The organism is Lentzea sp. NPDC060358, assembly GCF_042725365.1.
Classification (GTDB): Bacteria; Actinomycetota; Actinomycetes; order Mycobacteriales; family Pseudonocardiaceae; genus Lentzea.
This window is the reverse complement of the sequence record NZ_JBHXCW010000011.1, coordinates 1-57,671: the sequence shown is the minus strand read 5'-3', so window position 1 is coordinate 57,671 and position 57,671 is coordinate 1. Positions and strand designations below refer to the sequence as shown.

The window sequence follows — 57,671 nt, the reverse complement described above, 5'->3', positions numbered from 1 at the left end:
AGTCGCCGAGCGTGAACGGGCCGGTGCCGACCGGGTTCCGGTTCACCTCGGTGGCGGGGGAGGAGTAGTTCTTCCAGATGTGCTCGGGCATCATCCACAGCTGGCCGAGCACCTGCGGTCCGTCCATGAAGGACGGTTCGGGGAACTTCACGACCACGTGGGTGTCGTCGACGGCGGTGGCCGTGCCCTTGAAGCCGGTCTTGTTCATGGCCGGGGTCTTCGCGACCATGCCGAGAGTGAAGACGACATCCTCCGCGGTGAACTTCTCCCCGTCGGACCAGGTGACGTCGTCGCGCAGGCTGACGGACAGCTCGGTGCCGCCGGAGTTCCACTCGAACGTCTTGCCGAGCAGCGGTTTCGGCGGCTGGTCGGTCGCGATGTTGTAGAAGAACAGCGGTTCGTGGATCGTGCCCGGGCCCTCGATCTGGGTCGGGGCGTAGGGGTTGAAGTTGAGCTGGAAGTCGCCGGCCTGGCCGGTGTAGACGACGAGCGTGTCGTCGGCCCGGCCGCCGCCCGCCGCGGCACAGCCCGCCGCGACGACCACCGTCAGACCCAGTGCGCAGAGCCGCTTCAGCAGGAACATCGTCGATCCTCCCCGTGGCTGGGTTGCTGCGGCCGAGATTCTTCAGTTGTCAAACAAAGAAAGTCAACGCTTCGAAATGCTTTACTTGACACCGGGTTGTCGATGAACAAATTTCGTCGTTCGACGACAGGGCAAGGGGAAACGGCGTGAGCGGACCGGTGCGGGCGACCCGCGCGAGCACCAGGGCGGCCGTGCTGGACCTGGTCCGCGCGGCGGGCACGATCAGCCGGGTCGGCCTGGTCAACGCGAGCGGGCTGACCGGCGGGACGATCTCCACGGTCGTGCGCGGCCTGATCGACGAGGGCCTGGTCGCCGAGACCGGGCACGCCGAGTCGACCGGCGGCAAGCGCCGGGTCATGTTGCAGCTCAACCACTTCGCCCGGTACGCGATCGGCGTGCACCTCGACGACGCGCGGATCACCTACGTGCTCACGAACCTGGGCGGCGCGGTCGTCGCCCGCATCTCCCGCGCCGGCGCCGCACGCGAGGAACCCGCGGCCGTCGTCGCGAGGATGGCCCGCGAGGTGGACGCGTTGATCGACAGCGCCGGTGTCGAACGCGGTCGAATCCTCGGCCTGGGACTGGTGTCCGCGCGCCCGGCGCGGTTCGGCCCGGAGCTCGAACGAGCCACGGGACTGCCGGTCGTGCTCGACAACGACGCCACGGCGGCGGCCATCGGCGAGCACTGGTCCGGCGGCGTCGGGGTGACGGCGACGTTCGCAGCCCTCTACATGGGGTCGGAGATCGGCGCCGGGGTGCTGCTCGGCGGCACGACGCACCGCGGCCCGAGCGGTCACGCCGGCGCGATCGGCCACGCCTGCCTCGACGTCGACGGCCCGCCGTGCCCGTGCGGAGGGCGCGGGTGCCTGGAGGTGCTGGCCGGTCCCGCCGCCGTGGTCGCGGCGGCGCGGCGGGACAGGGCGCTGTCCCGCGCGGCGGGCCTGACCGGCGCCCGGACCCGCCCCCGTGCCCCGGTCGCCGCCGACTTCGCGGCGATCAGCAGGGCCGCCCGCCAGGGCGACGCGCGGGCGCTGGCCCTGCTGGAGCGGTCGGCGCGGTACGTCGCGGCCGCCGCCAGGACGCTCGCGAACGCGCTGGACCTGGAGGCGCTGGTGCTCACCGGTCCGAGCTTCGCGATCGCGGGCTCGGTCTACCTCCCGGTGCTGCGGGAGGAGCTCGACCGCGCGTTCGCCGCGCACCCGGTCGCGGTGCGGCTGTCACCGTCGGCCGCGTCGGCGGCCGCGATCGGCGCCGCGGCGATCGTGCTGCAGTCGGAGCTCGTGCCGCGGCACCAGGGGGTGCGGCTGCCGGACGACCTGGCGGCCGACGAACCGCCGGTGTTCCAGCCCGCTTAGGGACAGACGTTCATCGTGCTGTTGTTGTTCAGCACGATGTTGCGGAACGTCGTGTTGGTGCCGCACGGGCTTTCGCGCACCGACGAGTTCGTCACCGTCAGGTTCTGCACGGTGATGTCGCTGTTGTTCGGGAACTCCGTGTGCGCGGCCAGGCGGATCTCGCCGCCGCCGGACACGGTGCCGCTCTGCGCCGCGAGCACGAAGTTGTGGCAGTTCTCGACCAGCACGGCGTTGTTGCCGGTGCTCGCGAGGTCGAGCCGGTCGATCGTCAGGCCGCCGCTCTCCGACACGCAGAACACGCCGCGGCCGCCGCCACGGGCCTTCACCGTGCCGACGCGGATGTTGGTGGCGTAGCTGCTGCCGATGCGGCCGTTGCGGTTGGCCGTGCGGAAGGCGGCGTACCCGGTGCCGGAGCCCGCGTTCTCGGCGTCCACGGTGCCGACGGTCGCGTTGATCGTCTCGTTGAGCAGCAGGCCGGACTCCCCGACGTTGCGTGCCGTCACCGTGCCGACGCTCAGGCCGTCCACGCCGTAGGTCTCCACCGCGTGGCTGCTCGCGCCGGACACGTGCACGGTGTCGATCCTGATGTTGCAGCTGCGGACGCTCGTGTCGCCGCGGTTGTCGATGCGCACGCCGAGACCCGCGGACAGGCGCATGTCGATCTGGCCCAGCACGACGTTGTCCACGTTGCGCAGGAAGATCCCGTAGAGCGGGCGGCCGGTGACCGACAGGTGCCCGACCTCCACGTCACGGGTGCCGCGGGAGTAGATCGGGGCCTGGCCGCCGGAACCGGAGCCGGTCACGTCGATCGTGCCGCAGACGTCGATCCCGGTGTGGCTGGGCAACGAGATCCGGGAGCCGGCGCTCACGGAACCGTTGCCGCGCACCAGGACCCACTGCTTGGACGTGCGGCCGGAGGTCAGGCTCGCGATCGCCGCCTGGACCGCCGCGCGCATGTCGGTTCCGGTGTGGACGGTCCGGCTGGCGTTGCGGGCGGTCCACGTGCTGCCGCTGAGCACGGCGTCGGCGCTGTAGGAGCGGTCGCCGCACGCCATGGTCCGGGGGCCCGCGCCGGCCGCCGCCGGACACCAGTGCGAGCAGGAGCGCGCTCGCCCACCACTTGTTTCGGGACAGGGCAAAACTCCCTCGGTTCGGGGGAATGCAGGGTTGCCTCACGCGCCGGGCACGTTGGCTTCGAACCGGGAGTTCGACGACGCGGTGATCGAATCGGTCGAAGCGCGATTTCCCTTTCGCTGCCCGCCGAAATGGTGCCCGCGAAGATGAGGGCTCCGTCTCAACTGGTGGGTGCTGGAGTAGTGTGGAACGTTATCGACAACGATTGACACGAACCGGACGCACACGGGAGCCTCTGGGCCTCCGCCAGACAACCGAAACTCCGGGACGAGGACCTCTGCGACGATCCGGCGGACCGCCGCAGCACCCGCGCAGCCGGGACCAGCCGTGGGCAGGCGGCACCGGTCCCGGCTGCGCACCCCAGAACGTGCCCGGGACACGCGTGGGAGCTCCCCTTGGCACAGTTCGCGAACCCGATCCTGACCGGCTCGCACCCCGACCCCTCGGTGTGCAGGGCCGGTGACGACTACTACCTGGTCACCTCGACGTTCGAGTACTTCCCCGGACTGCCGGTCTACCACAGCCGCGATCTGGTGCACTGGCGGCAGACCGGCCACGTGCTGGACCGCCCCTCGCAGCTGCCCTTGCAGGGCGTGCAGGCCTCCGGCGGGCTCTACGCGCCGACGATCCGCCACCACGACGGCGTGTTCTACGTGGTGTGCACGCTCGTCCACGGCACGCGCGAGTCCGGCAACTTCGTCGTGACGGCCACCGATCCGGCCGGTGACTGGTCGGAGCCGCAGTGGCTGCCCGAGGCGGCGGGATTCGACCCGTCGCTGTTCTTCGACGACGACGGCCGCGCGTGGTGGACGGCGACCCGCGAGATCGAGAACGGCCGCAACGAGATCTACCTGCGCGAGTTCGACCCCGCGAAGCTGGAGCTGGTCGGGGAGGAGCACGTCGTGCTCACCGGCATCGTGCGCGGCTCGGTCTGGCTCGAAGCACCCCACCTGTTCAAGGTGGATGGTCGCTACGCGATGGTGTGCGCGGAGGGCGGCACGGACTTCGAGCACTCCGTCGTCGTGGCGTTCTCCGACGACATCACCGGCCCGTACGTCCCCTCCAAGATCAACCCCGTGCTGTCCCACCGCCACCTCGGCCGGTCTTTCCCGATCGCCGCCGTGGGACACGCGGACCTGGTGCAGACCCAGCACGGCCAGTGGTACGCCGTCCTGCTCGCCGTCCGCCCGTACGGCGGCTACTACTACAACCTCGGCCGCGAGACGTTCCTCGTGCCGGTCGAGTGGGAGGCCGGCGGACCGGTGTTCAGCCCCGGCACCGGCCGGGTCGAGGAGTCCTACCCCGTCCCGGACCTGCCCGCGCACCCGTGGCCCGAGGCTCCCGAGCCGTTCTCGTCGGCCGAGCTCGGCGGGGAGTGGATGTTCCTGCGGACGCCGGAGGAGCCGTTCTGGTCGCTGACCGACCGCCCCGGTCACCTGCGGCTGAAGGTGCGGCCCGAGACGATCGCGGAGCGGGTCAACCCCAGCATCGTGCTGCGCCGGCAGCAGCACCAGGACTTCCACGTGTCGTGCGCGCTCGAGTTCCGCCCCGGTGGGCCGGGCGAGGCCGCCGGGCTCGTGCTGCTGCAGAACGACGAACACCACGTCCGGCTGCTGCTCGGCGCCGGGGGAGAGGTCACCCTGGTGCTGCGCGCGGGCGGGCGCGACGAGCTGCTCGGCCGGACCGAGACCGGTGACGGCGTGGTGCGGCTCGCGTTCGAGGCGCGGGGGCAGAGTCATCAGGCGTTCGTCGCGAAGGGGTCCGCGGTCTGGCAGCCGCTGGGCGAGCCGTTCGACGGGCGGGTGCTCAGCACGCCGGTCGCGGGCGGGTTCACCGGCGTCCACATCGGACTCTACGCGACCGGGTCCGGCGCCTCCGGCGAGTCGTGGGCCGATTTCTCCGGGTTCGGCTACCGGCCGCTGGACTGAATCGTTCCGTCCTGCTTCACCCGCGCGGGAGGAGATCGTCCACACCGGACCGTAGTCGAAACGTTACCCGGCTGTTCGACGATGCGCGTTCGACGCCGTTCGACGGGCGTGCTTGACGCTGCGCGAAGCACCGTTGCAGACTCCGGAAAGCGTTTTCCAGCCGACGGGGTCAGGAGTTCATGAGCGCTCTCGACGAACTGCGTCAGCTGCGCCGCGGCGGCGTGCAGGTGCGCAAGCGCGACAACAGGGCCGCGTTCTGGTTCCTCGCCCCCTGGTTCGCCGGGCTGGTCTTCATCACGATCGGCCCGGTGCTCGCGTCGTTCGGGCTGGGCTTCACCAAGTACAACCTCATCCAGCCGCCGAAGTTCATCGGGCTCGACAACTTCGCGCGCATCCTGAGCGACGAGCGGCTGCACAACGCCCTCGGCGTCACCTTCACCTACGTCCTCGTCTCGGTGCCGCTGCAGCTGGCGTGCGCGCTGGGCGTCGCGCTGCTGCTCGACAAGGGGCTGCGGGGGCTCGCGTTCTACCGCTCGGCCTTCTACCTGCCGTCGCTGCTCGGGTCGAGCGTGGCGATCGCGGTGCTGTGGACCCAGGTCTTCGGCACCGACGGGCTGGTGAACCGGGTGCTGGGGCTCTTCGGGGTCGAGGGCAGGGGCTGGATCTCCGACCCCGGCACCGCCCTGTCGACGCTGATCGTGCTGAACGTGTGGACGTTCGGCTCGCCGATGATCATCTTCCTGGCCGGGCTGCGGCAGATCCCGGCGGTCTACTACGAGGCCGCCGCGATCGACGGGGCGAGCTGGTGGTCGCGCTTCCGGCGGATCACGCTGCCGCTGCTGTCGCCGATCCTGTTCTTCAACCTGGTGCTGCAGATCATCCACGCGTTCCAGTCGTTCACCCAGGCGTTCGTCGTCTCCGGCGGCACGGGCGGGCCGTCGGACTCGACGATGTTCTACACGCTCTACCTGTACCAGCAGGGCTTCAGCCGCTTCGACATGGGCTACGCGTCGGCGCTGGCGTGGTTCCTGCTCCTGATCATCGCGGCGTTCACCGCGATCAACTTCTGGGCGGCGAAGTACTGGGTGTTCTATGACGACTGAACTGCGCCGCCGGCTCCTGGTGCCCGCGAAGCACCTCGGCCTGGTGCTCATCGGGTTCGTGATGCTGTACCCGGTGCTGTGGATGGTCGTGAGCTCGCTGCGGCCGGGCGACGAGATCTTCCGCAGCCCCGGCCTGATCCCCGACTCGTTCCGGACGGAGAACTACACCGAGGGCTGGAACGCGCTCACGCCGTCGTTCGGGACGTACCTGCTCAACTCGGCGATCCTCGTGCTGGGCTGCATCGTCGGCAACCTGGTGTCGTGCTCGATGGCCGCCTACGCGTTCGCCCGGCTGCAGTTCACCGGCAAGCGCTGGTGGTTCGGGATCATGCTCGGCACGATCATGCTGCCGATCCACGTGATCATCGTGCCGCAGTACGTGCTGTTCTCGAACATCGGCTGGGTCAACACGTTCCTGCCGCTGATCGTGCCGAAGGTCCTCGCCACCGACGCGTTCTTCGTCTTCCTCATGGTCCAGTTCATCCGCGGCCTGCCGCGCGAGCTCGACGAGGCGGCGCGCATCGACGGCTGCGGCCACCCGCGCATCTTCCTGCGGATCGTCCTGCCGCTGATGACGCCGGCGCTCGCCACCACGACCATCTTCACGTTCATCTGGACCTGGAACGACTTCTTCGGTCAGCTGATCTACCTGACGGACCCGGACATGTACACGGTGCCCGTCGCCCTGCGCTCCTTCGTCGACTCGACGGTGGCCACGTCGTGGGGCTCGCAGTTCGCGATGAGCGTCGTGTCGCTCGTCCCGATCTTCCTCGCGTTCCTCGTCGGTCAGCGGTACCTCGTCAAGGGGATCGCCACGACCGGGGGCAAGTAGCCGAAAGGGAAGCTCATGCTCAGAGGTGTTCGCCGCGGTACCGCGTGGGCGGTCCTGCTGTCGCTGTCCGCGTCCCTGCTCGCCGCCTGCGGGTCGTCCTCCGACGCGGGCGGGGACCTGACGACGGAGAAGGTGACGCTGCGGTTCACGTGGTGGGGCGCGGACGACCGCCACAAGCGGACCCAGAAGGTCATCGACCTGTTCCAGCAGAAGCACCCGAACATCACCATCAAGGGCGAGTTCAAGGAGTGGAACGGCTACTGGGACAGCCTCGCCACCACGATGGCGGCCAACGACGCGCCGGACATCATGCAGATGGACGAGCTCTACATCGCCTCCTACGCCGAACGCGGCGCGCTGCTCGACCTCAACGAGGCCAAGAAGCACCTCGACACCACGAACTTCGACGACAAGGCGCTCGCCACCGGCACGATCGGCGACAAGCGGTACGGGCTGCCGGTCGGCCTGGGCATGTACTCGATCATGGTCAACCTCGACCTGCTGGCGAAGTACAACATTCCCGTGCCCGACGACACGAAGTGGTCGTGGGACGACCTGAAGACCATCGCCGACCAGGTGTCGAAGGCCGGTGGCGGGCAGGTGTTCGGCATGCAGTCGCCGGGCATCAACGATGCGGCGGGCCTGAGCATCCGCGCCCGGCAGCAGGGCAAGGCGATGTTCGACGCCGACGCCAAGGTCGTGCTTCCGCAGGAGATCGCCCGCGACTACTGGCAGTACATCCTCGACCTGTCGAAGTCCGGCGCCTCGATGTCGCCGTCCGCGACGATCGAGAAGGCCTCCGCGGGACTCAACCAGTCGGCCACGGCGACGAACACGGCGGCGTTCGGCCTGTGGTGGAACACCCAGCTCACCGCCCTGACCGCGGCCAGCGGCGCGAAGCTCAAGCTGCTGCGGATGCCGGGTGAGACGCAGGGCAAGGCGCCCGGCGCCTACTACAAGCCGTCGATGTTCTGGTCGGTGTCCGCGCGGTCGAAGTACCCGGCCGAGGCCACGGCGTTCGTGAGCTTCCTCGCCAACGACGAGGAGGCGGCGAAGATCCTGCTGACCGAACGCGGCGTGCCCGCCAACCAGAAGATCCGCGAGGCCATCGCCGGGCAGCTCAAGGAGACCGACAAGGCCGCCAAGGAGTACCTCGACACCGTGCCGGTCAGCGACCCGCCGCGGATCACGCCGAACGGAGCCAGCACGCTCGACACGATCCTCAAGCGGCACACCGAGGACGTGCTGTTCGGCCGGACCACACCGGACCAGGCCGCCGCGTCGTTCATCGAGGAAGTCCAGTCCGAAGTGGATGCGGCGAAGTGAGGCGGGCCGCCATCGCCGGCACCGGTGCGATCGCCGCCGCCCACGCGGAGGCGCTGCGGGCGGCGGGGGAGCGGATCGAGCTCGTCGCCGTGGCGGACGTGGACGCCGGCCGGGCCGCCGCGTTCGCCGCGGAGCAGGGCGTGCCGCGGACCTACCCCGGCCTGTCCGAGATGCTGGCGGCGGAGTCGCTCGACGTGGTGCACGTGTGCACCCCACCGCGCCATCACGTGCCGCTGGCGCTGGAGTGCCTGGCCGCCGATGTGCACGTGCTGGTGGAGAAGCCGCCGGCCTTGTCGCTGGGCGAGGTCGACGTGCTGATCGCGGCCGAACGCGCGTCCTCGGCGTCGGTCGCGACGGTGTTCCAGCACCGGTTCGGCCCGGCGGCGGTGCGGTTGCGGCGGCTGGTCGCGGAGGGCGTGCTCGGCCGGTCGTTCGTGGCGAAGTGCGACACGCTCTGGTACCGCGGCGACGCCTACTTCGAGGTGCCGTGGCGCGGCACGTGGCAGAGCGAGGGCGGCGGCCCGACGATGGGCCACGGCATCCACCAGTTCGACCTGCTGCTCTCGGTGCTGGGGCCGTGGCGGGAGATCCGGGCGCTCGCGGCCAGGCAGGCGCGCGACGTGCAGACCGAGGACGTCTCGATGGCGCTGGTGACCTTCGCCGGCGGCACGGTCGCGTCGGTGGTGAACTCCCTGCTCTCGCCGCGCGAGACCTCGGAGCTGAGGTTCGACTTCGAACGCGCCACGGTCGAGGTCGAGCACCTCTACGGCTACACCGACGCGCACTGGGTGGTGACGCCCGCGCCCGGTCAGGACGACGTGGCCGCGCGGTGGCGGCAGGAGCAGCCGTCCGGGGTCGTCAGCGGCCACCGCTGCCAGGTGGCGGCCTTCCTCGACGCCCTCGACAGCGGCGAGAAGCCCCCGGTGACCCTCGAGGACACCCGCACGACCATGGAGTTCATCGCGGCGCTCTACGCCTCCGCGTTCACCGGTGCCGTGGTCGAGGCGGGGGAGATCGGCCCGGACAGCCCGTTCTACGCGTCGATGGAAGGGATTGGTGCCCCGTGGGCGAACGCCCGGTGATCTCGCGCCAGGACGACTCGGTGCTCGCCGTGTCGGTGGGCGACGTCGAGATCTTCGAGTACGTGCACCGGCCGTCGACACCGGCGTTCGAGGGGCCCAAGCCGTACCTGCACCCCGTGCGGACGCTCGCGGGCGACGTGGTGACGGCGTTCCGGCCGCACGACCACCGGTGGCACAAGGGCCTGCAGATGACCGCGACCGACGTGTCGGGCGAGAACTTCTGGGGCGGCGTCACCTACGTCCGCGACCAGGGCTACGTGGTGCTGCCCAACGTCGGCAGCATGCGGCACGACTCGTTCGGCGTCGTTCCCGGCGGCTTCACCGAGCAGCTGTCCTGGTTCACCGAGGCGGGCGAGAACTGGGTGCGGGAGGCGCGGTCGTTCGTCGTGCGGGACGTCTTCGAGGACTCGTGGACGCTGGAGTTCTCCACGTCCCTGACGAACGTGCGCCCCACGCCGCTGGAGCTCGGGAGTCCCACCACCAACGGCCGTGAGCTCGCCGGCTACACCGGGTTCTTCTGGCGCGGGCCGCGGTCGTTCACCGGCGGCGAGGTGATCGCGGCCGACGGGGGCGGTGGCGAGGACATGATGGGCAAGACCGGGCCGTGGCTCGCGTTCGTCGGCCACCACGACGAGGTGGACCGCTCGTCCACGGTGCTGTTCCTGGACCACCCGTCGAACGGGACCACGCACTGGTTCGTGCGCAGCGGCCCGTTCGCGGCGGTCAACCCGTCGTTCGCGTTCCACGAGACCGTCCCGCTGGCGCCGGGGGCCGCGCTGACCCTGCGGTACCGGGTGGTCGTCGGCTGCGGGGCCTGGGACCGCGACCGCCTGGAGTCCTATGTGGAGGCGAACCCGTGGTGACGCCGTTTCCCGGCGGGATCGGCATCTCCGGGCTGCGGGTGTACGACTGGCCGACGGTCGACGGGCTGTGCGGGGGCTCGCCGCACGTGCACCTCGTCTGCTCGGAGTGCTACTACGTGGTCGGCGGCACCGGCAGCGTGCAGACGCTGACGTCCGGCGGGTTCGCCACCACGCCGCTGCGCGAGGGGTCGGTCGTGTGGTTCACGCCCGGCACGATCCACCGGCTGGTGAACGACGGCGACCTGCGCATCCTCGTGGTGATGCAGAACAGCGGCCTGCCGGAGGCGGGGGACGCGGTGTTCACGTTCCCGGCCGACGTGCTGGCTTCTCCCGAACGGTACGAGCAGGCCGCCGCGGGCGGGGACGAGGAGGCCGTCCGGCGCCGGCGCGACCTCGCCCTGACCGGGTTCCTGGAACTGCGGCGCAACGGCGCGGTGCAGGAGTTCTACGCCGCCGCGGCGGCGCTGAAGCAGCGGCTGCTGGACGGCTGGGAGGAGCGCTGGCGGACCGGCGCCCTGGCGGCGGCGGAGCTGACCGGCGAGCACCTCGACCGGTTGCGCTCGGGCGACCTCGGGCACCTGGCCGACGCGGGCGTGCACGTGCTCGACGCCGGTGGGCCGCACCGCTTCGGCATGTGCGGCCGGCTGGACACCCACGACCCCGGCGACGGGAAGCCGGTGCACTGACGCGGATCCTGCCGGCCGGCGTCCTCCCGGTGCTCGCGCGGGCCGAGCACTCCGGTGGCGTCGCCGGGGCGCTGTCGGTGCAGTACCAGGAGGTGTCGAGCGGGACGGCGCCCTCGCCGATCAGGGTGGCGGACTTCCGGCTCGGCCGAGCCGCCTCACGCCGTGGACTCCCGCACCACCAACCGGCACGGCTGCCGCAGCACCCCCGACGACGGCGCCCCGCCCAGTGCCGAGAACAGGTGCGCCACCGCCGTGGTCCCGAGCTGCTGGAGGTTGAGGTCCACCGTGGTGAGCGGCGGGGAGCAGTCGGCGGCGAAGATCTCCCAGTTGTCGTGGCCCACGATCGCGACGTCGTCCGGGACGCGCCGGCCCAGCGCGGTCAGCGCCTGCACCACGCCGCTCGCGATCTGGTCGTTGCCGCAGAAGACGGCGTCGGTCTCCGGGGCGGTGGCGATCAGCAGGCGGGCGGCGTGGCGGCCCCAGCGCTGCGACCACTCGCCGTGCAGCACCTCGCCCGCCAGCCGCAGGTCGTGCTCGGCGAGGACGGTGTGCACGGCGGCGGCGCGGTCGCGGGCCGCCCGGTAGGACTGCGGGCCGGTGATGTGGGCGATGTGCCGGCGCCGCAACGCGATCAGGTGTTCCACGGCCAGGCGGGCGCCGCCCTCGTCGTCGCAGACGATGCTCAGGTCGGCGGGGCTGGTGGAGCGGCAGTGGACGTAGACCGCCGGGACCGGCAGGTCGGCGGTCAGCGAGGCCCGCACGTCGTTGCTGTCGCCGACCACGATGAAGCCGTCGACCTGGCGGGCCAGCAGGGTGCGGACGTGGTGGTTGCGGCGGATGGCGTCGCCGCGGGTGTCGCACAGCAGGACCGACATCTCCTGGTCCGACAGGGCGCTCTCGGCGCCCAGCAGGATCGGCATGGCGAACCGGCCGTCCAGCTCGTCGGTCAGCAGGCCGATCGCGCGCGTGCGTCCCGCGACCAGGCCCTGGGCGAGCACGTTCGGCTGGAACGACAGCTCGGCCGCGGCTCTGAGCACGCGGGCGCGGGTCGCCGACGCCACCTCACCCCGGTCGTTGACCGCCTTGGACGCGGTGGCGATGGAGACGCCCGCCAGCCGGGCCACGTCCCCGAGCGTCACCGCTTCTGACCGTCGCCTGCCCATCGAAATCCTTTCGAACGACATTCGACTGCGTATTCGACAACTTCTCCGGCAAATGGCGCACTGTCGAAATCGTTTTCGGTCTCCAGGGTGCGTTGTGCGGCGATTTTGCGCAACACCCGGACGCGGCACGGACGGGCCCGCCGTCGTCCGGCGAGCCCGCGGATCCGGCGCCCTACCGGCGGGAAGCCGTGCTGCCCCGGTCGGTGAGCTGCGGGGCGAGCAGCCGGACCTCGTGCGCCCGCTCGCCCGCGAGCCCGCGCACCAGGGTCTGCACCGCGATCGCGCCGACCTCCTCGGCGGGGATGGAGATCGACGTGAGCGGCACCGGCTGGGCGGCCGCCACGGCGTCGGGGCACAGCGCGATCACCGAGACGTCCTCGGGCACCCGGCGGCCGCGGCGGCGCAGCTCCAGCACCACGTCGCCGAGCACCGCCTCGTTGTGCACGACGAGCCCCGTGACGGCCCGGTCCGGCCGCAGCAGGTCGTAGAGGCACTCGCTGAGGGCGGGGTAGGACGGCGCGCACGGGTGCACGTGCGTCGTCACGCCGCGGTCGCGCGCCGACTCCGTGAACCCGGCCAGGAACCGCGTCGCATAACCGGTTCCGCGCTCGTAGACGGCGGGCGGTGAGCCGATCAGGCCGATCGACCGGTGCCCCAGGCCGGCGAGGTGCGCCACCATCCGCGCGCCGCTCGCGGTGAAGTCGAGGTCGACGCAGTCGAGCCCGTCCGCCCGCGTGGGCACGCCGATCAGCACGACCGGCACCTCGAGCTCGCGCAGCGCGGGAACGCGGGGGTCGTGCGCCTCGACGTCCATCACCAGGACCGCGTCGGCACGGGACGAGGCGATCACCCGGTGCACCTCGTCGGCGCCGGACTCCTTGGTGAGCAACAGGACGTCGTAGTCGTGCGCGCGGGCCGTCGTGACGATCGACGACACGAACTGCATGATCACCGGCAGGTTGAGGTCCGTCCTCAGTGGAACGACGAGCGCCAGCACGTGGGTGCGGCTGCTCGCGAGCGCCCGCGCTCCGGCGTGGGGGTGGAACCCGAGTTCCCGGATGCTGCGGCGGACGCGGTGCGACGTGGCGCGCGAGATCGGTCTCTTGCCGCTCAGGACGTACGAGACCGTGCTCACGGACACGCCCGCGTGCTTGGCGACGTCCTTGATGGTGATCAACCGGCCTCCCCGCCCGAGTCGTGACAACAACCTTAGCGAGTGAATTCTCCGACCGTCGATTCGCGTCGAAAAAATTGATGGCGCTTTGTTCGACTTGTTCGACGCTAATGTTCCGCGGCAGTGAAACGTTTCAATTCTGCGGTTCTCCCGGAGCGAGGAAGGGCAAGTCCCATGAAACGGATCGAGCGAGCGCTGACGGCGGCGGTGGCCGTGGCGCTGGCGTTCTCGCTGAGCCCACCGGCCGCGTCGGCGGCGGCCTGGTCGTCCTCGGACCGGTGGGGCACCTGGAACAACGGCGGCTACACCGTCCGCAACAACGTCTGGGGCGACGGCCACGGCGCCCAGACGATCTCGGCCGACGCCTACCACCGCTGGAACGTCTGGGCCGGCCACCCGGACACCGGTGGCGTGAAGTCGTACCCGCACGTCGCGAAGGCGGTGAACAAACGGCTCAGCGCGATCGGCTCGCTGACGAGCAGCTACAACGTCAGCGTGCCCGGTTCGGGCGCCTACGCGACGGCTTATGACATCTGGGCAGACAACAACGCGTTCGAGGTCATGTTGTGGATGACCAAAACCGGTCCCGTCGGGCCGTTGGGGACGTTCCAGGTGAGGGCGTCCGTGGGCGGTCACACGTGGGACGTGTACCGCGGTTCCAACGGCCACAACGCGGTGTTCTCGTTCGTGCGGTCCTCCAACGCGAGTTCCGGCACCGTCGACGTGAAGGCGGTCCTGACCTGGATCCGCACCCGCGGCTGGTGGGGCGACGTGACGCTCGGCGAGGTCCAGTTCGGCTACGAGATCACGTCGTCGAGCGGCGGCAAGACCTTCACCACCAACGGCTACTCGGTCTCGGGAGGGTGACATGAGGCGACTTCCGGTGCTGCTGCTCGCGGTGGCGCTGACCGCGGCGGGCGCACCCGCACCCGCGTTCGCACAGGCCGGCGCGGACCGCGGGCTGGTGAGCATCCGCTCCGTGCGCGGCGACGGCAACTTCGTGTCCTGGCGGCTGCTCTCGTCCGACCCGGCGGCGCAGGGGTTCGACGTGTACCGCGACGGCGTGCGGGTGAACAAGGCTCCCGTGACGACGGCGACGAGCTACCTCGACGCGGGCGCCTCGACGACCGCGTCGTACTCCGTGCGTCCGGCCGGGGGTGTGTCGGCGGCGGCCACACCCGAGGTCGGCACGCTCGCGACGAGCAGGGACGTCCCGATCCAGATCCCGGCGTCCGGGTACGTCGCCAACGACACCTCGATCGGCGACCTGGACGGCGACGGCGAGCAGGAGCTCGTGCTCAAGTGGGACCCGGAGAACGCCAAGGACAACTCGCAGGCGGGCGTCACGGGCAACGTCTACCTCGACGCGTACAAGCTCAACGGCACCCGGTTGTGGCGCATCGACCTCGGCCGCAACATCCGCGCCGGTGCGCACTACACGCAGTTCCAGGTGTTCGACTACGACGGGGACGGCCGGGCGGAGGTCGCCGTGAAGACGGCGGACGGGACGCGGTCGGGCACGGGCCAGGTGATCGGCAACGCCTCCGCCGACTACCGCAACGGCGACGGGTACGTGCTGTCCGGGCCGGAGTTCCTGACGGTGTTCCGCGGCACCGACGGCGCGGTGCTCGACACGGAGAACTACCTGCCACCGCGCGGAACCGTGTCGTCGTGGGGCGACAGCTACGGCAACCGGGTCGACCGGTTCCTGGCCGGCACCGCCTACCTCGACGGCGCACGGCCCAGCATCGTGATGGCGCGCGGCTACTACACCCGCAGCGTCGTCGTGGCGTGGGACTTCCGCAACGGCCAGCTCACGCAGCGCTGGACGTTCGACTCGGCGACGCAGTCGAACCGCTCCGCCTGGGAGGGCAAGGGCAACCACCAGCTGTCCGTCGCCGACGTGGACGCCGACGGCCGTGACGAGATCATCTACGGCTCGATGGCGATCGACGACAACGGCCGCGGCCTGTGGCAGAACGGCACCCGCCACGGCGACGCGCTGCACGTGGGCGACTTCATCCCGTCCCGGCCCGGTCTCGAGGTGTTCAAGCCGTCCGAGTCGGGCACCGACCCGGCGCACTGGATGGGCGACGCGCGCACCGGTCAGATCATCTGGAGCGCGCCGGCGTGCGGCTGCGACAACGGCCGCGCCGTCGCCGCCGACATCTGGGCGGGCAACGCGGGCGCCGAGGCGTGGTCGAACTCGGTCGGCGGGCTGCGCAGCGCCACCACGGGCGCCCAGGTCGCCGCGCGCAAGCCGGGGTCGGCGAACTTCGTGATCTGGTGGGACGGCGACGCCCAGCGTGAGCTGCTGAACGGCACCACCATCGACAAGTACGGCCCCGACGCCGACACGCGCCTGCTCACCGGCTCCGGCGTGGCGTCGAACAACGGCACCAAGTCGACACCGGCGCTGTCCGCGGACATCTTCGGCGACTGGCGCGAGGAGGTCGTCTGGCGCACGTCCGACAACCGGGCGCTGCGGATCTACTCGACGACCGAGACGACGACCATCCGGCGGGTGTCGTTGCTGGAGGACCGGCAGTACCGGCTGGCGGTGGCCTGGCAGAACACCGCGTACAACCAGCCGCCGCACGCGAGCTTCGCCTCGCCGCAGTGAGCAGGGGGCGGGCGCGTCGCGAGGTGCGCCCGCCCCCGCTCGGCGTGGGCGAACGGTGCCGGGCGGGTCCGCCGAACCGTTGGCGCGGCGTGCCGGCCGGGTCGCGGCCGGTGCGCGGACGGCGATGCCCGGCCGGTGGGAGGTGGGGCGGTCGCGTCGTGCGACGTGGCCGCCCCACCTCCGCTCACAGGTGCACGCGCAGGTGCCGCAGCTGCGTCTCCAGGTGGCTGGTCGGCGTGGTGTGCTTGCCGAACGGCGACACCGTGATCTGCTTGGGCGCGCTGACCTCGTGGTACGCCGCGTACACGGTGGACGGTGGGCACGTCTCGTCCATCAGCCCCACGCTGAACAACGTCGGCGCGGTGATCCGCCGCGCCAGCAGCGCGCAGTCGACGTACTGCAGCGTCGCCAGCACGACCGGCACCAGCGAGTCGTGCTGCGCCAGGAAGTCGCTGATCTCCGTGTACGGCGGCACGGCGCCGATGCGGATCGCGCGCCACAGGTCGCAGAGGAACGGCACGTCCGAGTGGCACACCTTCACGTGGTCGGGACGCAGCGCCGCGGCGGCGAGGGCGAGCGCGCCGCCCTGGCTGCCCCCGGTCACGGCGATGCGGGCGGGGTCGGCGCCCGGCAGCTCGGCCACGACCTCGACCGCGCGGGCGGCGTCGAGGAACAGGCGGGTGTAGTAGTAGTCGTCGCGGTGGGAGATGCCCTTCGTCATCACGCCGGGGTGCTCGGGCCCGGTGCCCGCGCCCGCGTCGCCCGTGGCGCCGATCGACCAGCGGCCGCCCTGGCCCCGGCTGTCCATCACGAAGTTCGCGAAGCCCAGGCTCGGCAGCAGCGTGTGCTGGGCGGGCACGCCGCGCCCGCCGCCGTAGCCGATGTAGGTGACGACCACCGGCAGCGGCTCGTCACCGGGCGGGCGGAGGTACCAGCCGCGGACGCGGTGGCCGTGCGCGCCGGAAAACTCCACGTCGTAGACCTGCAGCGGTTCGTACAGGGTGGGCTCGTGCGGGGTGAGCGCGACCGGGGTCGCCGCGGCCGAGGCCGCCGCGAGCTGGCCCGCCCACCACTCGTCGAGGTCCGGCGGCTCCGGCGTGGTCACGCGGTGCAGGACCAGGTCTTCTTCCGGCATGTCGACTGCGGGCACGAGTCTCCTCCCAAGCTGGTCAGGCGAACGTACCCGTCAGCGGCGGGGGAGGGGAACGCGCGAGAAGTCGGTGTCGGACGCGAGGTGGAAGCCCGGGTGGGACGGCTGGTTGTACGCGGTCTGCTGGCGCGCGACCTCGACGCGGTACTGGCGGTCGGCCATCAGCGTGCAGATCTTGTGGTTCGTCGGCTCGGTGCTGAGGTGGAAGCGCAACGCCGTGCTGTCCTGCGTGCGCACCACCAGCTCCTCGCGCCAGTCGCCGAAGACGTCGGCCACGAGCGACGGGGTTCCCTTGGTGCCGTTGTTGGTCCGCGTGCCGGTCGCCGTCAGCAGCGTGCCGCGCCGCCAGTCGTCGATCGTCGGCGTCACGTCCTGGGCGCCGTTCACGATCTGCGTGGTCAGGTCGCCCGCCCACCGGATGCTCATGTTGGTCCCGGGGGACCGGGTGTCGAGCCGCCGCCCGTCCGCGCTCCACAGGCCGCCGGAGTCCGACCCGCCCGGCATGGACGACCACGTCTCGAGGCCGCGCACATCCGGGCGGACGTCGCCGACCATGCCGCGGCCGGTGTCCGTGCCGGAGTAGGCGCCGTAGATCGTCGCGCCGGTGGCGGCATCGCGCAGCGCGTAGCCGTAAGGCGCGCTGCGGGCACCCTCGTGGACCATGAAGATCTCGAGGCCGGGGCGGTCCGGGTCGATGTCGGTGACGTGCAGGGCATCACCGTGACCGACCCGGACCGCGGCGCCGGGCTCCGCGCTGCCCGGTGGCAGGACGCCGGTCGAGCTGTAGAGCAGCGCGCCGTCGTCGTCGAGGGTCGCGCCGCCGTACACGATCTCCTGCCGGCCGTCGTGGTCGACGTCGGCGACGCTCAGGGAGTGCGCACCTTGCGTGGTGAGCCCGGCGTGACCCGGGTTCGTGCCGTCCCGGCCGTGCGGGCTGTCGCGGAACGGGTTGGTCATCGGCACCCAGCCGCTGTCGGCGAGCCAGCGCTTCGTGAGCCGCCTGCCGTCCCAGTCGTAGGCGGCGACGGCCGAGCGGGTGTAGTAGCCGCGGGCGAAGACCGCGGACGGCCGGACGCCGTCCAGGTACGCGACACCGGACAGGAACCGGTCCACCCGGTTGCCCGGCTCGATGCGGGACATCGCGTAGTCGCCCCACATCAGCCCGTCGTCGTGGCGGCCCGGCTCGTAGCGGACGGTCTGCAGCTCCCGGCCCGTGGCGCCGTCGAACACCGTCAGGTACTCGGGGCCGTCGACGACGAACCCGGCGAACGCGCGCAACCTGTTGCCGGCGCTGCGGCTCGGCGCGTAGACGTCGAGGAAGTGGTCGGCCAGCGCGGTGGCGTCCTGGCCGGACAACGGGTAGGCGTACCGCGGCTCGATCCCGAACGCCTGCTCCAGCGTCGCGGGCCAGTGCCCCGCCACCACCTCGGGGTGCGCGTGCCAGCCGCGGAACACCTCGACCAGGTGCGCGCGGTAGCCGTCGGGGGAGAGGCGGTGGTCGTCGGTGTGCGCGTAGCCCGCCCGCACGTCCTCGCGCGGCATCGTGACGTACCGGCCGCGGCCGTCCCGGGTGCCCGGCGCGGTCTTCGTCATCAGCTCCGCGCGGCCGTCGCCGTCGAAGTCGTGGACCAGGAACTGGGTGTAGTGCGCGCCCGCCCTGATGTTGACGCCGAGCGAGATCCGGTGCAGGAACGTGCCGTCGAACCGGTAGGTGTCGAGGAAGACCGGGCCGGTGTAGCCGGACTGCGAGACGTCCTTGGAGTTGCTGGGATCCCACTTCACGACGTACTCGAACTGCCCGTCGCCGTCCACGTCGCCGACGCTGACGTCGTTGGCGGAGTAGGAGTAGGCCTCCCCGGCGGGCGTCACGCCGTCCGCCGGCTTGCGCAGCGGCAGGTCGTGGAACGACGAGTCCCACGCCGCCACCGGCCTGCTGCGGCCCAGCACCAGCCCCCGCACGACCGGGGCGACCTGGTACCGCGCGCCCGCGACCGGTGCCGGATCGGCCCAGGTCGTGCTGTCGCGAACGGTCGCGACGCGCTTTCCGTTGCGGTACACCGCGAAGTCCGGTCCGGCCTGGCCCGTCGCGGTGACGCCGGTGGCCTCGTGGCCGAGCAGCCGCCAGCTCAGGTGCACGCCGCCGGCCGCGGTGACCGCCACGAGCCCGCGGTCGAGGCGTTCGCCCGGCCTGCCGTGCGCGGACGCGGGTGGCGCTCCGGCGGCCAGCGCCAGGACCACCAGCGTGAGCACAGCGCCTCGTCGCAGATCCACGGCGGCTACGATGACCCTTCGCACCGCTCGGCGCAAGAGCCAGATGCGTTGTGCGGTAACGAGGTAAGCGCTTTCCGCAGCGAAGCGTCGAATCGGCGGGCCGTTCGACAGAAAGTCCGTCGAACACGTCGAAACGCCGTTCGCACGCCTTGACGGCCCGTCGCGGACCGTGCCACGTTCGGGAGGTCCGGTCGAAGCGATTCGACTGCGTCTCGACGACGGGAAGGGCGTGCCTCCAGCATGGAAGAACCGCCTTTCCGCGACCGCGACCTACCACCGGCGCAGCGCGTGGCGGACCTGCTCGCGAGGCTCACCACCGCCGAGAAGATCGGCTTGCTGCACCAGTGGCAGCCGCCGGTGCCCCGGCTCGGCATTGCGGCCTTCCGCACCGGCACCGAGGCGCTGCACGGTGTCGCGTGGCTGGGGCGCGCGACGGTGTTCCCGCAGGCCATCGGCCTCGCGAGCACGTGGAACCCGGAGCTCGTGCGGGCGGTCGGCGACGCGACGGGCACCGAGGTGCGCGGCCTGCACCACAAGGACCCGGTGGCGCACGGCCTCAACGTCTGGGCGCCGGTGGTGAACCCGCTGCGCGACCCGCGCTGGGGCCGCAACGAGGAGGGCTACTCCGAGGACCCGCTGCTCACGTCGGTGATGGGCACCGCGTACGCGCGCGGCCTGCGCGGCGACCACCCGGTGTACCTCAAGACCGCGCCGACGCTGAAGCACTTCCTGGGCTACAACAACGAGACCGACAGGTGCACCACGTCGTCGTCGCTGCGGGCCCGCGTGCTGCACGAGTACGAGCTGCCGTGCTTCCGCGGGCCGGTCGAGGCGGGTGCCGCAGTGGCGGTCATGCCGTCGTACAACCTCGTCAACGGCCGCCCGGCGCACCTCGCGCCGCAGATCGAGGACCACCTGCGGCGCTGGGGCGACGTCGCGGTGGTCAGCGACGCCTGGGCACCGTCGAACGTCGCCGGCGAGCAGGCCTACCACCCCGACGACGTGACGGCGCACGCCGCGCTGCTCCGGGCGGGCCTCGACAGCTTCACCGACCACGACGCCGACCCGTCGGTCACCACCGGCCACCTCGCCGAGGCGCTGGCCCGCGGGCTGATCACCGAGGACGACGTGGACCGCGCGGCCGGCCGGCTGCTGGCGCTGCGGGTGCGGCTCGGCGAGTTCGACCCGCCGGAGGGGAACCCGTTCGCCGCCATCACCGAGGACGTGGTCGACGCCCCCGAGCACCGCGCGCTGGCGCTGGAGGCGGCCAGGCAGTCGATCGTGCTGCTCAAGAACGACGCCCTGCTGCCGCTCGCGCAGGGCGGGAGGATCGCCGTCATCGGCGCGCACGCGTCCGTCCTGTTCGAGGACTGGTACAGCGGCACCTTGCCCTACTCCGTCACGCCGCTCGACGGCATCACGTCCCTCCACAGTGGAGAGACGACGTTCGCCGAGGGCCTCGACCGGATCGCGGCGGTGGGGGACGAGCGCGGGTACGACCTGGCCGAGTGGGGCGGGGGCGTCGTGACGCTGCGGGACCCGCGCACCGGCCGCTACCTGGCTTCGTCACCGGACGGCGCCGTGGTCGCCGAACGCACGATGCCCGGCGGCTGGGAGGTCCGCGAGCTGTTCGAGCTGACGCACCTCGACGACGGCACCTGCCTGCTGCGCAACACCGTGCTCGGCCGCTACCTCGCCCTCGGCCGGTTCGTCGACGACGCGGCCGACGCCACGCGGTGGCGGGTCGAACGGACCGGCGTCGCGGAGGCCGTGGCACTCGCCGGGGCCGCCGACGTCGCGGTCGTCGTGGTGGGCAACGACCCGCACATCAACGGCCGCGAGACCCAGGACCGCACGACCCTGGACCTGCCGTCCGCGCAGACCGAGCTGGTCCGCGCGGTGCGGCGGGCCAACCCGCGCACCGTGCTGGTCGTCGTCAGCAGCTACCCGTACGCGCTGGTGGAGGAGGACGAGCACGTCCCCTCGATCCTGTGGTCCTCGCACGGCGGCCAAGAGCTCGGGCGCGCGCTCGCCGAGGTGCTGTTCGGTGCGGTGTCGCCGTCCGGGCGGCTCACCCAGACCTGGTACCGCGGCACCGGCCAGCTCCCGGACCTGCTCGACTACGACGTCCTCGGGGCGCGGTCGACCTACCTCCACTTCGAGGGCGACCCGCTCTACGAGTTCGGTCACGGGCTGAGCTACACCCGGTTCTCCTACGGCCCCCTGGTCTCCTCCGCGGCCACCGTGCGGCAGGGCGAGCGGTTCGAGGTCTCGGTCGAGGTCACCAACTCCGGTGACCGGCCGGGCGCCGAGGTCGTGCAGCTCTACGACAGCCAGCGGGAGTCGCGCGTCCCGCAGCCGTCGCGGAAGCTGATCGCGTTCGACCGCGTGCACCTCGCGCCGGGGGAGAGCCGCGTGGTGCGGTTCCCGTTGAACGGCGGGCTCTTCTGGCACTGGGACGTCGTGAGCGACCAGCCGGTGGTCGAGACCTCCGCGCACGACCTGTGGATCGGGCCGTGGACGCGGGCCCGCACCGAGATCCGCGTGATCGGCGAGGAGACCGGCCTGCGCGGCGAGCACCTGCGCGCCGAGCTCTTCGACGACTGCGCCGGGGTGGTCCTCGCCGACGAGACCCGGGAACGCGGCACCGTCGTCGAGAGCACCGAGGCGGGCGGCTGGATCCTGCTCGGCGACGTGCTGGTCGACGAGCGCGCCACCCACTGCACGGCGCGGGTCGCCGGAGCGGGCGGCGAGCTGGTCCTGAGAACCGGCGGCGAGGTGCGGTGCACGGTCACCGTGCCCGCCGGCGACCCGTACGAGTGGCGCGACATCCGCGTACCGGTGACCTGGAACCCCGGGGTGCACGACGTCGTCGTCGTGTTCGGCTCGCCCGGAACCCGGCTCGCCTCGGTCGAGATCGGTCGGACGTGAACCCGGAGGTGCCGGTGTGGTCACCATCGCGGACGTGGCGAGGCACGCCGGAGTCGCGCCCAGCACCGTCTCCTACGTGCTGACCGGCAAGCGGTCGATCTCGCCGCAGACCCGGTCCAAGGTCAGGGAGAGCATCCGGCTGCTCGGCTACCACCCGCACGCCGGGGCGCGGGCGCTCGCGAGCAGCAGGGCGAACGTCGTGGCGCTGGTGCTGCCGCTGCGGCCCGGCGTGCACCTGCCCGTGCTGATGCGGTTCGTGACCGCGGTGGTCACCACGGCCCGCCGCCACGACATGGACGTCCTGCTGGTGACGGCCGACCAGGGCGCGGAGGGGTTGCGGCGGGTCGCCGGCAGCGCCCAGGCCGACGGGTTCCTGGTGATGGACGTGGAGCTCGACGACGACCGGGTCCCGCTGCTGCGCCAGATGGCCCAGCCGTCCGTCCTCATCGGACGCCCGGCCGCGGTCAAGGGGCTGATCTGCGTCGACCTCGACTTCGAGGCGGCGGGCGCACGGTGCGTCGACCACCTCGCCGACCTCGGCCACCGCCACGTCGGCTTCCTCGGCGCCCCGAGCGTGGTCTACCAGCGCAACACCGGGTACGCGCAGCGCACGATGGCGGGGTTCGGCGCGGCGGCCATGCGCCGCGGCATCGCCTCGACCGCGCTGCCCGCCGAGGACGACTACGAGTCGGTGCTGACGTCGTTGCGCGCCATGCTGCGCGCGCAACCCGCGATGACCGCGCTGGTCGTGCACAACGAGGCGACGCTCGGCTGGGTCACGGCGGGCCTGCGCGCCCTGGGGCGCAAGGTCCCCGACGACGTCGCGGTCGTCGCCATCTGCCCGGACGAGTACGCGGAGCAGCTCCAGCTGACGTCCGTGCAGCTGCCCGCGGAGGAGCTGGGGCGGCAGGCCATGGAGCTCCTCGTCGGGCGCCTCAACGGCCTGCAGACGCCACCGCTGACGCTGCTCGCCCCCAAGCTCGTCAGCCGCGCGAGCACGGCACCCCGCTGACCGGTCCGCGGCGACTCCGGCGCGCGGGTCGTCGAAACGCTTCGACAGAGACGAGGTGAGGCATGTTCCGCGAGATCGCCCAGGGCCTGGAGTGGCGCCAAGGGCACCAGGTGCTGCGAGTCGAGGCGTGGGGCCCGGACAGCGTCCGCGTGCGGGCGGGTCTGGCGGTCGTGCGCGACGGCATCCGGGGTGCGCTGCTGGAACGCCCGTCCAGCCGGGCCGAGTGCAAGATCGGCGCGGACTCCGCGGTGCTCGTCGTCGGCGCCCTGCGGGTCGAGCTGGGCGACGGCGTGGTCCGCTTCGTCCGCGAGGACACCCAGCAGGAGCTGCTCGCCGAGGAACCGATCCACTTCTGGTGGCCGGGACCGCGCCTGTTCACCGCCACCGGCAACGGCTACCACCGCGTCGAGCAGAACTTCCGCTCCTACGACGGGGAGCGGTTCTTCGGCCTCGGCCAGCACCAGCACGGCCTGCTCGACCAGAAGGGCGCCGTCGTCGAACTGGTGCAGCGCAACGCCGAGGTGAGCGTCCCGCTGCTGGTGTCGAGCCGCGGCTACGGGCTGCTGTGGAACACGCCCGCGGTCGGCAGGGTCGAGCTCGGCCGCACCGCCACGCGCTGGGTCTCCGACAGCGCCCGGCAGATCGACTACTGGTTCACCGCCGGCCGGCCCGCCGAGGTGCTGGAGCGCTACGCCGGCGTCACCGGGCACCCGCCGCTGCTGCCGGCGTGGGCGGCCGGGTTCTGGCAGAGCAAGCTGCGCTACCGGTCGCAGGAGGAGCTGCTGGAGGTCGCGCGCGAGCACCACCGCCGCGGGCTGCCGCTGTCGGTGATCGTCGCGGACTTCTTCCACTGGACGCACCTGGGGGAGTGGCGGTTCGACCCGGCCGAGTGGCCGGACCCCGCCGCGGCCGTGCGGGAGCTGGACGAGCTGGGCGTCAAGCTGATGGTCTCGGTGTGGCCGTCGGTGAGCCCGCTGTCCGAGCACTACGCGACGATGCTCGACCGGGGCCTGTTCCTCGCGACGGAGCAGGGACCGCCGGTGCACGCCGACTGGCCCGACAAGGGCGTCGCCGAGGACGTCGGGGTGTCGTTCTACGACCCGTCGAACCCGGACGCCCGCGCGTTCGTCTGGGAGCAGGTCAGGGAGAACTACTTCCGGCACGGCATCCGCGTCTGGTGGCTCGACGCGTGCGAGCCGGAGCTCAAGCCGGGCACCCCGCAGAACCTGCTGACGCACGCGGGACCGGGCCTCGAGGTGATCAACGCCTATCCCGCGGACAACGCGCGGGCGTTCTGGGACGGCATGCGCGCCGAGGGCGAGACGGAGATCATCAGCCTCTGCCGGTCGGCGTGGGCGGGCAGCCAGCGCTACGGGGCCGCGTTGTGGTCCGGCGACATCCCCGCCACGTTCGACGCGCTGGGCCGCCAGGTCCGGGCCGGCCTCAACGTCGCGCTGAGCGGCATCCCGTGGTGGACCACGGACATCGGCGGGTTCCACGGCGGCGACCCCGAGTCGCCCGAGTACCGCGAGCTGATCGTGCGCTGGTTCCAGTACGGCGTGTTCTGCCCGCTGTTCCGCCTGCACGGCTACCGCGAGCCCGGCATGAGCCTCGGGCCGCTGATGACCGGCGGTCCCAACGAGGTCTGGTCGTACGGGCCGGAGGCCTACGAGCTGATCAGCGGGCTGCTGTGGCTGCGCGAGCGGTTGCGGCCGTACCTGATGGACCAGATGCGCGTCGCCCACGAGCGCGGCCTCCCGCCGATGCGGCCGCTCTTCGTCGACTTCCCGGACGACGAGGCGGCGTGGGCGGTCGAGGACCAGTTCCTGCTCGGTCCCGACCTGCTGGTGGCACCGGTCTGCGCCGCGGGGGTGCGCGAGCGCGACGTCGTGCTGCCCGAAGGTCCTCGGTGGACGGACGCGTGGACCGGCGAGACGTTCGCGGGTGGCCGGACGGTGCGGGTGGCCGCGCCGCTGGACCGCATCCCGCTGTTCCTGCGCGACGGCGCGGAACTCCCCATCTCTGGCGCGAAGGAGAAGTGACGTGTCCGGTGAGAAAGGCATCGACCGGAGAGGTTTCCTGGGACTGGTCGGCGCGGGCGTGCTCGCGACGGCGGCCGGCGGCTGCGGCTCCCCGCCCGCCCCGCGCACCGGAACGGCGCTCGGCGGTGCCGAGCTCGCGGGCGTGCTGCCCGCCCACGTCCCGCTCGAGTTCGCGAAACCGGACCTCGCGGGCGTCGGCGGCTCCCCGGCGGCCTACCTGAAGTACCCGGGGCAGCTCGTCCAGGCGATCGGGGACACACCCGGCTCCGGCGGCCAGGTCACCGCGATGACGCCGTCGTTCTGGCCGGTGCCACCGGGCCTGGGGCAGAACGCCTACTACGGCGCGGTGAACGCGAAGCTCGGCGCCACGATCAAGTTCGAGCAGGTCAGCGGCAACGACTTCCGGCAGAAGCTGTCCGCGATGATGGCGGCGCGGCAGGTGCCCGAGATCGTCGTGATGCCGTCGTTCACGATCCCCGCCCGCTTCACCGAGGGCGTCGGCACGGTGTTCACCGACCTCACCGACCTGCTCAAGGGCGACGAGGTGCGCAAGTACCCGATGCTCGCGAACATCTCCACCGACGACTGGCTGGGCTGCGCGTTCAACAAGCGGCTCTACGGGGTGCCGTTCCCCGGCTCGCTCTTCGCCGAGACGATCTACTACCGCAGCGACCTCTTCGAGCAGCTGGGCGTCGCACCGCCCAAGTCGGCGGCGGAGTTCGAGCAGCTGTGCAAGAAGATCACCGACCCCGCCGCGAACCGGTGGGCGCTCGGGGACGTCTTCCGCGCGATGGTGCGCATGTTCGGCGGCCAGGGCGACTGGAGCCGCGACTCGTCGGGCAAGGTCGTCAACCAGCTCGAGACCCAGGCTTACACCGAGGCCGTGAAGTTCACCCGGTCGCTGTGCGCCGCCGGCTACGCCCACCCCGACTACGTCTCCGGCGGCCTGTCCGGCACCAGCAAGCACAAGGACCTCTTCGCCAACGGCCAGATGCTGGTGATGCAGGACGGCGTCGGCGCGTGGAAGGAGATGCTGGCCGCGCAACGGCCGTCGAACCCGTCGTTCGGCATGGCCGCCATGCCGCTGTTCCACCACGACGGGGGCAAGCCGTCCTATCCGGCGGCCACGCCCACCAGCATGATCACGATGTTCCGCAAGGACCTCTCGAAGGACCGGGTCGAGGAGCTGCTGCGGATCACGAACTTCGCGGCGAGCCCGATCGGCACGCAGGAGTACCACCTCGTCAACTACGGCACCGAGGGCACGCACAGCACCCGTGACTCCCGGGGTGAACCGTCGCTGACCGACCTGGGGCGCAGGGAGATCACCCTCACGTACGGGTTCTTCGCCGGTCCGCCGCCGATCATCACCAACCCCGCCTACCCGGACTTCGTGAAGGCCCAGCACGCCTGGTACGCCGACACGTTCTCGCACCGCACGACGCCGCTCGAGTTCGGCCTCAAGGTCGACGAGCCCGCGGAGTACTCCAAGCTCGCCCAGGAGTTCCAGGACAAGACGATGGACATCGTGTTCGGCCGCACGCCGGTCTCCGAGGTCGGCAAGCTGGCCGAGGACTGGCGGCGCGAGGGCGGTGACCGGCTCCGCGAGTTCCACACGAAGGTGCTGGCCGATGCGGGGCGCTGAGACGCTGACCCGCCGGCTGCGGCGCGACTGGCCGCTGCTCGCGATGGTGGCGCCCGCGATCGCGGTGTACGTGGTGTTCCACTACGTGCCGTTGCTGGGCAACGTGATCGCGTTCCAGAGCTACTCGCCCTACACCGGCATCGGTGCCAGCCCGTTCGTCGGCCTCTACAACTTCGAGCGGATCCTCACCGACCCGGGGTTCTGGCAGGCCGCCGTCAACACCGTCACCATCACGCTGTTCCAGCTGGTGTTCTACTTCCCGGTGCCGGTCCTGCTGGCGCTGCTGCTGCACAGCCTGCTCAGCGCCCGGCTGCGGATGCTGGTGCAGAGCGTGGTCTACCTGCCGCACTTCTTCTCGTGGGTGCTGGTGATCACGCTCTTCCAGCAGGTGCTCGGCGGCACCGGGGCGGTCAACACGTTCCTGCGCGCGCAGGGGGCGCAGCCGCTCGACATCATGAACGACCCGGACCTGTTCCTCGGGCTCGTCACGCTGCAGTCGGTGTGGAAGGACGCGGGCTGGGGCACGATCATCTTCCTCGCCGCGCTGTCCACCGTGGACTCGAGCCTGTACGAGGCGGCGGCGGTCGACGGGGCCGGGCGGTGGCGCAGGCTCTGGCACGTGACGCTGCCCGCGCTCGTGCCGGTGGTCGTCCTGCTGCTGATCCTGCGCCTCGGCGACGCGCTGAGCGTGGGCTTCGAGCAGTTCCTGCTGCAACGCGACGCGGTCGGCGCGGACACGGCGGAGGTGCTCGACACGTACGTCTACTTCACCGGCGTGGTCAACAACGACTGGTCGTACGCGGCCGCCGCCGGGCTGGTCAAGGGTGTCGTGGGGCTGCTGCTCATCGTGGGCGCGAACAAGCTCGCGCACGTGTTCGGCCAGGCGGGGGTGTACCAGCGGTGAGCGGCGCGGTGTGGGAGAAGCCGGTCGACCGCGTCGCCGCGAGGGCGGGGCGGCCCGCCGCTCGCGCCCGGCGCCGGCCGGTGTGGGAGGAGGAACCGACCCCGCTCGGCCGCGCGGCGAAGGGCGTGGTCGTGGCCGTCGTCGTGCTGGCCGTGCTCTTCCCGCTCTACGTGGTGGTGCTGACGAGCGTCTCGCCGCAGGCCGCCATCACCGAGGCGGGCGGGCTGGTGGTCGTGCCGGACGGGTTCAGCCTCGCCGCCTACTCCGAACTGCTGGCCGGCGGCGTGGTGAGCAGGGCGGTGCTGGTCAGCACCGGGATCACGGCCGTGGGCACGGTGTTCAGCACCGCGCTGACGCTGCTCGCGGCGTACGGGCTGTCGCGGCCGGGGTCGTTCGCGCACCGGCCGCTGCTGTTCGTGGTGCTGCTGACGTTCCTGTTCGGTCCGGGCATGATCCCGACGTACCTGCTCGTCAGCTCGCTGGGCCTGCTCGACACCTACGCGGCGCTGGTGCTGCCCGGCGCGGTGGCGGCGTTCAACCTCGTGGTGCTGCGGTCGTTCTTCCTGTCGATCCCTCAGGAGCTCGTGGACAGCGCGCGCATCGACGGCGCGAGCGAGTTCGGCATCCTGCGCCGGATCGTGCTGCCGCTGTCGAAGGCGGTCACCGCGGTGATCGCGCTGTTCTACGCGGTCGGCTACTGGAACGCGTTCTTCTCCGCGTTCCTCTACCTGAACACGCCGGAGAAGTGGCCGTTGCAGCTCGTGCTGCGGCAGTACGTCCTGCAGGGCCAGCCGATTCCCGGCACCGGCGGGGAGGCGGTGATCGAGGGCGCCGCGCCGCTGCCGACGCTCGCGGTGAAGATGGCCGTCGTCGTGATCGCCGTCGTGCCGGTGCTGGTCGTGTACCCGTTCGTGCAGAAGCACTTCACCAAGGGCGTCATCCTCGGCGCCGTGAAGGGGTGAGCCGTGCCGGAGCTGTCCGACGTCACGCGCGGCCGCCTGGTCCACGGCGGCGACTACAACCCGGAGCAGTGGCCGGAGGAGGTGTGGCCCGCCGACGCCCGGCTGATGCGGGAAGCCGGGATCACCCTGGTGAACGTCGGCGTGTTCGCGTGGGGCCGGCTGGAGCCGTCGCCGGGCTCGTTCGACTTCGGCTGGCTCGACCGGGTGCTGGACCTGCTGCACGACAACGGGATCGCCGTCGGCCTCGCGACCCCGACCGCCTCCCCGCCGCCGTGGATGAGCGTGCGGCACCCGGACGCGCTGATGGTGACGGACCGGGGCGTGCGGATGTCGCACGGGTCGCGCAACCACTTCTGCCCGTCGTCGCCGGTCTACCGGCGCCACGCCGTCCGGATCGTCACCGAGCTGGCCCGCCGGTACGGGTCGCACCCGGCGCTGGCGCTGTGGCACGTGAACAACGAGTACTGCGAGGTCTGCTTCTGCGACGGGACGGCCGCGCACTTCCGCCGGTGGCTCGCGGCGAAGTACGCCACGCTGGAGGCGCTGAACGACGCGTGGGCGACGGCGTTCTGGAGCCAGCACCACGGGCAGTGGGAGGAGGTCGTGCCGCCGCGCGCCGCGCCGTACCTGCGCAACCCGACCCAGGTGCTGGACTTCCGGCGGTTCTGCTCGGACGCGCTGCTGGAGTGCTTCCACGCCGAACGCGCCGTGCTGCGCGAGATCACGCCGGACGTGCCGGTCACGACGAACTTCATGGGACTGCACGCGCCGCTCGACTACTGGCGGGCGGCCGCCGGGCAGGACTTCGTGTCGCACGACTGGTACCCGGACTTCGAAGATCCGTCGTCGCACGTCGACAGCGCGCTGAGCTTCGACCTGATGCGCGGGCTGGGCCGCGGCCCGTGGTTGCTGATGGAGCAGTCGCCGAGCGCGGCCCGCGGTCCGCGCCGGCCGCCGGGCCAGCTGCGGGCGCAGTCGATGCAGGCGGTCGCGCGCGGGGCCGACGGGATCTGCTACTTCCAGTGGCGCGCTTCCCGTGCGGGCGCCGAGAAGTTCCACTCCGGGGTGGTGCCGCACCGGGGACCGGAGAGCCGGGTGTTCCGCGAGGTCGCCGCGCTCGGCGAGGACCTCGCGGCGTTGTCCGGTGTCGTCGGTGCGCCCGTGCCCGCCAGGGTGGCGATCCTGGTGGACTGGGACACCTGGTGGGCGGTCGGCGACGAGCACGTGCCCGCGCGGATCTCGCTGCTCGGGCGCCTGCGCGACTTCTACGCGCCGCTGTGGCGGCTGGGGGTCGTGGCGGACTTCGTGCGGCCGTCGGACGACCTGTCCGGGTACCGGCTCGTGCTCGCCCCGAACCTCTACCTGCTCACCGACGCGGCCGCCACCTCGATCCGGTCCTGTGTGGAGGGTGGCGGCACGTTCGTCCTGGGCTTCTTCTCCGGTGTGGTCGACGAGAACGACCACGTGCGGCTGGGCGGCTCCCCGGCGCTGCTGCTCGACGTGATGGGGGTGTGCGTCTCCGAGTTCCTGCCGCAGAGCGGGACGCTGACGTGCTCGTCGGACCTGCTCGGCCCGTTCACCGCGGACTTCTGGGCCGACGACCTGGAGGTCACGACGGCGTCGGTGGTCGCCGAGGTGGCCGAGGGGGAGCTGGCGGGCATGCCGGTCGTGCTGCGCAACGCGTTCGGCGGCGGCACGGCCTGGTACGTGGCGACCAGACCGTCCGCCGAGGCGATGCGGGCGCTGCTCGCGCACGTCGCGTCGTCGGCGGGGATCGAGCTGTCGCCGCAGCCCGAGGGGGTCGAGGTGGTGCGGCGGGGCGACCACCTGTTCCTGCTCAACCACCGGACCGAACCCGCGGAGGTGGCCGTGGACGGCACCCGCACCGACCTGCTGACCGGAGAACGGGTGAGCGGCAAGGCGTTCCTGCCCCGCTACGGCGTGCGAGTGCTGAGAACCGGCTGAGGCGATCTGTCCTGCCGGACAAGCCGACGTCGTGGGGATGTCCGCTGCGGACAGGTTGCCGCGGTGGGCCAACCGGCGGTGTCGTCCGGTCATCGGCTGGCTAGGGTCCGGTTCTGGGAGCGCTCCCGGAAATCGGACGTACACATCGGCGCAACATTTCCCAGGAGGTCGTCGTGACCTTGCGAACACTCAGGACGGTGATGGCGGGCCTGCTGCTCCTGGCCTGTGCACTCGTCGCCCCCGCCCCGGCCGGAGCCGCGGCGCCGGCCGAGGCGGCACCGGCGCGCGTGATGGCGCTGGGCGACTCCATCACCGGATCACCGGGCTGCTGGCGGGCACTGCTCTGGAAGCACCTGCAGGACACCGGGCACACCGGCGTCGACTTCGTCGGCTCGCTGCCCGCTCCGGGCTGCGGCTTCACCTACGACGGCGACAACGAGGGCCACGGCGGCATCCTCGCCACGAACATCGTGCGGGACAACCAGCTCCCCGGCTGGCTCTCCTCGGCGCGGCCGGACGTCGTGCTGATGCACCTGGGCACCAACGACGTGTGGAGCAACATCCCGGCGAGCACGATCCTCGGCGCCTACACCACGATGCTCGGGCAGATGCGGGCGAACAACCCCGCGGTCAAGCTCGTCGTCGCCCAGATCCTGCCGATGACGCCGTCGAACTGCTCGGCGTGCGCGCAGCGGGTCGTCGACCTCAACACCGCGATCCCCGGCTGGGCGCGGGCGAACAGCACGGCGGCCTCGCCGATCACCGTGGTCGACCAGTGGACCGGCTTCGACACGGCCGCGGACACCTCCGACGGCGTGCACCCCAACAACACCGGCAGCCAGAAGATCGAGGCCCGCTGGTACCCGGCCCTGGTCGCGGCCCTGGGCGCGCAGCCGGCCGCGACCGGCCTGCACGTCGAGGGGACGCGGGTCGTCGAGGCGAACGGCACCCCGTTCGTCCTGCGCGGCGTGAACCACGCGCACGTCTGGTACCAGTCGCAGACGCGCGCGTTCGCGGACATCAAGTCGTTCGGCGCCAACACGGTCCGCGTCGTGCTCGGCAGCGGGCAGCGGTGGGGACCGACCCCGGCGGCGGAGGTCTCGAGCGTCATCTCGCTGTGCAAGCAGTCGAAGCTGATCTGCGTGCTGGAGGTGCACGACACCACCGGCTACGGCGAGCAGAGCGGCGCGGCGACGCTCGACCAGGCGGCGACGTACTGGATCAGCGTGGCCGGTGCGTTGAAGGGCCAGGAGAACCACGTCGTCATCAACCTCGGCAACGAGCCGTTCGGCAACAACGCGACGGTGAGCGCCACCTGGGCGAGCGCGACGAGCAGCGCGATCAGCCGGCTGCGCGGCGCCGGGCTGCAGCACCTGCTGATGGCCGACGCGCCGATGTGGGGCCAGGACTGGGGCAACGTCATGCGCGACAACGCGGCCTCGGTGCTCGCCGCCGACCCGCAGCGCAACACCGTGTTCTCGATCCACATGTACGGCGTCTACAACACCGCGGACAAGGTCAACGCCTACTTCGACGCGTTCCGCACGGCCGGACTGCCCCTGGTCGTCGGCGAGTTCGGGCACAACCACAGCGACGGCGACCCGGACGAGGACACGATCATGGCCCAGGCGCAGGCCCGCGGGCTCGGGTACCTCGGCTGGTCGTGGAGCGGCAACAGCAGCGACGTCGCCTACCTCGACATGACGAACTCGTTCAACCCGGCGAGCCTCACCTCGTGGGGTGAGCGCTTCCTCAACGGTGCCAACGGTGTCCGCCAGACGTCGAAGGAGGCCACCATCTACGGCGGCGGTGGCGTTCCGGACACCCAGGCCCCGACCACCCCGGGCACTCCCGCGGCGTCGGCCGTGACGTCCACCGGCCTCGCGCTGAGCTGGGCCGCCTCCACCGACAACGTCGGCGTGACGGGCTACGACGTGCTGCGGGCGACGGGGAGCGGCTCGTTCGCGACGGTCGGCTCGGCCACCTCGGCCGGGTTCACCGACAGCGGCCTGACCCCGTCCACCACCTACCGGTACCAGGTGCGGGCGAAGGACGCGGCGGGCAACGTGTCGGCGGCGTCCGGCATCGTGTCGGCCACGACGAGCGCGGGCGGCGGCACCGGTGCGTGCAAGGTCGCCTACTCGGCCCAGAGCTGGAGCACCGGCTTCACGGCCGGCGTCACCATCACCAACACGGGCACCAGCGCGATCAACGGCTGGACGCTGGCGTTCGGCTTCACCGGCGGCCAGAAGGTCACCCAGCCCGGCTGGGGCGCGACGTTCGCCCAGTCGGGAGCCGCGGTCACCGCGACCAACCTCAGCTGGAACGGCTCGCTCGCACCGGGCGCGTCGACCGGCATCGGCTTCAACGGCACCCACAGCGGCTCCAACCCGGCGCCGTCGTCGTTCACACTCAACGGGAGCGCCTGCACCACCGGCTGACCACGGGTTTGCACGATTCAACAGGCTGTCCGAAGGTGGACAGCCTGTTGCTGTGCGCCTTGACACACCTCAACGCACCGAACACGCTGAGCCTCGCCGCAGCGATTGAAACGTTTCATCCAGCGACCAAGGTGGAGGCGACGTGCGCAGACGGGAGTTCCTCAGGACATCGGCGGCGGTCGGGCTGACCGCGACGGCCGTGCCGGCCGGGGTGGCCGAGGCCGCCGGCGAGGAGAAAGCCGGTGGTGTGCGCGTCGTGCGCACCACGGTCGAGTACGCGGAGACCCTGCTGGGCACCGACGTCACCGTGCCGCGCCTGGGCTGGGTGCTCGCCGCCGGGGGCACCGGCGCCCGGCAGACCGCCTACCAGGTCGAGGTCGGCACCGCGCCCGGCCGTGCCGACGTCTGGCAGTCCGGCCGGATCGCCTCCGACCGCACCACCCACATCGCCTACGCCGGCAAGGCGCTCCGGCCGCGCACCCGGTACCACTGGCGCGTGCGGGTGTGGGACGGCGCCGGTCGCCCCTCGGCGTGGAGCACGTCGAACTGGTGGGAGACCGCGCTGCTCGGCACGCCGTGGCAGGCCAGGTGGATCGGCGCCCCGGACACGTCGATCGGCTTCACCGGCGCCCGGTGGATCTGGTCGGACACCACCCCGGCGGCGAGCCGCTGGTTCCGCTTCGCGGCCGACCTGCCCGCCGGCGCGGTGCGGGCCCGGCTCGTGGCGACGGCCGACGACGACTTCACGTTGTACGTCAACGGAACCGAGGTTCTGCACGTGCCGCAGGAGGCCGACGTCTGGAAGGTGGGGCAGCGCGCGGACGTCACCGCGCTCGCGGGCCGGCGGATCGTGCTCGCGGCGCGGGCCACGAACCGGTCGGAGGGACCGGCCGGGTTCCTGCTGCGGCTGCTCGTCGACCTGCCCGACGGGCAGCGCGAGGTCGTCACCGGTCCCGGCTGGAAGGTCGCGGCCGCCGAGCAGCCCGGCTGGCAGGCCCCGGACTTCGACGACTCGGCGTGGGCGGCGGCGACCGTGCTGGACCCGTACGGCCAAGGCCCGTGGGGGTCGAACGTGACCGTGCGCGAGCAGCCGGCGCCGTTGCTGCGCAAGGAGTTCGCACTCGGCAAGCCGGTCAGGAGCGCCCGCCTGTACGTCTGCGGTCTCGCCTACCACGAGACCGAGATCAACGGCCGCCGCGTGGGCGACCGCGTGCTCGACCCCGGCTTCACCGACTACGACAACACCGTCCTGTACGCGACGCACGACGTCACCGGCCTGGTCCGGGCCGGCCGCAACGCGATCGGCGTGACGCTGGGCCGCGGGTTCTACGGCATGAAGACGCCGAACGCGTGGCGGTGGGAGTCGCCGCCGTGGCACGACGAACCGGTACTGCTGGCCCAGCTGGAGATCGACCACCCGGACGGCACCCGCACGACCATCGCCTCCGACGGGTCGTGGCGGCTCACCGACGGCCCGACGGTGTCGAACTCGCTCTACGCGGGCGAGACCTACGACGCCCGCCTCGCCCCGCGCGACTGGACCGAACCAGGCTTCGACGACTCGTCGTGGCAGACCGCACCCGTGCGGACGGCTCCCCGCGGCACGCTGAAAGCCCAGGAGCACGAACCGATCCGCGTGGTCGAGTCGGTCACGCCGGCCGTCAGCTCGCCGAAGGCCGGCGTGTTCGTCGCCGACATGGGCCGCACGATGTCCGGCTGGACGCAGCTCACCGCCACCGCGCCCGCCGGGACCGTGGTCCGCCTCAAGCACGGCGAGACCCTGAACGCCGACGGCACCGTGCGCATGGACAACCCGCTCGTCACCGGTGCCCGCTCCCAGCTCGACGAGTACGTCTGCGCCGGTGGCGAGGCGACCTGGGAACCGAGGTTCTCCTACAAGGGCTTCCGGTACGTCGAGGTGACCGGCCTGTCCGCGCCGCCGCGGCTGGTGGGCCGGGTGGTGCACTCCGACGTGCCGGCGGTGAGCACGTTCCGCTGCTCCGAGCCGTTGTTCGAGAAGTACGACGCCGCGATGCGCCGCACCGTCGCGAACAACCTGCACGGCATCCCGACCGACACCCCCACCTACGAGAAGAACGGCTGGACGGGCGACGCCCAGGTCGGCGCGCCCTCGATGCTGGCCGAGTTCGGCCTGGCGAGGTTCTTCACGAAGTGGCTCGGCGACCTCGCGGACAGCCAGGACGCGGCCGGGCAGCTGCCGGTGATCGTGCCGAGCGGCGGCTGGGGCTACCGGGAGCTGGCGCCCGCTCCCGAGTGGACGACCGTGTACCCGTTCGTGCTGCGCGAGATGTACCGCGTCTACGGCGACGACCGGCTCGCCTCGCGGCACTGGCCGGTGCTCACCCGGTACCTCGACTGGGAGATCGGCAGGCTGCGGGACGGCCTGGCCGTCACGGCGCTCGGCGACTGGCTGCCACCCGGCTCCGGCGGCATCCCGCCCGAGGACACCCGGCTGGGCGCGACCGCGTACCTGCACCGCGCGCTGCTGCAGACCGCCGAGCTGGGTGACGTGATCGGGACACCGGTCCCGCGCTACCGCGAGGTGGCGGCGGCCCTGCTGACCGAGTTCACCAGGACCTTCCTGGTCGACGGCTGCTACCGCACGGCGAAGGACCCGGACTACCGGCAGACGTCGAACGCGCTGCCGCTGGCGTTCGGGATGGTGCCCGCCGGGTCCGTGCAGACCGTGGCCGACCGGCTCGCGGCGGAGATCCGGGCCAACGGCGATCTCCTCGACGTCGGCTGCCTGGGCGCCAGCGTGCTGCTGCAGGTGCTGAGCGACCACGGGCACGCCGACGTCGCGCACGCCATGGCGGTCCAGCGGTCGTACCCGAACTGGGGCAACTGGTTCGAGAACGGCGCCGACACCATGTGGGAGATGTGGGACACGGGCACACGCTCGCGCAACCACTACTTCAAGGGCACGATCGTGCAGTGGCTCTACGAGCACGTCGCCGGGCTGCGACCGGGCGACGCGGGCTACCGCACGTTCACGGTCCGTCCGAACGCGACCGACGGCGTCTCGTGGGCACAGCTGGAGTTCGAGAGCGTGCGCGGCCGCATCGCCGTGGCGTGGACCAGGGTCGACGGCGTGCTGCGGCTGACCGTCGAGGTGCCCGTGGGGTCGACGGCCGAGGTGCACGTGCCGGGTGCCGGGGTCGTGCGGGTGGGGCACGGGCGCTGGAAGTTCGACGGTTCGCGGGCGGTGCCCGCCTGAGGACAGGCCCTAGCGGAACAACCGGAGCGGGACCGCCTGCGCGAGCATGCGGTACCCGTTCGGGTTGAGGTGCAGGTGGTCGCCGACGTCCGCGGCCGGCACGAGTTGCCGCGGCTGCGCCGGGTCGCGGACGGCGGCGTCGAAGTCGAGCACGGCGTCGAACCGGCGGCTCGTGCGGATCCAGCGGTTCACCGTCTGCCGCGCCACCTCGCGGTGACCGTCGGGGTCGTCGTAACCGTGCCCGCCGAAGGGCAGCAAGGTCGCGCCGTACACCTCGATGTCATGTGCGTGAGCCCGGTCGAGGACCTGCTCGTAGGCCGCGATCAGGTCCTCGGCGACGGCCTGCTGGGCGGCGGCGGTCGCGGCGGCCGTGCCGATGTCGTTGACGCCCTCGAACAGGACCAGCCACCGGACCCCGGTCTGCGCCAGCAGGTCGCGGTCCAGCCGGGCCAGCACGTTCGGGCCGAGCCCGTCGTCGAGCACGTGGTTGCCACCCGCCGCCTGGTTCAGCACCGGGACGGTCCGCAGGCGGTCGAAGAGCTGGTCGGGCCAGCGGTCGTTGCCGTTGGTGGTGGAGCCGCGGCCGTCGGTCAGCGAGTCGCCGATCACGACCACCGCGGAGGTCCGCGGGCGCAGGACCTCGACCCCGCTCAGGAAGTACCAGTGGTCGGTGGGCGTCGCGCCGGGCATCTCCACGGCCTGGGTGTGGTCGCCGGCGAGCAGGTGCGAGGTGGTGCGGGAACCGGGGTGCGAGGTGACCTGGCTGGACGCCTGACCGGTCGCGAGGTAGGCGGTGACGGTCAGGTTCGTGCCCGGTGCCACGGCGAAGTCCAGCGGATCGGACAACGCCGGCGCGCCCACTCGAACGTCCACCGAGGACCGCCCGCTGAACGTCACCCGCCGGGCACTGCCCGGCTCGACCGCGCTGACGCCGGCTTTCCCGTCCGCGGGAAGGGCGACGGTGACCGAGGTGAGCGGGAGAACGGTGCCACCGAACGCGTTGCTGAACCGCAGCCTGATCCGCCGGCCGCCGACGGTGACCCGCACGGTCTGGCGCAGGGTCGCGTCGGCCAGCACCAGCTCGCCGTCGGTGAACGGCGGTGGCGGCATGTTGTGCGGTTCGGTGAGCTGCGGCATCGCCGTCCAGGTGGTCACCCAGCGGTCGCCGGGAGCAGCCCGGGCGGCAGCCGGGGTGAGCGCACCCGTGACGGCCAGTCCCAGGAACGAGCGCCTGCGCATGCCGATCCGCCCCTTTCCGCGCCACGACCCAACCTAGGAGCGCCGGCGCGGGGCAGTCAACGCGTTCGACGCCGTTCGACGGAGCGCGGCAGGAAACGGTGCAGCGGCTGGGACTGGCGCACCAGCCTGCGCAGGTCGGCGAGCGTCCCGGACGCCGCGCCCACCGCCCGCGCCTGCACCAGCACGTTGCCCAGAGCCGTGGCCTCGGCGGGTCCCGCCACCACGGGCAGGCCACACGCGTCGGCGGTGAGCTGGCACAGCAACGGGTTCCGCGATCCGCCACCGACGACGTGCACCACCTCGACCTCCGTGCCGGAGAGCCGCTGGGCGTCCAGCACGGCGTCGCGGTGCGCCAGCGCCAGACTGTCCATGATGGACCGGACCACCTCCGCCGGCGACATGGTCCTGCCGCACCACCGCTGGATGCGGCCCGGCATGTCGCCTGGTGGCAGGAACACCGGGTCGTTGGGGTCGAAGACCGACCCGGTCGCGTCGGCCGCCTGGCGCAGCAGAGGCGCCAGCGGCGCGCGCCACACCCGCAGGCACTCCTGCAGCAGCCACAGGCCCATCACGTTGCGCAGGTAGCGGATCGTGCCGTCCACGCCGCCCTCGTTGGTGAAGTTGGCGGCACGGCTCGCGGCCGTCAGCACGGGGGAGGAGAGCTCCACGCCGACCAGCGACCAGGTGCCGCAGGAGATGTAGGCGAAGCGTTCGTTCCGCGCGGGCACGGCGACGACGGCGGACGCGGTGTCGTGCGACCCGACCGCCGTCACGGGCACGCCGTCGAACACCCCGGCCGGGTCGCCGGGGTGCCGCAGCTGCGGCAGCAGTCCGGCGGGCAGGTCGCGGGTGAGCGACTCCGACCACCGGCCGGTGCGGACGTCGATCAGGCCGGTCGTGGTGGCGTTGGTGTACTCGGCGCCGCGTTCGCCGGTCAGCCAGTACGACAGCAGGTCCGGGACCAGCAGCAGCTGGGAGGCCCGGGGGAGCAGCGGTTCGGCCCCGAGCTGGAACATCGTGTTGAACGGCTGGAACTGCAGGCCGTTGACCTCGTACAGGCCTTCGGCGGGGGTGACGCCCTCGGTGCGGGAGTCGCGGTAGCAGACGGGGTCGGCGAGCAGCCCGCCGGACGCGTCGAGCAGGCCGTAGTCGACGGCCCAGCTGTCGATGCCGATGCTCGCGACCTCGCCGGCGCGTCCCAGCCCGGCCAGCACCTCGCGGTGCAGCGACGAGATGTCCCAGCGCAGCGCGCCCTGGTGGTGCACCGGGCCGTTGGCGAACCGGTGCACCTCCTCGACGCGCACCTCGCCGCCGGTGACGACTCCGCGCACCACACGGCCGCTCGACGCGCCGAGGTCGACCGCCGCGACCGCCGTCATCGCAGGAACGCCGCCGCCACACCGGCGTCGACCGGCACGTGCAGGCCGGTCGTCAACGACAGGTCGCCCGCTGTCAGCGCGATCACGGCCGCCGCCACGTGCGACGGCAGCACCTCGCGCTTGAGCAGTGTGCGCTGGGCGTAGAACTCGCCGAGCTCCTCCTCCGGCACGCCGTAGACGGCCGCCCGTTGCGCGCCCCAGCCGCCCGCGAAGATGCCGGAACCGCGGACCACCCCGTCGGGGTTGATGCCGTTGACGCGGATGCCGTCCGTGCCGAGCTCGGCCGCGAGCAGCCGGACCTGGTGCGCCTGGTCCGCCTTGGCCGCCCCGTACGCCACGTTGTTCGGCCCGGCGAAGACCGCGTTCTTGCTGGAGATGTAGACGATGTCGCCGCCCGTGCCCTGTGCGCGCAACACCTTCGCCGCCTCGCGCGAGACCAGGAACGACCCCTTGGCCATCACGTCGTGCTGGAGGTCCCAGTCGGCCTCGGTGGTCTCCGCGAGCGGCTTGGAGATCGACAGACCGGCGTTGTTGACCACGAGGTCGACTCCGCCGTACGCGAGAGCCGCCACCCGGAACGCCTCGGCGACGCCCTCCGCGGACGTGACGTCGACGGTGACGGGGACCGCCACGTCCGCCGACCCGATGCCCTCGGCGACCTCGCGCGCGCTGTCACCGTTGCGATCGGCCACCACCACGCACGCCCCCTCGGCCGCCAGCCGTTCGGCGACCGCGCGGCCGATGCCCGACCCGCCGCCGGTGACCAGCGCGACGCGCGTGGCGAGCGGCCTGGGCTGCGGCATCCGCCGCAGCTTGGCCTCTTCCAGCGCCCAGTACTCGATGCGGAACTTCTCGCGCTCCTCGATCGGCGCGTACCGCGAGACCGACTCCGCGCCACGCATGACGTTGATGGCGTTGACGTAGAACTCGCCCGCCACCCGCGCGGTCTGCTTGTCGCGGCCGAAGCTGAACATCCCGACGCCCGGCACCAGCACGACCGCCGGGTCGGCACCGCGCATCGGCGGGCCGTCCGGCTCGGCGTGCCGCTCGTAGTAGGCCCGGTAGTCCTCGCGGTAGGCCTCGTGCAGCTGTCGCAACCGCGCGACGGCCTCCTCCACCGGCGCTGTGGGCGGCAGGTCGAGCACCAACGGCCGGACCTTGGTGCGCAGGAAGTGGTCGGGGCACGACGTGCCCAGCGCCGCCAGCTCCGGATGCCGTGACCGGGCCAGGAAGTCCAGCACCACGCCGGAGTCGGTGAAGTGGCCGACCTGCGGGCTGTCCGTCGAGGCCAGGCCGCGGACCACCGGTGCGAGCTCGGCCGCGCGCACCCGGCGTTCCCCCGCCGGCAGCGGTGCGTGGACGACGTCGCCGAACGGGTCGGGGCGGCCGTGCTCGTCGAGGTAGCGCTGGGCGGTGGCGATGATCTCCAGCGAGTGCTCCTCGCACTCCTGGCTCGTCGCACCCCACGCGGTGATGCCGTGCCCGCCCAGGACCACGCCGATGGCCTGCGGCTGGTTGCGCCGGACGGCCGCGATGTCGAGACCCAGCTGGAACCCCGGCCGCCGCCACGGCACCCACGCCACGCGGTCGCCGAAGCACGCCTGCACGAGCGCCTCGCCGTCGGCCGCCGTCGCGAACGCGATGCCCGCGTCCGGGTGCAGGTGGTCGACGTGCGCCGCGTCGACGAGCCCGTGCATGGCCGTGTCGATCGACGGTGTCGCGCCTCCCTTGCCGTGCAGGCAGAAGTCGAACGCGGCGACCATCTCGTCCTCGCGCTCGACCCCGGGGTAGACCTCGGTCAGCGCGTGCAGGCGGTCGAGCCGCAGCACGGCGAGCCCGGCCTCCCGCAACGTGCCCAGGTCACCGCCGGACCCCTTGACCCACAGCAGCTCCACGGGCCGCCCGGTCACCGGGTCGGTCGCGGCACCCTTCGCGGAGGTGTTGCCGCCCGCGTAGTTGGTGGTGCGCGGATCCGCGCCGAGCCGGTTGCTCCGCCCCAGCAGCGCCTCGACGTGGTCCATCACGCACCCCACCCGGCGGCCTCGCCGCCGACTCGTTCCCGGACGATCTGCTCGGCGTACCCGGACCGCCGGTACGCGGCCACCGGGTCGGGGTCGAGCCCCATCTCGGTCCGCAGCTCGCGCAACAACGGCCGCACATCGGTGTTGTAGGCGTCCATCAGCACCGCGTTCGCGCCGAGCACGTCACCGGCCCGCTGAGCCTCCGCCAGCGCCGGGTGGTCCACCAGCAGCGCCTTCGCGGTGGCTTCCTGGACGTTGAGCACCGACCGGATGATCGCCGGGATCTTCGGCTCCAGGTTGTGGCACTGGTCGAGCATGAACGCGATGCCCGCCGCCGGCGTGAGCGCGTCGGCCAGCACGATCTCGTGCATGATCCGGAAGAGCTGGAACGGGTCCGCCGCCCCGGCCATCAGGTCGTCGTCGGCGTAGAAGCGCGAGTTGAAGTCGAACGCGCCGAGCTTCCCGGCCCGCAGCAGGAACGACACGATGAACTCGATGTTCGTGCCCGGCGCGTGGTGCCCGGTGTCGATGACGACCTGCGCCTTCTCGCCGAGCTGCGTGCAGTGCGCGAACGCCGTGCCCCAGTCCGGCACGTCGGTCACGTAGAACGCGGGCTCGAAGAGCTTGTACTCCAGCAACATCCGCTGATCGGCACCGAGCCGGTCGTAGGCCTCGCGCAACGCCTCGGCGAGCCGGTCCTGCCGCGCGCGGATGTTGTCCTGACCGGGGTAGTTGAGCCCGTCGGCGAACCACAGCTTCAGGTCGCGCGATCCCGTGGCGTCCATGATGTCGACGCACTCCAGCAGGTGGTCCAAGGCCTTGCGCCGCACCGATGCGTCGGGGTGGCAGACGCTGCCGAGCTTGTAGTCGTCGTCCTGGAACACGTTGGAGTTGATGGCACCGAGCGCGATGCCGCGGTCGCGTGCGTACGACGCGAGCTTGCCGTAGTCGTCGACCCGGTCCCACGGGATGTGCAACGCGACGGTCGGCGCGACCCCGGTCAGCCGGTGCACCACCGCCGCGTCGTCGATCTTCTCGTACGGTGTGCGCGGAACTCCCTGCTGCGCGAACACCTTGAACCGGGTTCCCGAGTTGGCGTAGGCCCACGACGGGGTCTCGATCCGCTGCTCGCGCAACGCGTCTTTCACGCTCATGTGTTCTCCCCACAAGCTCAGTCGAGGTGGAAGACCTCGTCGAGGGGTCGCATCCGTTCGTCGGCGTGGCCGTCACCGACGAAGAACTCCGCCATCTCGGCTTGCCACCGCGCGTTCACCTCGGTGCGCGCCATCTCCGCGAGCGCCGCGTCGAAGTCGTCGCACTCCAGGTAGCCGACGAGCAGGCCGTCCCCGGCGAGGAAGAGGGAGTAGTTGTGCCACCCCGCCTCGGTCAGGGCGGCCCGCATCTCCGGCCACACCTCGCGGTGCCGCGCCCGGTACTCGTCGAGACGATCCGGGCGGACCCGCAACGTGAAGCAGACGCGCATGTCAGAAGTCGAACTTGTCGATGTTGTCCTTGGTGAACACGGTCGGCGGTCCGAGCACGACCTCGCCCTTGGCGCCGATCGTGTAGTCGCCGAGCTCACCGGCCTTGTACTTCTCGCCCTCGGCACCGGTGATCTGCCCGGACGCGAGCGCAGCGGCGGTATAGGTGGCGAGGTAGCCGAGCTTGCTCGGGTCCCACAGCGCGAACGACTTCACCGTGCCGTCCTGCACGAACTTGCGCATCTGGTTCGGCGTGCCCAGGCCCGTCAGCTGGACCTTGCCCTGGTACTCCGACGAGCTGAGGTAGCGGGCGGCCGCCGCGACACCGACCGTGGTCGGCGAGATGATGCCCTTGAGGTTCGGGTGCGCCTGCAGCAGGCCCTGGGTCTTCTGGAACGACGTCTGGTCGTCGTCGTTGCCGTACGCGGTCTCCACCAGCTTCAGCCCGGCGTACTCGGGCTTCGCGAGCTCGGTCTTCATGACCTCGATCCACGCGTTCTGGTTGGTGGCGTTGGGGGTCGCGGACAGGATCGCGATCTCGCCGCTGCCGCCGACCGCCTCGGAGATCAGCTTCACCTGGCCGGCCGCGATCTCGGTGGAGGTGGCCTGGTTGATGAAGACGTCCCGGGCGTCCGGGGCCGCGTCGGAGTCGAACGTGACGACCTTGAGCCCCTGCGACCGCGCGGTCTTCAGCGCGGGCGCCACGGCGTTGGCGTCGTTCGCCGAGATCACCAGCGCGTCCTGCTTCTGCTGCGCGGCGGTGTTGATGTAGGTGACCTGCGACGACGCGGCGGCGTCGGACGGTCCGGTCGCCTTGACCTCGCCCTTGATCGCGGTACCCGCGCTCTCCGCGCCCTTCTGCGCCACGGTGAAGTACGGGTTGTTGACCTGCTTGGGCAGGAACGTGATCTTCAGGCCCTCCCTGAGGGCCGCGTTCGGGTCGGCCTTCGCGGAGTTGGTGGCGCCGCCGGTCTGCTGGCCCGAGCTGTCCTTCGTGGTGCCACCGCAGGCGGTGAGCGCCACGGCACCGGACACCACCAGGGCGAGCGCTAAACGTGTGTTCATGGCGCGGCCTTCCTCAGAGTTGCGACGCGTCGGGTGATCGAGGGAGCGAGCACGCTCACCAGCAGGAGCAGGCCGGTGACGATGGTGAGGACCTCGGTCGAGGTGTCCCGCAGGATCAGCAGGTTGCGCAGGCCGCCCAGCAGCAGGACCCCGGCGAGGACGCCGAAGAGCGTTCCCCTGCCGCCGAAGATGGAGACACCGCCGAGCAGGACCGCCGCGACGACGGCCAGTTCGAGCCCGACGCCGTTGTCCGCGCGGGCGCTCGAGAACCGGAACGTGTAGACGATGCCGGCGATCGCGGCCACCGCGCCGGCGAGCACGAAGAGGGTCAGCTTGACCCGCTTGACCCTGATGCCGGAGAACCGCGCGCCCTCCTCGTTGGCACCGATCGCGAAGACCGCCCGCCCGAACGAGCTGGCGTGCAGCGCGACGCCGAACAGCACCGCGAGGACCGCGGCCAGCAGGACCGGGTACGGGATGTCGGTGCCCGGCACCGGAGTCGTGCCGAAGGAGGTGTAACCGGCCGGGAAGTCCGCGACGGCCGTGTCGCCCAGGACCACCAGCGCGAGGCCGCGGTAGAGGGCGAGCGTGCCGATGGTGACCGCGAGCGACGGCAGGCCGAGCCGGGTGACCAGCAGGCCGTTGACCGCCCCGCACAGCGCGCCCGCGACGACCACGGTCGGCAGGATCGTCTCCAGCGACCAGCCCGCGTTCCACAGCCAGCCGATCAACGCGCTGGACAGGCCCAGCACCGAGGCGACGGACAGGTCGATCTCGCCGGCGACGATCACGAGCGTCAGCGGCAGGGCGATCAGCGCGATCTCGCCGATGTCGAGGCCGAGGTAGAAGAGGTTGCCGCCGGACAGGAACGACCCGTCCGTGCCGATCTGCCCGGTCAGCGCGACCACGACCAGCAGGAACACCAGCGCGGTCTCCCACCGCAGGAGGTTACGCACGGCTGGTCCCTTCCGCGGTGCGCAGGGCCTTCGCCAGGCGCAGCGCGAGCAGCCGGTCGACGGTGATGGCGCTCAGCAGCAACGCGCCGGAGATGGCCTGCTGCCAGAACGCGGGGATCTGCAGCACCACCAGGCAGCTGGTGATCGTGCCGAGCAGCAACGCGCCGAGTGCGGCACCCACCACCGTTCCCGAGCCGCCGAAGATCGCGACCCCGCCGACGACCACCGCCGCGACCACCTGGAGCTCCAGGCCGGTGCCCGCCGCCGCGTCGACCGTGCCGTAGCGCGCTACCCACAACGCACCGGCCAGGCCCGCGACCAGTCCGGAGAGGACGAACGCGGTGAGCGTCCGCTTCGCCACCGGGATGCCGGCGAGAGTGGCGGCCTCCGGGTGGGAACCGATCGCGTACAGCTCGCGGCCCGACCGGTAGGACCGCAGGTGGACGGCGGCCACGGCGATCACCGCGAGGCTGATCAGCACGAGCACCGGGATGCCGAGCACCCTGCTGCTGCCCAGGTCCAGCAGCGCGTCGGGGAGGTTGGCGGCGTTGACCTGCTGTCCCTGCGCGAGTGCGAAGTCGACGCCGCGGAACACGTAGAGCGTGCCGAGGGTGACGACGAGGCTGGGGACGTTGCCGAACGCCACCAGCAGCCCGTTGATCAGCCCGCACGCGAGCCCGACGGCGACCCCGAACCCGATGCCCAGCACGAGAGGGGTGCCCGGGTTGTCGGCGAACTGCTGCGCCGTCAGGAAAGCGGAGAGGCCGAGGACCGACCCGACCGACAGGTCGACGTTGCGGGTGATCACGACGAGCGTCTGGCCCACGGCCAGCAGCGCGACGATCGACGCGTTGAGCAGGAGGTCGCGCAGGCTCTGGGGCTGGACGAACCGCGGGTTCACGACCGCCGTCGGGACGACCACGAGGGCGAGCGCCACGACGATGCCGAGTTCGCGGACGCGGCCGACGCGAGTGGTGAGGCGGCGGGCGCGGGAGGGTGCCGCGGCGGCTGTGGTCACTGCGCCACCTGCCCGGCGGCCGCGAGCGCGACCCGTTCCTCGGAGGCCTCCTCGCGGGAGAGCTCCTCCACCAGCCGGCCCTCGTGCATCACCAGCACGCGGTCCGCCATCCCCAGCACCTCCGGCAGCTCCGACGAGATCATCAGCACGGCCACGCCCCGCCCGGCGAGCTCCGACAGCAACCGGTGCACCTCGGCCTTCGTGCCGACGTCGATGCCGCGCGTCGGCTCGTCGACGATCAGCACGGAGGGGGTGCGCGCCAGCCACTTCGCCAGCACGACCTTCTGCTGGTTGCCGCCGGACAACACCCCCACGGGGTCGCTGAGCCGGGCGAACCTGAGCCGCAGCTTGACCGCCCAGTCCTGCGCCAGCGCGCTTTCCGAGCGGCGCCGCAGCAGCCCGAACGTCGACAGCCGGCCCAGCGAGGCGAGCGCGGTGTTGCGTTCGATCGAAGCGTCCACGACGAGCCCCTGCTGGCGCCGGTCCTCGGGCACGAACCCGATTCCCGCGGCCATCGCGGCGGTGGGGGAGCCGTGCTTGAGCTTCTTCCCCCGCACGTGCACCGAACCGCCGTCCGGCCGGTCGATGCCGAACACCGCCCGCGCCACCTCGCTGCGTCCGGCGCCGACGAGGCCGGACAGCGCCACGATCTCGCCCGCCCGCACGTCGAACGACACGTCGGTGAACACGCCCTCGCGCGTCAGCCGTCGCACCGAGAGCAGCACCTCGCCCGCGGTCGTGTCCTGCTTGGGGAAGAGCTGCGACAGCTCACGGCCGACCATGCGGCGCACCAACGAGTCCGGCGTCTCCTCCTCCAGCGAGCCGGACCACACGAACTCGCCGTCGCGCAGCACGGTGGCGCGCCGGCACAGTTCGAGGACCTCGCCGAGCCGGTGCGACACGAAGAGCACGGCGGCGTCCTGCTCGCACAATGCCCGCACCACACCGAAAAGGCGCTGCACCTCGTGGGCGGACAGCGCCGCCGTCGGTTCGTCCATCACGATCACGCGCGCGTCGAACGACAACGCCTTGGCGATCTCCACGAGCTGCTGGTCCGCAATGGACAGTCCGCGCGCCGGACGAGCCGGGTCGAGGCGGACTCCCAAGCGGGAGAACAGCTCCGCCGTGCGGGCGTGCATCGCGGCCACGTCGATCCGGCGGCCGGGACCGAGCGGCTGGCGGCCCATGAAGACGTTCTCCGCCACCGACAGGTCGCCGAACAACGTCGGTTCCTGGTAGATGATCGCGATGCCCGCGGCGAGCGCGTCGGCCGGACCGGAGAACCGGACGGGGGAGTCGTCGACGAGCACCCGGCCCGCGTCCGGGCGGTGGACGCCCGCCAGCGTCTTGATCAGCGTCGACTTGCCCGCGCCGTTCTCGCCGAGCAGGGCGTGGGCCTCGCCGGGCAACAGCCGCAGCGACACCCCGGACAACGCGCGGACGGCGCCGAAGGACTTGCTCACCTCGTCCAGCACCACCACGGGTGGTCGGTCCACGTCCGCCTCCGTCTCGTCGTTGAAACGTTTTAACGGTGGAGCTAGGAGCACTCTGGGTGCGCTGCGTCACCATGTCAAGACTTGCGGGGTACGATTCGTTGTCACGTTTCAACAAAGGAGCCGCCGGTGAAGCCGTCAGTGGGCATCCGCGACGTCGCCCGGCACGCCGGCGTGTCGAACGCGACCGTCTCCAACGTGCTGAACCGCCCGGACGTCGTCGCCCCCGCCACCCGGCAGCGCGTCCTCGCCGCCATCGAGCACCTGGGCTTCGTGCGCAACGAGTCCGCGCGCCAGCTGAGGGCGGGCCGCAGCCGGGTGCTCGCCTACGTCGTGCTCGACGCGGCGAACCCGTTCTTCACCGACGTGGCGCGCGGTGTCGAGGACGCGGCACGGGAAGCGGGCCTCGCGCTCTTCCTGTGCAACAGCGCCTCCGACGGCGGCCGCGAGCGCGAGTACCTGGAGCTGCTGCACGAACAACGCGTCGAGGGCATCCTGATCACCCCGGTCGACGCCGAGAGCGCCCAGCTGACCGACCGCGGCACGCCGGTGGTGCTGGTCGACCGCGAGGCGACCGACGGCACGCGCTGCTCGGTGGCGGTCGACGACGTGCTCGGCGGCGAGCTCGCGGTGACCCACCTGGTCGAGCACGGCCACACCCGCATCGCGGTGGTGGGCGGCCCGCTGTCGATCCAGCAGGTGCGCGACCGCCGTGAGGGCGCCCGGCGCGCCGTCGCCGCCGCCGGACTGCCCGCCGACGCGCTCACGTTCCTCGACACGCGCGGGCTCCAGGTGGGGGAGGGGCGCAACGCGGGCGAGCGGCTCGTCGGCCTGCCCGCGTCCCGCCGACCCACGGCGGCGTTCTGCGCCAACGACCTGCTCGCGCTCGGCCTGCTGCAGTCGATGACGCAGCAGGGCCTGCGCGTGCCGGACGACCTCGCCGTGGTGGGCTACGACGACATCGAGTTCGCCGCGGCCGCCGCCGTGCCGCTCACCTCGGTGCGCCAGCCGCGCGAGCAGCTCGGCCGGACGGCGACGCAGCTGCTGCTGGCGGAGAACGAGCCTGGTCACGAGCACCGGCACGTGAAGTTCCAGCCCGAGCTCGTGGTGCGCGCGTCGACCGCCGTCAGGCGCACGCCCGGGTGACCCCTGTGTTACCTGTTCACGGCCGAATCTGACGCACGGTGATTGGATCACCCATCTGGTGGGCATCCTCGACCATGCCGGACACACGTCTTCTCGCCGACCGGTACCGGGTGGGCCGAGTGTTGATCACGAGCAGCCGGGCGGAGGTGCGCCGCGGCCGGGACACCGTGCTCGTGCGCGATGTCGCGATCAAGTTCTTCCGGCCGGGTGCCGACTCGGCCAGGATCGATGACGAGATCCGCGCGCTCGCGCGCCTCTCGCACCGCGGCCTGGTGTCGGTCTTCGACGCCGACCCCTCCGCCGACGTCCCGTACGCGGTGCTGGAGCGGGTCGAGGGCCGTACGGTGCACGACCGCGTCTCGTCCGGCCGCATGAGCATCGGCGACGTGCGCAGGCTCGGCGCCGCGCTCGCGGACGCGCTGGCCCACGTGCACTCCCACGGGTTCATCCACTGCGGCGTCAAGGCCGCCTCCGTGGTCCTGTGCGACGACGACGCCCCGCGCCTGGCCGACTTCGGCCTCGCGCACCTGGCCGGCGGCTCCCGCCTGACCAAGCCGGGGCAGGACGCCGGGGCGACGGCCTACCTGGCACCGGAGCAGGTGCACGGGGAGGCCATCACGCCGGCGGTGGACGTCTACGCGCTCGGTCGGCTGCTGCTCGAGTGCCTGACCGGCCGGCGGCAGGGCCCGCCGCAGGTGCCCGACGGACTGCCGTCGGACCTGGCCCGGCTGCTGACCTGCATGACCTCGCCGTCCGCCGCACGCAGGCCGACCGCGCAGGCGTGCCTCGACGCCTTGCCCGCGGCCGGCCCGCCGACTCTGGTGACGCCGCTGCGCGTCAGTGCTCCTCGCGGTCCCGGTGACCTCGAATCGATCCGGGGTGAGCTTTCGCCGATGGGTCGTTGCGCGTCTTGACGAGGCTCGCGACCGTCACGACCACCAGGATGCCGATGATCACGCCGAGGCTGAGCGGCGTCGGCACCTCGGGCACGCTCGGCGAGATGTCGACGTGCGCCCAGTGCAGGATCAGCTTGACGCCGATGAACGCGAGGATGACCGCGAGTCCGGCCGACAGGTAGACCAGCCGGTCGAGCAGGCCCTTGACCAGGAAGAACAACGCGCGCAGGCCCAGCAGCGCGAACGCGTTCGCCGTGAAGACGATGTAGGGCTCCTCGGTCACGCCGAACACCGCGGGGATCGAGTCGAGCGCGAACAGCAGGTCGACGCCGCCGATGGCCACCAGCACCACGAACAGCGGCGTCGCCATCCGGCGGCCGTCCAGCCGCGTGAAGATCTTGCCGCCCACGTAGTCGTCGGTGACGGGCAGGAGCTTGCGCGCCGTCTTCACCACCACGTTGTTCTCGACGTCCGGGTCCTCGTTGCGGTGCCGGAACAGCTGCACGGCCGTGTAGATCAGCAGCAGGCCGAACAGCAGGAACATGAACGAGAACAGCGACAGCAGCGTCGCGCCGACGGCGATGAAGATGCCGCGCATGACCAGCGCCAGCACGATGCCGAAAGTCAGCACCTTGTGCTGGTGCTCCTCGGGCACCAGGAACGTCGTCATGATGATCACGAAGACGAACAGGTTGTCGACCGAGAGGCTCTTCTCGACGATGTAGCCCGCGAAGTACTCGGTGCCCGCCTCGCCGCCGTAGGCGTTCAGGAACCACACGCCGAACCCGACGGCGACGAGGATGTAGAACACCGACCACAGGGTGGCCTCGCGGAACCCGACCTTGTGGGGACGCACCGCGGCGAGGACCAGGTCCACCGCCAGCAGCGCGACGATCACCCCGATCGTGACCGCCCACGTCAGACCGCTGATCTCCAGCACGAGAACTCCTTCGCCGCCCGTTTTGTCCGCATCGGACGTTACCGGGCGGCGGAGGAGTCTCCGCGACGACGCGCTACCGCGCGTCGAACACGGCGGACATCACGCGGTCGAAGCCGACCTCACGCCGTTCGCCGGTCAACGTCAGCCGCAGCGCCGTGTGGATGTTCGCGCTCGACGTGCCGACGTGCAACTCGACGTCGCCGGTGTCCACCTGCCGGCGGCCCGACCGGCCCGTGTACGAGGTGAGGTCCGCGTGCAGCTCGGCGGTCACGGTCCTGGTCTGCCCCGGTTCGAGGTCGACCTTCAGCGCGCCGAGCAGCTGCCGGACCGGCCGGGCGACCTCGGCGACCGGGTCGTGCAGGTAGATCTGCACGACCTCGGTGGTCGCGACCTCCAGCTCGTTGCGCAGCACCGCGTGCACCCGGCAGACGCCGTCGGACGGCCACTCGCGTTCCTCGGAGCCCACCGCCACCCAGGTGGCGGGCGCGTAGGAGAGGCCGTGGCCGAACGGGTACAGCGGCGTCGGGTCGACGTTGCTGACCTCGCTGCGGGTGCCGAGCTTCGCGCTCAGGTAGGTCGACGGCTGGGTGGAGCCGGCGCCGGGGAAGCTGACCGGCAGCCGGCCGGACGGGTTCACGCGCCCGCCGAGCACGCCCGCGAGCGCCGCCGCGCCCTCCTGACCGGGGTAGAAGCCGCACACGACCGCCGCGAGCCGGTCCGCCTGCCGCGACAGGTCGTACGGCCGGCCGGACAGCAGCACGAGCACGACCGGCATGCCGGTGTCGAGCACCGCCTCGAGCAGCTCCTCCTGCCGGCCCGGCAGGGTCAGGTTCTCGGCGTCGCAGCCCTCGCCGGACGTGCCCCGGCCGAACAGTCCCGCGTGGTCGCCGAGGACGACGACGCAGACCTCGGCCTGGCGGGCGGCCTCGACGGCCTCGGCGATCTCGTCGTCCGTGCCGCCGAGCACCGGGCACCCGCGGGCGAACACCACGTCGTGGTCCTCGCGCAGCGCGTCCAGCACCGTGGGGACGTCGATGCCCATGTCGACGTCCGGGTGGTGCACGCCGACGTGCAGGGGGAACGAGTAGCAGCCCATCATCGCGCCGGCCTCGTCCGCGCGGGGGCCGACGACGGCGAGGCGCTTGCCGGACAACGGCAGCACGCCGTCGTTCTGCAGCAGCACGACGGACCGCTCGGCGACCTCGCGGGCCAACGCGCGCGACTCGTCGTCGTCGAGGTCCACGTTCGGGTCGAACGAGGGGGAGTAGTCGGGGTCGAGCAGGCCCAGCTCGGCCTTCTGCGTCAGCACGCGGGTCAGCGCCCGGTCGACGAGGCCGAGGTCGACGCGGCCGTGCTCCAGGCCGTCCAGCAGCGGGTCGCCGAAGCAGTCCACCGTGGGCAGCTCGACGTCGATGCCCGCGGTCAGGGCCAGCGCGGCGGCACCCTCGCGGTCGGCGGCCACCCCGTGCAGCTTGTAGAGGAACGCCACCGAGAAGTAGTCGGCGACCACGGTCCCGGTGAAGCCGTACTGCTCGCGCAGCCGGTCGGTGAGCAGCGTCGGGTCCGAGGCCGCGGGCACGCCGTCGACGTCGGCGTAGGAGTTCATCACCGACCGGGTGCCCGCCCGCAGCGCCATCTCGAACGGCGGCAGCATCACGTCGGCGAACTCGCGCGGTCCCATCGACACCGGCGCGTGGTTGCGGCCGGCGCGGGAGGCCGAGTAGCCGGCGAAGTGCTTGAGCGTCGAGACGACACCGGCCGCCTCCAGCCCGGCGACGTAGGCGGAGCCGATGGTGCCGACGAGGTGCGGGTCCTCGCCGATGGTCTCCTCGACCCGGCCCCAGCGCAGGTCCCGAGCAACGTCCAGGACCGGTGCGAGGCCCTGGTGAACGCCGAGGCGGCGCATCGACTCGCCGATCTTCTCCGCCATCCGCCGCACCAGGTCCGGCTCGAAGCTCGCGCCCCAGCACAGCGGGGACGGGTACACCGTCGCCTGCCACGCGGCGAGACCCGTGAGGCACTCCTCGTGCACCACCGCGGGAATCCCGAACCGGCTCGACTCGATGACCTGCCGCTGGGTGCGGGCGAGGGTGCGCGCGCCGACCTCCGGCGCGATCGGCCGGGTGCCGAAGACGCGGGTGAGCTGCCCGATGCCGTTGCGCGTCAGCTCGTCGAAGTCCTGCGGCGCCACGGCGAACTCGTGCTGGTGCGGCGCCATCTCGCCGACGGCGTCGATGCCGACCCAGATGCCCTGCAGCTGCGCGATCTTCTCCTGCGGCGTCATGCGGGCCACGAGGTCGCGGACGCGGTCGGCCACGGGTGCGTGGGGGTTGCGCCAGAGCTCGTCGGGCGTGGTGGCTTCTGTTGTCACAGGAACGACCTCACGGGGTCAGGGGGCGGGTCGACTGCCGGACGACCAGCTCGGTGCCGAGGGTGATGTGGGTGTCGGCGGGCTCGTCGCCGTTGATGAGCCGCACCAGCAGTTCGAGCGCGCGGTGGCCCATCTCGCGGATCGGCTGCTCCACCGTCGTGAGCGGCGGTGTGCACAGCGCGGACTCGGGGATGTTGTCGAAACCGACCACCGAGAGGTCCTCCGGCACGCGCAGCCCGAGTTCCAGGGCGGCGCCGATGACCGCGATGGCGGTGGTGTCGTTCGCGGCGAACACGGCGGTGGGCCGGTCGGGGCCGCTCAGCAGCTCGCGGGCCGACTCGGCCGCGACGTCCGCGTCGTAGTCACCGCGGCGGACCAGGTTCTCGTCCACCCCGACGCCCGCGCTGGCGAGCGCTCCCCGGTAGCCGGTCTCGCGCTGCTGGGCGGACTTCAGGTCCTCGCGACCGGTGAGCATCGCGATCCGGCGGTGGCCGAGCGCGAGCAGGTGCTCGGTCGCGAGCCGGCCGCCGTGCAGGTTGTCGGAGTCGACGGTCGGCAGCGCCGCCCGCCCGGTGTGCGGGTCGACCGCGACGACGGGCGTGCCGGGGATGCCTTCGAGGTCGACGGCGGGCGTGACCAGCACGGCTCCGTCGACGAGGGTGCCGCTCAGCCGCGTCAGGTACCGGTGCTCCCAGCCCTGCGGGTCACCCGTCCGCCCGCCGGCCGAGTAGACGACCAGCTCGAAGCCCGTGCCGCGGATGGCGTCCGCCGCGCCCTTGAGCAGTTCGGTGCTGAACGGCTCGATGTCGGCGACGAGGATGCCGATGACGTTCGTGCGGTGGTTGCGCAGGCTCTGGGCCACGAGGCTGGCCTCGTACCCCAACTCCTTGATCACGGCCGTGACCCGCGCGAACGTGTCCGCTGAGACGCCGTAGCGCTGGTTGAGGACCTTGGACACGGTGGCCACCGAGACGCCGGCTTGGGCGGCGACGTCTCGAATGGTGACGCGTTGGCGAGGAGGCACCGGCTCAGGCTAGCCGTGTAAAACGTTATCGACAACGATTGACACGAGACCTGCCTGCGCGGGAGTCTCTTGCCCCAACACAGGCAGTCCAACTCGGCCGACGTCGTCAGGAGTGGACCCCCATGCTCTCCAAGAAGCCCCTTGCTCTCATCGCCGCCGCGGCGTTAGTGCTGGCCGGGTGCAGTGGTGGAGGCTCAGACGCCTCCACCGAAGGACCCGTCACGCTCACCTGGTGGCACAACCGCACCACCGAACCGATGAAGTCGAAGTGGCAGCAGATCGCCGACGACTTCCACAAGACCCACCCGAACACCTCGTTCACGATCGAACCGATCCAGAACGAGCAGTTCCAGACCAAGGTGCCGCTCGCCCTGCAGGGCAGCACCCCGCCGGACCTGTACCAGCAGTGGGGCGGCGGAGCACTCGCCGATCAGCTGAAGTCCGGCAAGGTCGCCGACATCACCCAGGCCTCGTCGGGCTGGATCGGCCCGCTCGGCAAGAACGCGGACGGCTGGAAGGTCAACGGCAAGCAGTACGGCGCGCCGTACCTCGTCCACGCGGTCGGGTTCTGGTACCGCAAGGACCTCTTCGCCGCGGCGGGAGTCACGCCGCCGAAGACCCTGGACGAGCTCAACGCGGCCGTCGCGAAGCTGAAGACCGCGGGAACCGTGCCGATCGCCATCGGAGGCAAGGACCGCTGGCCCGACGCGTTCTACTGGGCCTACTTCGCGGTGCGCCAGTGCTCGGTCGACACGCTGAAGAAGGCGGTCGAGAAGACCGACCTCGGCGACCCGTGCTTCCTCAAGGCGGGGGAGAACCTCAAGGCGTTCCTGGACACCAAGCCGTTCCAGGAGGGCTTCGTCGGGACGCCCGCCCAGCAGGGCGCGGGCAGCTCGGCCGGCATGCTCGCGAACGGCAAGGCCGCCATGGAGCTGCAGGGCGACTGGAACCCGGACGTGATGCAGGCGCTGACCGAGGACAAGGAGCTCAGCTCCAAGATCGGCTGGTTCCCCTTCCCGACCGTGCCGGGCGGACAGGGCGACCCGAGCGTGCTCGTGGGCGGTGGTGACGGGTTCTCCTGCACCACGCGTGCCGCCCAGGCGTGCGCGGAGTTCCTCGGGCACATCGTGAGCGACGACGTGCAGAAGATCCTCGCCGAGACCAACTCCGGTCTGCCGGTGACGCCCGCGGGCGTGGCCGCGCTGAAGAGCGAGAACCACAAGACGATCGCCGACACCGTGAGCAAGGCGTCGCACCTGCAGCTCTACTTCGACACCGCCTTCCCGACCAAGGTCGGTCAAGCCCTGAACGACACCATCGCGAACTTCTTCGCGGGCCAGGGCGGACCCGACACCATCGTGAAGTCCGTGAGCGAAGCGGCCGCCGGGAACAAATGATGAGTGCCGCGATCACCACGCGGCCGCCGACCGCCCCCGTGCCGCACGCGCCAGCGGCCGGGGGCACCCGGCGGCGGTCCCGACTCCGCACCCGCCTCGAGCTCGCACTGCTGCTGACCCCGGCACTGCTGCTGTTCGTCGGGTTCGTCATGATCCCGATCGGGGTCGCCGCGTACTACAGCCTCTACTCGTGGAGCGGCTTCGGCCCTCTCACGGACTTCGTGGGGCTCGACAACTACGTCGACGCCCTGTCCGGTGACGTCTTCCAGAGCGCCGTCGGGCACAACATGATCATCGCGGTGCTGTCGATCGTCGTGCAGCTGCCGCTCAGCATCGGCCTGGCCATGCTGCTCAACCGCAAGCTGCGCGGCCAGACGTTCCTGCGGATGGTCGTGTTCGCGCCGTACGTGCTGTCCGAGGCCGTGACGGCCGTGATCTGGCTGCTCATGTTGCAGCCCGGCGGGTTCGTCGACGAGCTCCTGCGCGCGGTGGGACTCGGCGGCCTGGTGCAGCTGTGGCTCGCCGACCAGTCGATGGTGCTCTACACGCTGTTCCTCGTGATCACGTGGAAGTACATCGGGTTCGGCGTGATCCTGCTGCTGGCCGGGCTGCAGGGCGTGCCCGCCGAGCTGCGGGAGGCCGCCGCCCTCGACGGCGCGAGCCCCTGGCAGACCACCCGGCACGTCGTGCTCCCGTTGCTGGGACCGACGATCCGCGTGTGGATCTTCCTCTCGGTGATCGGGTCGCTGCAGCTGTTCGACCTCGTCTGGATCATGACGCTCGGCGGTCCCGCCAACGCGTCCACGACCATGGCGGTCTACCTCACCGACCACGGCTTCAAGCGCTACGAGTTCGGCTTCGGCAGCGCGGTCGCCGTGATCCTGTTCATCATCTGCTTCGTGTTCGCGTTGTTCTACCAGCGCTTCGCCCTGCGCCGGGACACCGAGGGCGCCGTGACGTCGGGGGTGCGCTGAAGGTGGTACGCCGCAACAACATCACCGGTTACCTGGCGGCCATCGCCGTCATCGGCGTGACCGTGGTCCCGCTGCTGTTCGTCGTGCTGGGCGGTTTCCGCACCACGGCGCAGATCAACTCGTCACCCGCGGGGCTGCCGGCGCCGTTCGTCTTCGACAACTACGTCGAGGTCGCCACCTCGCCGCAGTTCTGGCGGCTGCTCGGCAACAGCGCGCTGATCGCCGTGATCGCCACGACGCTCGCGGTCGGACTCGGCTCCATGGCGGCGTTCGCGTTGTCCCGCTACGCGTTCCGCGGCAGGGAGGGGCTCTACACCCTCTTCACGCTCGGCCTGCTGTTCCCGCTGGGCGTCGCGGCGCTGCCGCTGTACCTGTGGCTGCGCCAGCTCGGGATGCTCGAGAACCCGCTCGGCGTCGCGATCCCGGAGGCGGCGTTCTCGCTGCCGGTGACGATCGTGATCCTGCGGCCGTTCATGCACGCGATCCCCGGCGAGCTCGAGGACGCCGCACTGCTCGACGGCGCGGCCAAGCTCGGCTTCTTCTGGCGGATCCTGCTGCCGCTGTCGCGGCCGGCGCTCATCACCGTGTCGGTGCTCGCGTTCGTGACGAGCTGGAACTTCTTCCTGCTGCCGCTGCTGGTGTTCAACGACTCCACGAACTTCACGCTGCCGCTCGGCGTGGCGATGTTCCAGTCCGAGCACACCCAGGACACCGCGAAGGTCCTCGCCTTCACCGCGCTGTCGATGATCCCCGCGCTCACGTTCTTCGTGCTCGCCGAACGCCGCATGGTCGGAGGCCTCACCGGCTCGGTGAAGGGCTGACTCACAAAGGAGTGAATCCGTGCGAACCCGATTAGCCGCCGGTACCGCGGTCCTGCTGGTGCTGACACTGGCAGCCCCGGCATCGGCCGCGGGACCGTTGAAGCACAACACGACCAGGTGGGTGGGCAGCGCGGTCGCCGCCCAGCACCTGGCCGCCGAGGCGGACTACCGGAAGGTGCTGACGCGCGAGTTCGACAGCGTCACGCCCGAGAACGAGATGAAGTGGGGCACGGTCGAGGCCGTCCGCGGCCAGTACGACTGGTCCGGCGCCGACGCGATCGTGGCCTACGCCGGGAAGACCGGCAAGTCGATCCGCGGGCACACGCTCCTCTGGCACAGCCAGCTGCCCGACTGGGTCGGCGGGCTCGAGGCGGCCGAGCTGCGCGGGGTGGTCCGCGAGCACATCGCCGTGGAGGCGGGCCGGTTCCGCGGCAAGATCCGGGCGTGGGACGTCGTCAACGAGGCGTTCAACGAGGACGGCACCCGCCGCCAGACCGTGTTCCAGACCAAGCTCGGCGACGGCTACATCGCCGACGCGTTCCGCTGGGCGCACGCCGCCGATCCCAAGGCGAAGCTCTACATCAACGACTACAACGTCGAGGGTCTCAACGCGAAGAGCGACGCGACCTACGAGCTCGTGAAGTCGTTGAGGCGCCAGGGAGTGCCGATCCACGGCGTCGGCATCCAGGCACACCTGTCGCTGATGTACGGGTTCCCCGAGGGCGTCCGCGAGAACATCGCGCGGTTCGCCGCGCTCGGCGTGGACGTCGCGATCACCGAGGCGGACGTGCGGATCCCGCTGCCCGTCACGCCGGAGAAGCTCGCCTCCCAGGCCGACTACTTCGGCCGGGTGTGGGACGCCTGCCACGCGGTGAAGCGGTGCGTCGAGTTCACGACGTGGGGCTTCACCGACCGGCACTCGTGGGTGCCCGACGTGTTCCCCGGCGAGGGCGCGGCCTGCCTGTTCGACGAGAACCTGCGGCCCAAGCCCGCGTACCACCGGCTGAACCGCCACCGTTAGCGCCGTGGCTCGAACG

43 protein-coding genes (1 of these 43 running past the window's edge) are annotated in these 57,671 nt (G+C 71.6%); 25 read left to right on the top strand and 18 right to left on the bottom strand.

Features of this window, described 5'->3' with window-relative positions; genetic code table 11:
- Positions 1-583 carry the beginning of an ABC transporter substrate-binding protein gene (locus ACFWGZ_RS04240; protein ID WP_382450005.1) on the bottom strand. It extends 1,073 nt beyond the left edge of the window, so 583 of the gene's 1,656 nt are visible here — the first part of the coding sequence; its start codon is at positions 581-583; its stop codon lies off the left edge, out of view.
- A gap of 146 nt (positions 584-729) precedes the next feature.
- On the opposite strand from ACFWGZ_RS04240, the gene ACFWGZ_RS04235 reads away from it, so the two are divergent.
- Complete coding sequence (locus ACFWGZ_RS04235; RefSeq protein WP_382450004.1) at positions 730-1,938, top strand: ROK family protein; 1,209 nt, start codon at positions 730-732, stop codon at positions 1,936-1,938.
- On the opposite strand, the gene ACFWGZ_RS04230 is transcribed toward ACFWGZ_RS04235, so the two are convergent.
- Positions 1,935-2,993 carry a hypothetical protein gene (locus ACFWGZ_RS04230; RefSeq protein ID WP_382450003.1) on the bottom strand — a complete coding sequence of 353 codons (1,059 nt, stop codon included), beginning with the start codon at positions 2,991-2,993 and terminating at the stop codon, positions 1,935-1,937. The genes ACFWGZ_RS04235 and ACFWGZ_RS04230 overlap by 4 nt on opposite strands.
- Positions 2,994-3,467: 474 nt before the next feature.
- Between ACFWGZ_RS04230 and ACFWGZ_RS04225 the strand changes: the two genes are divergently transcribed.
- The 7 genes from ACFWGZ_RS04225 (at position 3,468) to ACFWGZ_RS04195 (ending at position 10,892) form a co-directional block, all read left to right on the top strand.
- Positions 3,468-5,000, top strand: a complete 1,533-nt coding sequence (locus ACFWGZ_RS04225) for a glycoside hydrolase family 43 protein (protein WP_382450002.1) — start codon at positions 3,468-3,470, stop codon at positions 4,998-5,000.
- A 179-nt stretch (positions 5,001-5,179) separates the two neighbouring features.
- Positions 5,180-6,103 carry a carbohydrate ABC transporter permease gene (locus ACFWGZ_RS04220; RefSeq protein WP_382450001.1) on the top strand — a complete coding sequence of 308 codons (924 nt, stop codon included), beginning with the start codon at positions 5,180-5,182 and terminating at the stop codon, positions 6,101-6,103.
- The gene (locus tag ACFWGZ_RS04215) at positions 6,093-6,935 is read left to right on the top strand and encodes a carbohydrate ABC transporter permease (protein WP_382450000.1); all 843 of its coding nucleotides are present in this window, start codon (positions 6,093-6,095) and stop codon (positions 6,933-6,935) included. The genes ACFWGZ_RS04220 and ACFWGZ_RS04215 overlap by 11 nt, the downstream gene beginning before the upstream one ends.
- A gap of 15 nt (positions 6,936-6,950) precedes the next feature.
- Positions 6,951-8,261: an ABC transporter substrate-binding protein gene (locus ACFWGZ_RS04210; protein WP_382449999.1), complete on the top strand. Its 1,311-nt coding sequence runs from the start codon at positions 6,951-6,953 to the stop codon at positions 8,259-8,261.
- Positions 8,258-9,343 carry a Gfo/Idh/MocA family protein gene (locus tag ACFWGZ_RS04205; RefSeq protein WP_382449998.1) on the top strand — a complete coding sequence of 362 codons (1,086 nt, stop codon included), beginning with the start codon at positions 8,258-8,260 and terminating at the stop codon, positions 9,341-9,343. The genes ACFWGZ_RS04210 and ACFWGZ_RS04205 overlap by 4 nt, the downstream gene beginning before the upstream one ends.
- The gene (locus tag ACFWGZ_RS04200) at positions 9,325-10,206 is read left to right on the top strand and encodes a PmoA family protein (protein WP_382449997.1); all 882 of its coding nucleotides are present in this window, start codon (positions 9,325-9,327) and stop codon (positions 10,204-10,206) included. Before ACFWGZ_RS04205 ends, ACFWGZ_RS04200 begins: the two co-directional genes overlap by 19 nt.
- On the top strand, positions 10,200-10,892 hold the full coding sequence (locus tag ACFWGZ_RS04195) for a cupin domain-containing protein (RefSeq protein WP_382449996.1): 693 nt from the start codon (positions 10,200-10,202) through the stop codon (positions 10,890-10,892). The genes ACFWGZ_RS04200 and ACFWGZ_RS04195 overlap by 7 nt, the downstream gene beginning before the upstream one ends.
- Before the next feature lie 155 nt (positions 10,893-11,047).
- On the opposite strand, the gene ACFWGZ_RS04190 is transcribed toward ACFWGZ_RS04195, so the two are convergent.
- Both ACFWGZ_RS04190 and ACFWGZ_RS04185 read right to left on the bottom strand, forming a co-directional pair.
- Positions 11,048-12,031, bottom strand: coding sequence for a LacI family DNA-binding transcriptional regulator (locus ACFWGZ_RS04190; protein ID WP_382449995.1), 984 nt, complete (start codon positions 12,029-12,031; stop codon positions 11,048-11,050).
- Between the two features lie 196 nt (positions 12,032-12,227).
- Positions 12,228-13,232: a LacI family DNA-binding transcriptional regulator gene (locus tag ACFWGZ_RS04185; protein WP_382449994.1), complete on the bottom strand. Its 1,005-nt coding sequence runs from the start codon at positions 13,230-13,232 to the stop codon at positions 12,228-12,230.
- Between the two features lie 171 nt (positions 13,233-13,403).
- Between ACFWGZ_RS04185 and ACFWGZ_RS04180 the strand changes: the two genes are divergently transcribed.
- The gene (locus ACFWGZ_RS04180) at positions 13,404-14,096 is read left to right on the top strand and encodes a hypothetical protein (protein ID WP_382449993.1); all 693 of its coding nucleotides are present in this window, start codon (positions 13,404-13,406) and stop codon (positions 14,094-14,096) included.
- 1 nt (position 14,097) lies between these two features.
- Positions 14,098-15,852 carry a rhamnogalacturonan lyase gene (locus tag ACFWGZ_RS04175; RefSeq protein ID WP_382449992.1) on the top strand — a complete coding sequence of 585 codons (1,755 nt, stop codon included), beginning with the start codon at positions 14,098-14,100 and terminating at the stop codon, positions 15,850-15,852.
- A gap of 184 nt (positions 15,853-16,036) precedes the next feature.
- Here ACFWGZ_RS04175 and ACFWGZ_RS04170 read toward each other — a convergent pair whose 3' ends face one another.
- Together ACFWGZ_RS04170 and ACFWGZ_RS04165 are read right to left on the bottom strand one after the other, a co-directional pair.
- A complete protein-coding gene (locus ACFWGZ_RS04170; RefSeq protein ID WP_382449991.1) occupies positions 16,037-17,002 on the bottom strand; it encodes an acetylxylan esterase in 966 nt (321 codons plus the stop codon).
- A gap of 36 nt (positions 17,003-17,038) precedes the next feature.
- Positions 17,039-19,273 carry a rhamnogalacturonan lyase gene (locus tag ACFWGZ_RS04165; RefSeq protein WP_382449990.1) on the bottom strand — a complete coding sequence of 745 codons (2,235 nt, stop codon included), beginning with the start codon at positions 19,271-19,273 and terminating at the stop codon, positions 17,039-17,041.
- 240 nt (positions 19,274-19,513) lie between these two features.
- On the opposite strand from ACFWGZ_RS04165, the gene ACFWGZ_RS04160 reads away from it, so the two are divergent.
- From ACFWGZ_RS04160 to ACFWGZ_RS04120, 9 genes are all read left to right on the top strand, one after another.
- Entirely contained in the window at positions 19,514-22,204 is a 2,691-nt protein-coding gene (locus ACFWGZ_RS04160) for a glycoside hydrolase family 3 C-terminal domain-containing protein (protein WP_382449989.1), read from the top strand.
- 16 nt (positions 22,205-22,220) lie between these two features.
- Positions 22,221-23,216 carry a LacI family DNA-binding transcriptional regulator gene (locus ACFWGZ_RS04155; protein WP_382449988.1) on the top strand — a complete coding sequence of 332 codons (996 nt, stop codon included), beginning with the start codon at positions 22,221-22,223 and terminating at the stop codon, positions 23,214-23,216.
- Positions 23,217-23,278: 62 nt separating this feature from the next.
- Positions 23,279-25,258, top strand: coding sequence for a TIM-barrel domain-containing protein (locus ACFWGZ_RS04150; RefSeq protein WP_382449987.1), 1,980 nt, complete (start codon positions 23,279-23,281; stop codon positions 25,256-25,258).
- 1 nt (position 25,259) lies between these two features.
- Entirely contained in the window at positions 25,260-26,903 is a 1,644-nt protein-coding gene (locus ACFWGZ_RS04145; RefSeq protein ID WP_382449986.1) for an extracellular solute-binding protein, read from the top strand.
- The gene (locus ACFWGZ_RS04140) at positions 26,890-27,807 is read left to right on the top strand and encodes an ABC transporter permease (RefSeq protein ID WP_382449985.1); all 918 of its coding nucleotides are present in this window, start codon (positions 26,890-26,892) and stop codon (positions 27,805-27,807) included. Before ACFWGZ_RS04145 ends, ACFWGZ_RS04140 begins: the two co-directional genes overlap by 14 nt.
- Complete coding sequence (locus tag ACFWGZ_RS04135; RefSeq protein WP_382449984.1) at positions 27,804-28,769, top strand: carbohydrate ABC transporter permease; 966 nt, start codon at positions 27,804-27,806, stop codon at positions 28,767-28,769. The genes ACFWGZ_RS04140 and ACFWGZ_RS04135 overlap by 4 nt, the downstream gene beginning before the upstream one ends.
- 3 nt (positions 28,770-28,772) lie before the next feature.
- A complete protein-coding gene (locus ACFWGZ_RS04130; protein WP_382449983.1) occupies positions 28,773-30,734 on the top strand; it encodes a beta-galactosidase in 1,962 nt (653 codons plus the stop codon).
- Between the two features lie 173 nt (positions 30,735-30,907).
- Positions 30,908-33,175, top strand: a complete 2,268-nt coding sequence (locus ACFWGZ_RS04125; protein WP_382449982.1) for a cellulase family glycosylhydrolase — start codon at positions 30,908-30,910, stop codon at positions 33,173-33,175.
- A 142-nt stretch (positions 33,176-33,317) separates the two neighbouring features.
- A complete protein-coding gene (locus tag ACFWGZ_RS04120; RefSeq protein ID WP_382449981.1) occupies positions 33,318-36,413 on the top strand; it encodes a family 78 glycoside hydrolase catalytic domain in 3,096 nt (1,031 codons plus the stop codon).
- Positions 36,414-36,422: 9 nt separating this feature from the next.
- Here the strand turns inward: ACFWGZ_RS04120 and ACFWGZ_RS04115 are convergent, their stop codons facing one another.
- Genes ACFWGZ_RS04115 through ACFWGZ_RS04075 form a run of 9 tightly spaced genes read right to left on the bottom strand, consistent with a single transcriptional unit; the run spans position 36,423 to position 47,068 of the window.
- Positions 36,423-37,652 (bottom strand): SGNH/GDSL hydrolase family protein, encoded by a 1,230-nt coding sequence (locus ACFWGZ_RS04115; protein ID WP_382449980.1) that lies wholly within the window; start codon positions 37,650-37,652, stop codon positions 36,423-36,425.
- Positions 37,653-37,708: 56 nt separating this feature from the next.
- Positions 37,709-39,031 carry a rhamnulokinase family protein gene (locus tag ACFWGZ_RS04110; RefSeq protein WP_382449979.1) on the bottom strand — a complete coding sequence of 441 codons (1,323 nt, stop codon included), beginning with the start codon at positions 39,029-39,031 and terminating at the stop codon, positions 37,709-37,711.
- Positions 39,028-41,052, bottom strand: coding sequence for a bifunctional aldolase/short-chain dehydrogenase (locus ACFWGZ_RS04105; protein ID WP_382449978.1), 2,025 nt, complete (start codon positions 41,050-41,052; stop codon positions 39,028-39,030). Before ACFWGZ_RS04105 ends, ACFWGZ_RS04110 begins: the two co-directional genes overlap by 4 nt.
- The gene (gene rhaI, locus ACFWGZ_RS04100; RefSeq protein WP_382449977.1) at positions 41,052-42,206 is read right to left on the bottom strand and encodes an L-rhamnose isomerase; all 1,155 of its coding nucleotides are present in this window, start codon (positions 42,204-42,206) and stop codon (positions 41,052-41,054) included. The genes ACFWGZ_RS04105 and rhaI overlap by 1 nt, the downstream gene beginning before the upstream one ends.
- Positions 42,207-42,223: 17 nt before the next feature.
- Positions 42,224-42,535, bottom strand: a complete 312-nt coding sequence (locus ACFWGZ_RS04095) for an L-rhamnose mutarotase (protein ID WP_382449976.1) — start codon at positions 42,533-42,535, stop codon at positions 42,224-42,226.
- A gap of 1 nt (position 42,536) precedes the next feature.
- Positions 42,537-43,598 carry a rhamnose ABC transporter substrate-binding protein gene (rhaS, locus tag ACFWGZ_RS04090; protein WP_382449975.1) on the bottom strand — a complete coding sequence of 354 codons (1,062 nt, stop codon included), beginning with the start codon at positions 43,596-43,598 and terminating at the stop codon, positions 42,537-42,539.
- Entirely contained in the window at positions 43,595-44,554 is a 960-nt protein-coding gene (locus tag ACFWGZ_RS04085) for an ABC transporter permease (RefSeq protein WP_382449974.1), read from the bottom strand. Before ACFWGZ_RS04085 ends, rhaS begins: the two co-directional genes overlap by 4 nt.
- Positions 44,547-45,572 carry an ABC transporter permease gene (locus ACFWGZ_RS04080; RefSeq protein WP_382449973.1) on the bottom strand — a complete coding sequence of 342 codons (1,026 nt, stop codon included), beginning with the start codon at positions 45,570-45,572 and terminating at the stop codon, positions 44,547-44,549. Before ACFWGZ_RS04080 ends, ACFWGZ_RS04085 begins: the two co-directional genes overlap by 8 nt.
- Complete coding sequence (locus ACFWGZ_RS04075) at positions 45,569-47,068, bottom strand: sugar ABC transporter ATP-binding protein (protein ID WP_382449972.1); 1,500 nt, start codon at positions 47,066-47,068, stop codon at positions 45,569-45,571. The genes ACFWGZ_RS04080 and ACFWGZ_RS04075 overlap by 4 nt, the downstream gene beginning before the upstream one ends.
- 126 nt (positions 47,069-47,194) lie before the next feature.
- Here ACFWGZ_RS04075 and ACFWGZ_RS04070 point away from each other — a divergent pair, with 126 nt between their 5' ends.
- Both ACFWGZ_RS04070 and ACFWGZ_RS04065 read left to right on the top strand, forming a co-directional pair.
- A complete protein-coding gene (locus ACFWGZ_RS04070) occupies positions 47,195-48,211 on the top strand; it encodes a LacI family DNA-binding transcriptional regulator (RefSeq protein WP_382449971.1) in 1,017 nt (338 codons plus the stop codon).
- Positions 48,212-48,330: 119 nt separating this feature from the next.
- Positions 48,331-49,125 carry a serine/threonine-protein kinase gene (locus ACFWGZ_RS04065; protein ID WP_382449970.1) on the top strand — a complete coding sequence of 265 codons (795 nt, stop codon included), beginning with the start codon at positions 48,331-48,333 and terminating at the stop codon, positions 49,123-49,125.
- On the opposite strand, the gene ACFWGZ_RS04060 is transcribed toward ACFWGZ_RS04065, so the two are convergent.
- The 3 genes from ACFWGZ_RS04060 to ACFWGZ_RS04050 form a co-directional block, all read right to left on the bottom strand.
- The gene (locus ACFWGZ_RS04060) at positions 49,049-50,047 is read right to left on the bottom strand and encodes a TerC family protein (RefSeq protein WP_382449969.1); all 999 of its coding nucleotides are present in this window, start codon (positions 50,045-50,047) and stop codon (positions 49,049-49,051) included. The genes ACFWGZ_RS04065 and ACFWGZ_RS04060 overlap by 77 nt on opposite strands.
- A gap of 73 nt (positions 50,048-50,120) precedes the next feature.
- Entirely contained in the window at positions 50,121-52,418 is a 2,298-nt protein-coding gene (locus tag ACFWGZ_RS04055; protein WP_382449968.1) for a glycoside hydrolase family 3 N-terminal domain-containing protein, read from the bottom strand.
- A 10-nt stretch (positions 52,419-52,428) separates the two neighbouring features.
- The gene (locus tag ACFWGZ_RS04050; protein ID WP_382449967.1) at positions 52,429-53,442 is read right to left on the bottom strand and encodes a LacI family DNA-binding transcriptional regulator; all 1,014 of its coding nucleotides are present in this window, start codon (positions 53,440-53,442) and stop codon (positions 52,429-52,431) included.
- A gap of 122 nt (positions 53,443-53,564) precedes the next feature.
- Between ACFWGZ_RS04050 and ACFWGZ_RS04045 the strand changes: the two genes are divergently transcribed.
- The 4 genes from ACFWGZ_RS04045 to ACFWGZ_RS04030 are packed head-to-tail and all read left to right on the top strand — an operon-like array spanning position 53,565 to position 57,655.
- Positions 53,565-54,839 (top strand): ABC transporter substrate-binding protein, encoded by a 1,275-nt coding sequence (locus tag ACFWGZ_RS04045; protein WP_382449966.1) that lies wholly within the window; start codon positions 53,565-53,567, stop codon positions 54,837-54,839.
- Positions 54,839-55,813, top strand: a complete 975-nt coding sequence (locus ACFWGZ_RS04040) for a carbohydrate ABC transporter permease (RefSeq protein WP_382449965.1) — start codon at positions 54,839-54,841, stop codon at positions 55,811-55,813. Before ACFWGZ_RS04045 ends, ACFWGZ_RS04040 begins: the two co-directional genes overlap by 1 nt.
- A 2-nt stretch (positions 55,814-55,815) precedes the next feature.
- Positions 55,816-56,634, top strand: a complete 819-nt coding sequence (locus ACFWGZ_RS04035) for a carbohydrate ABC transporter permease (RefSeq protein ID WP_382449964.1) — start codon at positions 55,816-55,818, stop codon at positions 56,632-56,634.
- A 19-nt stretch (positions 56,635-56,653) separates the two neighbouring features.
- Complete coding sequence (locus tag ACFWGZ_RS04030) at positions 56,654-57,655, top strand: endo-1,4-beta-xylanase (RefSeq protein ID WP_382449963.1); 1,002 nt, start codon at positions 56,654-56,656, stop codon at positions 57,653-57,655.
- Positions 57,656-57,671 lie beyond the last annotated feature (16 nt).

What these genes read in the sequence shown, in the direction of transcription:
- ACFWGZ_RS04230 (WP_382450003.1), bottom strand. Translation starts at nt 2,993, where the DNA reads ATGGCGTGCGGCGACCGCTCCTACAGCGCCGACGCCGTGCTCAGCGGC.
- ACFWGZ_RS04220 (WP_382450001.1), top strand. Translation starts at nt 5,180, where the DNA reads ATGAGCGCTCTCGACGAACTGCGTCAGCTGCGCCGCGGCGGCGTGCAG.
- ACFWGZ_RS04215 (WP_382450000.1), top strand. Translation starts at nt 6,093, where the DNA reads ATGACGACTGAACTGCGCCGCCGGCTCCTGGTGCCCGCGAAGCACCTC.
- ACFWGZ_RS04210 (WP_382449999.1), top strand. Translation starts at nt 6,951, where the DNA reads ATGCTCAGAGGTGTTCGCCGCGGTACCGCGTGGGCGGTCCTGCTGTCG.
- ACFWGZ_RS04180 (WP_382449993.1), top strand. Translation starts at nt 13,404, where the DNA reads ATGAAACGGATCGAGCGAGCGCTGACGGCGGCGGTGGCCGTGGCGCTG.
- ACFWGZ_RS04175 (WP_382449992.1), top strand. Translation starts at nt 14,098, where the DNA reads ATGAGGCGACTTCCGGTGCTGCTGCTCGCGGTGGCGCTGACCGCGGCG.
- ACFWGZ_RS04160 (WP_382449989.1), top strand. Translation starts at nt 19,514, where the DNA reads ATGGAAGAACCGCCTTTCCGCGACCGCGACCTACCACCGGCGCAGCGC.
- ACFWGZ_RS04150 (WP_382449987.1), top strand. Translation starts at nt 23,279, where the DNA reads ATGTTCCGCGAGATCGCCCAGGGCCTGGAGTGGCGCCAAGGGCACCAG.
- ACFWGZ_RS04140 (WP_382449985.1), top strand. Translation starts at nt 26,890, where the DNA reads ATGCGGGGCGCTGAGACGCTGACCCGCCGGCTGCGGCGCGACTGGCCG.
- ACFWGZ_RS04115 (WP_382449980.1), bottom strand. Translation starts at nt 37,652, where the DNA reads ATGCGCAGGCGCTCGTTCCTGGGACTGGCCGTCACGGGTGCGCTCACC.
- ACFWGZ_RS04110 (WP_382449979.1), bottom strand. Translation starts at nt 39,031, where the DNA reads ATGACGGCGGTCGCGGCGGTCGACCTCGGCGCGTCGAGCGGCCGTGTG.
- ACFWGZ_RS04105 (WP_382449978.1), bottom strand. Translation starts at nt 41,052, where the DNA reads ATGGACCACGTCGAGGCGCTGCTGGGGCGGAGCAACCGGCTCGGCGCG.
- rhaI (WP_382449977.1), bottom strand. Translation starts at nt 42,206, where the DNA reads ATGAGCGTGAAAGACGCGTTGCGCGAGCAGCGGATCGAGACCCCGTCG.
- ACFWGZ_RS04095 (WP_382449976.1), bottom strand. Translation starts at nt 42,535, where the DNA reads ATGCGCGTCTGCTTCACGTTGCGGGTCCGCCCGGATCGTCTCGACGAG.
- rhaS (WP_382449975.1), bottom strand. Translation starts at nt 43,598, where the DNA reads ATGAACACACGTTTAGCGCTCGCCCTGGTGGTGTCCGGTGCCGTGGCG.
- ACFWGZ_RS04045 (WP_382449966.1), top strand. Translation starts at nt 53,565, where the DNA reads ATGCTCTCCAAGAAGCCCCTTGCTCTCATCGCCGCCGCGGCGTTAGTG.
- ACFWGZ_RS04040 (WP_382449965.1), top strand. Translation starts at nt 54,839, where the DNA reads ATGAGTGCCGCGATCACCACGCGGCCGCCGACCGCCCCCGTGCCGCAC.